A 56,863-nucleotide genomic window follows, 5' to 3' on the forward strand; every position below is an offset into this window, starting at 1 on the left:
AGACGACGACTTCGGGTTGGAGCTCTTTGACCCATTGGTTAAAAAGGTCAGAATTGAGTTCAATCACCCGGGTTTCAATTCCAAGACTCTTTAAGTCAGCTGAGTGTACGTTTTTTGCAGCGGTTGAAGCAAAGTAAACTTGGGTGGAATGCTGAAGGAAAAACTGCAGAAGTTGCATCATACGGACCCCTGCCGCAGTGGATTCGGGTTCCGGCCAGTTCTTTCCTATGACGAGTACCCGATTCATTAAAACCCTAAAGACGTTCGGCGAATAGTCGAGAAATGTGGGAACGAAGCTTTCGCTCGTAGTCTTCTTCCAACCACTCTTTGTAGTTTTTGGTATTGTTCATGATGCAGTAGGAATACTGTCGAACACGGTAAGCGATCTCTTCTTTGAGTTCCTTGGCCAGAATTCTCGCATCAAAAACGTCCTCACTGTTTTCGGCACAGATTTGAGCATGTTGCTCAATACTTCTTTCCAAAACGATTTTGGATTTTAGACCCTCAGCAAATACCTTTTTGTATTCGGCTTTGATGTCGAATTCGATTTTGGTGGATTTGCTGAACTTGGCACGAAGCTCATCGGGCATTTTGTATTCAAATTCCCGTTCAATTTCTTCATCGTTCTTGATGTTTTCGAGGTAGAAATCCGGGAAATGGAAAATTTCTTGCCAATCCAGAGGAGCATCCCATGGGCCAAAACGGGCGATGTTGTTCCCCAAATCGATAACGGAAAACTCTTCTTTTCCGGGAAGCACACGGGATCCCCTACCAATCATCTGAAAATACAGCGTTAAAGAACGGGTGGCACGATTGAGAATGATAGCTTCCACAGAGGGCTCATCAAATCCAGTGGTCAAAATACTGACAGAAGTCAGGATGGCGTCTGGGGTTTTAGAGAACCATTCGAGTATTTCTTGTCGCTCAGCGCTGGAGTTGCGGTTATCCAAATGACGAATGGGGAGTCCTGCCTTTTTAAAGGTTTCATACACCATATAAGAGGTGTTGATACCATTGTTAAAGATCAGGGTCTTTTTGCCTTTCGCAATGTCGTCATATGCACTTTGGAGCTTACCCAACATGCTTTGATTGCCATAAAGCTCATCGGAGGATTTAACGGTGTAATCCCCGTGGATACCCAGTTTTAATCCCCGCAGACTGACGTCGTAGCTGTAGAGATTGGCCTTTGCCAGGAATTTTTTATCGATCAGCGATTGAATGGACTCCCCTACAATGAGTTTTTTGTAGTGGTCCTTCATAGGTAGTTTGATGTTGGAACTCAAGGGGGTTGCCGTTACCCCAAGGATAATCGACTCATCAAAGTATTTGAACAGCTTTCGGAAGGAGTTGTAGTGGGCCTCATCGATGATGACCAGGCCGATATTACGGATATCTACCTTCTCTTCCTGAAGTCGGTTATTCAGAGTCTCCACCATCGCGACATAGCACTGGAAACCTTCTTCATCCTTGACTTCCTTTACATCGCTATTGATGATCTTGTTGTACACCCCAAAATTATCAAGCATTTTGGAAGTCTGTCGACTCAATTCTATACGGTGGGTCAAAACGACCACCTTCTTGCCGCTCTGTTCTATGTACCGTCTGGTGATTTCCGAAAACACAACGGTTTTTCCTCCACCAGTAGGAAGCTGATACAGCAAGTTGGCGTTGCTAGGCAATTCATCCAAACAGGTGAAAATCCGTTGCAGGTCATTTTGCTGATAGTCGTAAAGCTTCTTTCGGTTGAGTTCTTTTTGTACTTCCAAGGATTGTTTACGGTGTTAGTTGTGCATTCGCGATTCTTACAAATCTAGAAGAAATTTGTTCCCGGGACGAAAGCAGGCCGTTGAAATCTATTAAAAACCTATTAACAATTAAAGTTCGAAGAAAGACAAAGCGTCTACCTGCTCATAACTTTTTTAATAACATTCATAAAACCCCCTTGGAATTGGGCCTTAGAACCTGTAACTATGGCCTTAAATACCCTAAATTCTCGATAGAAGCATGAGGCAGCTCAAAATAATCAAGCAAGTAACCAACCGTGAATCCAAATCCTTAGACAAGTACCTACAAGACATTAGCAAGATCGAATTGATCACTGCTCAGGAAGAAGTTGTTCTGGCACAGAAGATTAAGCAGGGGGATCAAGAGGCCTTAGAGAAGCTAACCAATGCCAACCTTCGCTTTGTTGTATCGGTGGCTAAACAGTACCAAAATCAAGGCTTGAAGTTGCCGGATTTGATCAACGAAGGCAACTTGGGCTTGGTAAAAGCGGCTCAGCGCTTTGATGAAACCAGAGGATTTAAGTTTATTTCTTATGCGGTGTGGTGGATTCGTCAATCCATTTTACAAGCATTGGCAGAACAATCTCGGGTCGTGCGTCTTCCTTTGAACAAAATTGGATCGATCAACAAGATCAATAAAACCTTTTCTTATCTAGAGCAAGCGCATGAGCGTCCTCCTTCAGCGGAAGAAATCGCTAAGGAGCTCGATATGACGGTTACTGAGGTCAAGCAATCCCTCAAACACTCTGGCCGCCATGTTTCTATGGACGCCCCTCTGAAAGAAGGGGAAACTTCCAGCCTGTACGACGTGATGAATACAGAGGAGTCTCCTAAGCCAGACAAAGGCTTAATGCACGAGTCTCTTAATCTTGAAATTAATCGGGCATTGGATACCTTGTCGCCTCGAGAGGCTGATGTAGTTCGTTTGTACTACGGAATCGGCGAACAGCATCCATGACTTTGGAAGAAATCGGGTCTACATTTGACCTCACCCGAGAGCGGGTTCGACAGATTCGTGAAAAAGCGATTCGAAAACTCAGACACAGTTCAAAAAGTAAAATCCTAAAAACCTACTTAGGTTCCTAAAACGAAAAGAGCCCCATCGTCGGGGCTCTTTTCGTTAAAGACATGAAAATCTTAGGAATAACTCAGTTGGTTGATATTGTAATTCGCGAGGATTTCGTTGAGGTCCTTTATAAAATTCATGTAGGCGGAATTTTCAAGGTTTTGATTTTTCATAGTTGAGGCAATTGGGGGTTAGAGATTGTCTAGCTGTGCGAGCTCGTTATTGCTTAATATTTCGTTGAGTTCTTGTAAAAACAGGAGGTATTCCTCTCCATAAGTGTCGTATAACATGTAGGTGCAGTTTTAGTTTGATTTGGGATCATACTGGATTAAACCTAAATCAGAATAAAAGGGAACCCAATAATTTGTGGTGAAGAGCGAAGAAGTTGTTGTAAAACCCCTCAAATGCGCAGTGAAGTTGGTCGGTTTTTTTGAGCTTTTTACCCTAAAAACCCCATTGATATTGGATGCCCAAGGTTGCTGACCAGGTGTAATTGTCTGGTAAAAAAGGCAATTCAAGGCGATCTGCTCTCAGATCGATTCTATACCCTGTTTTGCTTTCTTGATTCCATTGGTTATACCCTAAACTCAGGAATTGTTGTTGAATGTAGAGTTGGGTTTGGGTGGCGATTGCTCCGTTGAGGAATTGTTGTTGAAATTCTGTGTCGTAACCAGCACCGAGCTCCAGGTCCAGGTATTGGAAGGCCGTTTTGAGGTACTTCCGTGTTTTTATGCTGGCCGAAATACCAGGTCTGCCCTGCTCTTTTGGCACAAAAAAGGCGCGAAGAGAACTGTAGTAATTTCCGTAATAGTAACCGGTAGACACGGTATAGATCCCCACATTACCCTCGGCAAAAGAAAGGAATCGAGCGCCCAAGGAGGCTTCCCAGGCATTGGGAAGGTTGGTGAAGTACTCCAAGCCCGCTCTGTGAGTCGGGAAAAGAGACGTGCCAGAATAGCCATAATTGACGTACAGATAGGCCTTATCCGAAAGCTTGGGGTACCAATCGGACTCGATTTGAAGGGCATTCTCTTCAAAACGGTAAGCGTAATTCGCTCGTAGTAGAACCGAGCCTTTGTCATATTTACAGCTGACTCCCAAGCTATTTTGAAACTGAGGAGTATAGTATTCTGTAAATACACGACTTTGCGCTGCGGTATTGATTCTGAATTCTTGTTGGGAAGGCAAATCTTGAAGTTCCTTGTCTTGAAGACTGGTCCAGGCCTTGCCCCGGTGTAAGGCCTCAGTCAGTCCTTCTCGGTACTGTAAAAGCGCTTGGTGATCCGGATTGAATCGCAAGGATTTATGAAGAAGTCCCAAGGCGATTTGGGGATTCCCTTCTTGGAGTTCTAGCTCTACAGCCGCGATCCAATAAGGGAGCTTTCCCCGGCTTTTGGATGTGATTTGGTTCAGGGTTTGGCGGGTTTCCTCTACCCCATCCTTCTTGTAAGATTCCGTTAGCCAAAGGGTAGCGTCTTCCAGTAGTTGATCAGAGGAAGCAAGCGCCAAGCCCTTCTGGGCATTGAGGCCACCACAAAACAGCAATAAGATTAGGAGGATCTTTTTCATATTAGGCTTTACTGAATCCACGGCGGGTCATGGCGCCCCAGCCGGATTGAATCTTGAACAGTTTCTTGTAGTTCGCTTTAATCGCTGCCCAGACGACCAATGGATGAAACGAGAAAGGCTCGATGAGCGCGCAGAGGGTCAGTATGAGCAGGTCTTTTGGGCGGGTGTATTGGTTGTACGTGTACACATCCCATAGCAAGGCATAGATCGAAAACATGACCGTAAACAGGTAAACTGTGGCGGTAATGGCCAAAAAGAACGAACTATTAATCACACCCAAAAAGAAACAGAGAATAATCAGCCCGTAGCCGAGGAATTCCAGTATAGGCGATAACCATTCGTAAAAAAGCCAATAGGGATAACTGATCATTCCTAAGCGTCCATAGGCCGGATTAAAGAGCATCTTCCTGTGCTTGCTGAGGGTTTCCATATTTCCTCTGGCCCAGCGGTCCCTCTGTTTGAGCAAGACTTCTGTGGTTTCGGGAACCTCGGTCCAACAGAGCGGGTCCGGGATGTACTCCACGGTATAGGGAGCGGAACGGTCGTGCATATAGCGACGCATTTTAAAGACAATTTCCATGTCTTCCCCTACTGTATCTGTATCATAGCCCCCCACGGCTGTTGCAATTTTCCGATTAAAAAAACCAAAGGCTCCGGAGATAATAAGCAGGCTGTCAATTCTACCCCAGGCCATTCGTCCTAACAAAAATGAACGGGTGTATTCCAGCAACTGAAAGCGCGCAAGCCAGTTCTCTGGTAATCGAATTTCTTCAAGCTTTCCGCCGTCAATTTTACAGGAGTTGGCCACGCGAATGACCCCTCCAACAGCAATCACTTCTTTTTGTGTTCTTTGCGAAAATGCCTTGACCACGTGCAAAAGGGCATCAGGCAACAGCAAGCAGTCTACATCAATACAACCGACATAATCCTTATCGGAGAGGTACATGCCTGCATTAAGGGCATCGGACTTCCCTCCATTCTCTTTATCAATGACCACCAACTTTGAGAAGGAAGCCCGGGTGGATCGGTAAACGCCGCGAATAGGTTTGGAACGCTCCATAAGCGGCTTGGTATTCGGATCCAAGACCAGATCATACGCTTCGATTACTTTTTCTAAGGTGTTGTCTTTGCTTCCGTCATTCACGACCATGACTTCGTAGTTCACGTAGTGAAGAGAAAGCAGAGATCGGATGTTTTCAACGATGGTGGCTCCCTCGTTGTAGGCCGGTGCGATGATGGTAATTGATGGAGCCAAAGGCGAGGCCATGATACTCTCTAAATTTCCAAAGCTGTTCTTGTGGATGTAGTGCAAGGAATTGCGGGTAGAAAAATACCCCATCAGCAAAAAGCCAATGACCAGAAAACTGGTAAATACCATAAAGAGTGCATTGATGAAATGCACCACAAAATGTTCTGGATTAAACGCCATTCTTGGGGGAAGCTTCGTTGTTTAAGGCAAAATCATTCAGATCAAACTGAAAATCAAAACCAGAAACTTCAAAGTCCTCTTCTGGAGCAGAAATGGCTTGAGCCTCTTGGGAATATTTGGCCAGTATTTGCAAGCGCCAGGCGTACTCGTCTTCTTCCGATACTTCCAAGAGCCGCGCTTCTATGCGCTCTACGGCCCGAGAAGCCAATTTAGAAATCAGTTTGTCTTCGTTTGTTAGGAAAGGCTTAAGAAAGGCGATCTCTTTGCGATCTCCAATGGCTCCTGCCTCTTGTATTAGGTTCTTTTTTAGGTCATTGTCTGGGGTGAATTCGATCAGCTGATAAAAAATACTGTGTTCGGATTCGTGTACTTCCTCTACAACACGTGCCGTTGCAGCCCGCGTATCGGCTTGAATAGATTTGAGGAGCTGAAAGGCCTGGAACTGGGTTTCGTCGTCCGTTTCAAATTCGACAATATATTCCAGCAATTCCAATTCTCGTGGATTACCGAGGTAGCTAAAATTCCGGATAAAGTTTCTTCGCTCCTCCAGGTCAAGGCGTTGGTAAAAAAGTTTGTAGTCTTCTTCTTGAGCGGAGCTCTCTTCCAAAGGTTTGACCGTATGGACAACCCCCAACTGCTCCTCCACTTGGTCTTCTAAATCCCCGTCGAGGAGATTTAGTTCGAAGTTGGGCTCCAAGGGTTCTTCCGGCTTGGCTTCTTTTGACTTAAGCGGTTTTCTGGTTTTGACAGGGAATTCGACCTCTTCATAAAAGGAAACTTCGGCAACTTCAAAGGACTGACGGTCATCGGCCCATTGAGGCATTTCGTTGGCGTAGCTGAGTTTTACGGATTCCAGGTTGACCGAAGGCAATACCCGATCCGGTTCGATTTGGTTGATGGCCGCTAGGGCTTTTGACGCAATGAGGAAATCCTTGGACTGGGCAGCGCAATTTTCCAAAAATTCAATGTCCTCAGTACTTCCTAGTTGTCCGAAAGTGTCAAGAATGTCGAGTTTAAGATCAAGATCACACCCCTTGAATAGCTTTTCAAGTAGGGGCAGTGCGTCTTCAAATCCAAAATCGCGTATACATCGCAATGCTTCGTGACGGACTCGGAAGTCGATGTGTTTACTCAGTTCAATAATCGATTTTTTGCCATCATTCTGCTGAAAGTGCAGAATGAGTCGAAGCGCAAACAAGACCGTGTCGGTATGACTCGAGAGGAGCCACTGTTTGAAGGCTGGGGGTTGATAGTCTGTCTTTTGCTCTAGGAGCTCAATCATCTTAAGTTGCTGCCACTGGCTGATTGCACTACGTGTTGTATTTAAGAAATAGTTGATTCCTTCGGTTTGAAGCTCGACAATAGCTAATTCAGATTGTTTGCGGATAATGCTTCTGCGGTCGTTTAGAAAACGGGTAATTGGAAAGTAGGCTTCAAGGACTTGCATTTGGGTCAGCTCATGGATTCCCTGCGATATCCTTGGCCAGCGCATGCTTTTGAGTTTGTCGTAGCAATCGTGATGCAACTGCAGATCTCGAAACAGTTGACGAACTGTATCGGCCGAATGACCTTCCAGGTCTTTGTGAAGGTCCAAGAGCATTTCGCTCAAAAGTTTTCTGAAATAAGGACGAGCCAAATCGGCGCGAATCTTCACTTTAAGTCGTAGATAGGCCTTTTGTTCTTCAACAGGGTCCTCGTTGCTGTGAAATACGATATGGCTTATGGCTTCTGCCCATTCCTTTCGGAAATACGTCATCTCCGCCACTTTCCTCCTATTGATCATGCGCAACACGAAGATGGACGTGAAATACGCAAGGCTGATCACTCCAAAAAGAAGAGCAAGGTCCCAGAGAAGGTTGGTATGTATTTGGGGGATAGAGTCCAAAAGGGCTGTTTAGTTGATAGCGTCAGGGTTTCTTATTTTTCCCATAACTCGGGCGATCCTCACTTGGAGTTCAGATGGGCTGACCGGTTTAGAAATAAAGTCGTCGGCGCCTAGAGAAAATGCTTTGAGGATGTTTTCTTCATTCGATGCAGACGAAATCAACAATATGGGAAGATCCGATCGCAGAATGTTGCGGACAAAATCGACCAGTTCCATCCCAGAGAAATAGGGCATCATGATGTCGGTAATGATCATGTCGATGCTGTTGTCTGCCAAAGATTTTTTTACCTGTCGGCCGTCTTCTGCCGTACTGACCCTGTACCCTGCTTTTTCTAGCTTGTACTTGAGTAATGAGGCCAACATGGGATCGTCTTCTCCGAGTAATAAGTGTTTCATAGGCAGATGGTTAATTTGATGATTTAAGATGTGCAATTTCCCATTCCAAAGCCCTTTCCGTGGCGGGATAGGCTTCGAGGAAATGGCTGTATAAGGATTCCAAATAGGTCAGCGATTCGTTCTCTTTTGCACTTTCATCCAATTGATCACATAATGCATGCAGCTCTGCCGCTTGAATCATCAAAAGGCTAGATTTGACCTTGTGTGCCGCAAAGCTTACTCCTTGTGCATTGCTCGCTTGCAAGTGAATTCGGCACTGCCCTAGAAATTCAAGAATATTCTGCTTAAAGAGATCGGCAAGTTCATCCAGTAAATCCAAGTTGCCCTGGCATTCCTGCAGCAGTCCACTGAGGTCCACCAAGCGTTTTTGTGGTGGCTTGGGATCGTTGTTGAGCGCTCTTTGAATGGTTTCCAGAAGTTCAGTTCCAGCAAAAGGCTTTTCTAGAGTAAATTGTATTCCATGCTGTACCGCTTTTTCTTGAGATTCTTTGGTCCATTGGGCGCTACAAACAATAAATTGAGGTTGTTCTTGCTGTGGGTAATGCTGGTATCTTGATAGAAATTCCCAGGCGCTAAAATCTGGAAGTTTGCAATCCAGAATTACGAGGTCGTAGTTTTTATCTAATAGCGCATCCAATCCTTGTTGCGCCGTATAGGTGGTTTGCGTTATAGCCCCGGTCTCCTTTAGCCGGTGTTGAAGCCAGCGCTGTTGTAAAAAATCGTCTTCAATCAGCAGGATATTCTTGCCTTTGAATGAAGTGACCCCAGGCTTCTCTTCCTTCACTGCTGGAGGAGTCAATTCAACCGCAACGGAGGCCTTCTTGGCGTAAGGCAGTATAACTGAAAAGGTGGACCCCTCTCCTATTTTACTCTCTACAACGAGGCATCCCCCCAATTGTTCTACCAATCTTTTACGATGGCTAGCCCTAGTCCTTTGCCCTCTTTTTCGTGTAGGCCTCTGGCGTAGGCATCAAAAATGCGTTCCAGCTCTTCGTCTGCAATCCCAATCCCTGTATCGGCAATCCGAAATTCCAAATAACAGAGCTCGTCTTTATTTTCGGCCACGCGTACATCAAAATGGATACGGCCTTGTTCGACGTATTTAACGGCATTGCCCAAGATGTTGAGAAGGATTTGTGATAGACTGGAGGAATCTCCCCATAAATAGGTCGGCACACCCGGATCTATACTACATTGAAGTTGGACGTCTTTTTGCATCAACAGGGTTTTGCATAAAAAGACCTGGTCGTTAATCAAGGCGGGTAAATTAAATTCTATCTTATTTTTTGGGGACTTCTGAGAACCGATGGCACTGAGTTCAAGAATTTCTCCACTCAGGTTTAATAAACTCTGCGCAGCCTTGTGAATTCCTATGGTCCATTCTTGCTGTTCTTTGGTCAAGGAGGAATCCCGCAGTAGATCAGTCATACTAACTATTCCCGCCAGTGGCGTACGAATCTCGTGCCCGACCTCTGCCAGCAACTTCCAGGATTGCTTGAGTTCTGGAGGGTTGGCTGAAGGGACTTGTTTTTCTGGTTGTTCTCCCCAAAGGTGGTCTTTGAGTTGGTGCCCAAAGGAATGAAATTCTGTTTTCAATTGTTTCGCCTCTTCCGCTGTAAGGGATTGAAAGGAGAAATGAGAGAGTCCTTTCTCGAGGTCTTGCAATTGTTCCAAAAGCGCCTTGGAGTTGTCGGCCATAATTAGGATTTAACATTTTGTAGGAATTCTCTTAAAATCCCCAACTTCTTGATTCTACAAGAGTTAAATCTCCTTAATTGACCTTGTTCAGCCAAGTTTTTGTTCCAAGGCCAAGGCACGCTGTTGTCAATCGCATCTAATTGTAGGTGAAAGAGCAATTTGTGCTTTTAAAGCTCTGCAAGTCTTTCAGATTCGTAATGCTTTGAACGACAGGACTTTTTAATAGAATACTGGCTTAGCTTGATTTAAAGTATTGCTTTAAGCTATTCCCCTTAGTAATCAGAAATAGATGATCTAATTAGAATGGACTAGGCTTTCTTTTCTTCCTGTTCCTTCTTTAAACGATCTTTTACGTATTCGACCTTGGACTTTCCGTGAGGCTTGGGTTGCCCCTTTTCGTCTAGGTTCACCACGATGATATGATCCACCATGACGATGGTTTCGTGGTTCATTTTGTTCCGAACTTCGCAATTTAAAGTTAAGGAGGTGGTGCCGAATTGAACCACCTCAATTCCGATTTCAATGATATCACCTTCCAATGCGGAAGACATAAAATTGATCTCAGAAATGTACTTGGTAACCACTCGCTTATTTTCGAGTTGAATGATGCTGTAAAGAATGGCCTCCTCGTCAATCCAACTAAGCACTTTTCCTCCAAAAAGGGTTCCATTGGCACTGAGGTCTTCGGGCTTTACCCACTTTCTGGTATGGAATCTCATAATCGCTTTTTAAAATGTACGTATTAGATAAAGGTTTGGATCAAGGGAGACCCCTCGCCATTGTTTATTATTTCGTTGACAAAATTAGCTCATGTGAACTGCATGGGCAGGCTTTCGGCTTAATTTTAAATAAACTCCACAGTTATGAATAGCCGTTCATCTGATTTGATTCGAATTCGTCCCGATATTAAAAGCGCTCAAATCAATGATTTAATGAGTGACGAGGAACGTTTTCAAAACGAAACTATTCGGCCGATCTTAAAGATGCAAAACGACTTATTCGTTTTGGTTTTTAAGAATTACATCCTCAAGCACAAGAATGTTTTTCTGGATTTGTCTTTTGATCGGAAGTCCACTTATATAGAGAATGCCATTCAAAAAGACATCAAATTCCGGAACTCTTTAAAAGGGATGGTTATCGGAATGTTCTCCCTAGAAGAGTACCAACGCTATATTCTAAATTCCTCTGCTTTGAATAAGCGGATGATGAATATGCTGATGGAACGACTTAAAGATCAAATGCAGTTGTTCTCTGAAGAAACTATAGTCTCATAGGAGGGATTCACCATTCAGGTTGGTGGTCAGCACATCGCTCATATAGTCAAAAAACGGGCGTATGGCTTCGTATGAATCGACTACCTTATCTCCAAAATTGGGCGAAAATACTTCTTTATCCGTGAATTTTCTGGTAAAAATAAATTGCTTGTACCGTAGGTATTCGATATTCGGGTGATCCCGATCAAATCCCTTGGGAGCCGTTTTAAGCTGTTCCCCCTGAAGAGATCCCCAGGCCTTTTTTAAGCGGGTATCGCTTAGGATTTCTTCTAACTCGGTGATGTCCATTTCGAATTCCTTGCGGATTCTGAAAATGTCTTCTTTATTGGGGGCCCAAAAACCGACCGCAATAAAAGATTCTCCTGGCTTAAGGTGTAGGTAATAGCCTCCTCTTCTCTCGGCTCCCATTCGGGTAAAAGAAGCAGCTAAATGACTTTTATAGGGGGTTTTGTCTTTGGAAAATCGAACATCTCGGTAAATGCGAAACACCTTCGATTTTTCGATCTGATCCTTGTGTTCCATGCCTACTTTCACTTCTTGTACAAGAGCCTTGAAGTTATCCTGGTGCTCTTTAAACACACTCTTTTGCCCTTCGAACCAGGCTTTGTTGTTGTTCTGTGCCAAGTCCTTCAAAAACTCAAAGCTGGAGGGCTGTAAAGTCGACATACAAAAAAATTAATAGAGGTATTGACTGATTCCTTTTCCTTCAAGTGTTTCAGCAAGGCCTTCACGGAAACTGTCAAATTCAATAAGGTTGTTGTGCTTCCCTCCTTCTATGGTATAAAAGCGGGCCGGATTATCACCGATGGCATCGTAGAGTTTTTTACCAGAATCAATAGGCACCACCTGATCTTCCGTTCCATGGAATATGGTGACAGGGCAATCGACGGATTTGATGAATTGATCAGAAGGGAAACGGTACTTCAGTAGTTTTTGTACTGGTAAAAAAGGAAAACGGTGTTGGGCGACGTCCGTCAGGTTGTAGAAGGGAGTTTCCAATACCAATTGAGAGGGTTGCTTTTGTGAGGCAACGTAGGTCGCAATAGAGGCCCCTAAAGAACGCCCATAAACGATTATCTCTTCTTCTTTAAATCCCAAATCACGCGCGTGCTGATAAAAGAGTAGAGCGTCCTGCCGAAGGGTCTGCTCATTGCGTTTACCCTGGCTTTTCCCATAGCCGCGATAATCCATCACAATGACGGCGTATCCTTGAGGTGGAAAGTAACTGACAATTTTACCCCAACGGTCCAGATTTCCAGCATTACCATGATAGTACAGGATAAGCCTTTGGCGTTTTCTACCGGAAAATACAGAGCATTGAGCAGGCCACCATCTGGTGCCTTTAAATCAAATTCTTCAAATCTTTCCGAAAAGGAGTATTCATGGTCTGCCGCCAATGGACGAGGCAGAAAAATCATTTTTTCTTGAAGAAAGTACAGCATACTGAAAAGCACCAGAACACCGCTTATAAGACTGATGACTCTTTGCCAGCACTTGGGGATTCTTTGCTGGAGTCCTCTGAACTTTGAACGGGTATTGTAAAGGATTCGGTTAATATCAAATTTAAAATATGATGATATGCTGCAAAAGTATTGAGATTTTTGTGTCCTCCCCCTAAGATGGTATGTAAAGTCGTACGTTTTGCGTTCACTTTAGCCAATTGTAGGCTCGTGGAGAAGGGAATCAACTGATCATTGGTCCCATGTATGATGTGAATGGGGCACTCGACTTCTTTTAACCATTGGTAAGTAGGAATAGGAAATTTGATCAAAAGGGTGACCGGTAAAAGCGGTACAAATTGACGTGCTGTACTGCGCATGCTGTAGTAGGGGGCTTCCAAAATTAACATTTTGGGTTTGAACTTCGATGCCAATTGGGCGGCGAAACCCGAACCCAATGAACGACCGTACAAGATGATGTGCTTTTGATTCACGTGTTTTTGCATCTGCTGGTAAATGACATCGAGATCCTGTAAAATGGTCTTCTGGGTACGTCTTCCTGTACTCTTTCCAAAGCCGCGATAATCCACCATGAGCACTTCGTAGCCCAAAGCCACAAAATCACGCGCATACTTACCCCATCCCTTAATGCTTTTAGAATTACCCTTGAGGTAAAAAACGATGCCTTTGGGGTTTTCTACCCGGAAGCGAAGTCCATTGATCATGGCCCCTTCTGCGGTTTTTAGGTTGTACTCTTCAAAGTCGAGATCCTTGTAGTTGAAGACGAAATCTGCAGGCAGTTTTTCGGGACGAAAAAGAAAGAAGTCCTGAAAATAATAGATGATCAAAGAGAAGAGTATATACACCCCTATTCCAATAAGCGCTGCTAGCATCCAGTCTTCCATTCTAATTGGCTGAGCTTAAATTTAGTATTTTCAATTTACCTCAAAAACTTTCCTATGGAGACTTCGACGAATCCACCTGAACTTTCGGTTAAAAAAAGTGACCGAATCATACTGATTGATGCCCTGAGAGGCTTTGCTCTAGCGGGAATTGTCTTTACCCATATGTTTGAGCATTATATGGCTTCGCCTATTCCAGTCGAAAATGCCGAAATGATCAATCCAGGTCTGATCGATGAAATTCTCAGTGGTCTTTGCGATTTTCTGTTGCGAGGTAAGTTTTTTGCTTTATTCTCTTTTTTATTCGGTTTCTCTTTTTTTATTCAGATGGATAAGGGCTCCCAAAAAGGAGATTACTACGGCCTTACTTTTCTTCGGAGAATATTGATCCTGCTTGGAATAGGTTTTTTACACAGCTGTCTTTATCGAGGGGACATTCTCTTGATTTATGCACTTTTAGCCATCCCGCTTATCCCTTTTCACAAGGCGAGTTCTCGGTGGGTCTGGGCCTTTATCCTGTTGATCTTTTTAGGAGTACCTAGGTACCTGGTTTTCTACTTTAACGGAGGTGCACCCTTAATTCTGGACTATATTCTTATGCCGGACAGCCCCGCGATTGCGGAATACTTCAAAATTTTGCAGACAGGAGACCCGATGACGGTATTTGTGGCCAATGCTTGGGAAGGAATCCTCTTTAAATTTGAATTTCAGTGGGGAGTTATTTCGCGCGGGTACCTCACCTTCGCTTTCTTCCTGTTGGGCCTATGGGCGGGTCGCACCGGTTGGTTTAGGGACTACATCTTTCAGAAGCCACGCTTTAAAAGAGGATGGATTATTGGTCTTACTCTTATGATTATAAATAGTGTTGCAGCGGGTTTCATTTTTGATTCCGTTGGGGATTTCAATGGCTTCAACAGTTGGGTTCTGATGTTGGGCTTGACGGCTTGGGACCTGGCCAATTTGGGTATGACACTCCTCTATATCAGTCTCTTTGTACTTGCATTCGCTACACCTAAAGGAGAAAGGAGGCTTTCCGTTTTTGTTCCTTACGGTAAAATGGCGCTCACCAACTACCTCCTTCAATCGGCTTTGGGCTCTATGGTCTATTACGGCTGGGGCCTTGGTTTTGTAGGAACCTTACCGACACGCTATAGTTTTTTGCTCGCGATAGCCCTCATCGTCTTTCAAATGTGGTTGAGTGCCCTTTGGCTCAAATACTTCCGCTATGGACCGATTGAGTGGCTCTGGCGAAGTTTGACTCATTTTAAACGTTATCCTCTGCGATTTAACGAGTAAACTGGGCTTCGAATGACTTTTTTGCGTTCTTGGATGTCCCAAATTATAAGAATGTTACTTATGCGTGCAAAGTGGTCTATTTACCTTCTCCTATTTTTTAATGCAACATTAATGGGACTCATAGTGATCAGTGATTTTTATAGTCTGTTCACGGATGAGTTCTATGTCCTCAAAAAAGAAAACTACCTCACCTTGTTGGTTGCCCTTCCTTACTGGCTTTATTTGGTCGTGGTGGGATTAAAAATACAGCAGGAAGAAAATACCGATCCTGCGATGCGCAACCTGGAATTCTTGGTGTATTTCGCCTTAGCTGGTGGTTTGTGGCAGGTGTGGACCGTCTATCGTGATTGGAGCCAGTATGCCGAGTTGCAACAACATTATATCCTGCCAGAAAGTTTTTACCCCATGGGGATAGCCATTTTAAGTTCTTTCGCTCTGCTTTACCTCTTTAGCCTGTACACCTTCAATGTACGTAAACGACATATTGGGCCCTATCGACGGGATCAATGGGAAGAAAGCTTTGAAGCCTGGGAAGAATTCAGCCTTGGACAAGAAGGGGAAGTTCCTTTAGATCAGGCCGATTAGAGGTCTCTCAAGTAGCCTGAATACAAGTCGTTGATCTGAATACCTTGTTTGATTTTCTGTTTACTGAGCTTTTTGTGTGCGACTAGGCCCCACAAAACCATTTCTTTTACAAAATAACGGTCATCTTCTGACAGATCAGGTTGGTGCTCCTTGAGTAATTGATTCAAAGGAGGTATACCATCCAGTGTTTCCCTGTATTCGGCATCGCTGAATTGATCCAGTAATTCGAAGCCCTGTTGTTCAAAGAACCAGTGAAGTAATTCATCATAGGCCGTTGGTTCTCCTTTCTTCTCGATCTTTTCAATCTTCGGAAAATACTCCGGAAAGATGGATTTTATCGCTTCTTCGATCAGCATTTCTGCTACACTTCCGGCTCCTTCCTGCTCGCCTTCGTAGACCAATTCTACCTTACCCGTAATCGCCGGAATCACCCCTTGAAAATCACTTACCCGTATACTTGTTTTGCTGTCGCCTGATTTCAAAGCCCTGTGTTCTGCCGTACTCAATAAGTTCTCAAAAGCGGTGATACTCAAACGGGCACTCACCCCACTCTTGGCATCGACATACTCACTATCGCGGGCTTCAAAACTGATTTGTTCCAGCAGATCTCTCGCAATATCGGGCACATAAATGCCTTCATTTTGCCGTGGGTCAGCGGCGGCTTCCTGAGCGGTTATTTTTCTTGCGATCTCCCTGTTTTCAGGATAATGGGTTAGAATCTGGGAGCCTATACGGTCTTTTAGAGGGGTTACGATGCTTCCCCGGTTCGTATAATCTTCAGGGTTTGCGGTAAATATAAATTGTACATCAAGTGGCAGTCTTACTTTAAAGCCTCTGATCTGTATATCGCCTTCCTGAAGGATGTTGAAAAGAGAAACCTGAATACGCGCCTGTAAATCGGGAAGCTCATTAATCACAAACAAGCACCGATTCGCTCGGGGTATCATGCCGTAATGGATGACCCGGTCATCAGCGTAAGAAAGCTTTAAGGAAGCGGCTTTAATTGGGTCGACATCTCCAATAAGGTCAGCAACAGTTACATCCGGCGTAGCGAGCTTTTCGTAAAAACGCTCATCGCGGTGTAACCAGGATATGGGAGTATCGTCCCCTTTTTCTTCCATGAGCTCACGAGCAAAGCGAGATAAGGGGGCTAAAGGGTCATCGTGAATCTCTGAGCCCGCTACAAAAGGAATCCATTCGTCTAGTAAGCCCGTCATCTGTCGTGCCAGTCGGGTTTTTGCCTGCCCTCTAAGCCCTAATAAGTTGATGTTGTGACGCGATAAAATTGCTCTTTCCAATTCTGGAATAACGCTGTCTTCATAGCCCCAAATGCCTACAAAAACTTCTTCTCCATCCTTCATTCTCTGCAGAAGGTTATCCCGCAATTCATCTTTAATTTTCTTTGACTGGTACCCCTGCGCTTTGAGCTGGCCGAGTGTACTTATTGTTGGAGTGCTCATTAGCCTTTAATTCTTTTTTTTCTGTTTTGTTCATAGTCTTCGAATATCATCTCTCCCAGTCCCTTCAGGCCTGTATAAAAAGCCTTGCCCCGATTGGCCTCGGTAAAAGCTCTTACAAATTGCATCAGATAAGGATCTTGAGCAATCATGAAGGTGGTGATGGGGATGTGAAGTTTTCGTGCTGCCCGCGCCATGGAATAGCAACGCTCGACAATGTGCTCATCCAAACCGACACTGTTTTTATAGTATTCCCCGTTGGGTAAGCGAATGCAACTCGGCTTCCCGTCAGTGATCATAAAGATTTGTTTGTTGGTATTGCGTTTGCGACGAAGCAAGTCCATAGCCAATTGCAAACCAGCAACGGTATTGGTATGATAAGGCCCCACCTTGAGGTAGGGTAATTCTTGAATAGGAATTGGCCAGGCATCGTTTCCGAATACCAAGATATCCAAAGTGTCTTTGGGATAGCGGGTGGTGATCAATTCTGCCAGGGCCATGGCTACCTTTTTGGCTGGAGTGATCCGGTCTTCTCCGTACAGGATCATGGAATGGCTGATGTCAATCATCAAGACGGTACTCATCTGGGATTTGTGTTCTGTGTCTTCTATGACCAAATCGTCTTCCCGGAGTACGAAATCATCATAGCCTCTTTTGATTTGGGCGTTCTTGATGCTTTCAGTCATCGAAATTTGCTCTAAGCTATCGCCAAAACGATACTCCCTATAATCTCCGGTATGTTCGTCTCCTTTCCCGCTATGTTTACTTTTGTGGCTGCCCCGACCACTTTTTTTAATCTTTCCAAAGATCTGATCCAGAGCACGTCTTCGAAGGATGCGTTCCAGTTTAGCGGACATTTCCAGCTGGCCTCTTCCCGGTCCTTCGTCTCCTTCTTCTCCGTCTCCACCTCCCCCGTCCTCGGGATCGATTTCTTCTCGGAGATAGCCTTTGGCCTTCAAGTCTTCAATAAAGTCTTCGAGGGTATAATTCTCGTCGGTGAGTTGGTATTCCTTGTCCAGCTGTTCCAACCAGTCTAGGGCTTCCTCGACATCTCCAGAAGTGTGTGTAATCAATTCTTGAAAGATATCGAAAAGCTTCTCAAAGGGGCTGAGATGCGGGTCCTCGTAGGGGGTAAAGCGAAAGCCGGAGAATTTTTTCATAGCGAATATTAAAATTACGGCATTTTCATTCGACTGACCTCATTTTAATGAAGTCTTAACGCTCCGGGGGTTCAGACTACTTGGCCCTTCCTTGAAGTACCTCCACAACGTCTTGTAATCGGTGGCCCTTTGCCTGTAACAGCATGAGGTAATGAAACAACAAATCAGCGGACTCATTCAAGAACAGTTCTGTATTGTCGTCTTTGGCTTCAATGACCACTTCGACCGCCTCTTCCCCTACTTTCTGAGCGATCTTGTTTAAGCCTTTGCCGAAAAGACGCTTCACATAACTTTCGTCTCCGCTACTGGTTCTTCTTTGCTCAATGGTGTCTTCCAGGTGACTGATGAACCCGAAATGACCTTGGTTGTCTTCTCCCCAGCAGGTATCCGTTCCTTTGTGGCAGGTCGGGCCCACTGGATTGGCTTTGACCAATAGGGCATCGGAGTCGCAATCGACCTTGATCTCTGCGAGTTCCAGAAAGTTTCCACTCTCCTCTCCTTTGGTCCACAGGCGTTTTTAGATCGACTGAAAAAAGTCACTTTCTGGCTGGCTAAGGTCTTGTCCAGGGCATCTTGGTTCATATACCCCAGCATCAATACCTGGCGGGTCTCTTGGTCTTGAACAATGGCCGGTACTAAGGCATCTGGGAATTTCTGAAAGTCTACGTTAAGGCTCATGAATTTTCTGTTTTATAGGCTTGACGCACTGGAATATTGTTTTGAAAAAGGGCATTTTTTACTTCCGCCAGAGATACTTCTTTGTAGTGAAATATGCTGGCTGCTAAGGCCGCATCAGCTTTGCCTTGCTGAAAGGCATCGACAAAGTGTTCTGCAGAGCCGGCACCACCGGAGGCAATGACAGGGATGGGTAAGAGCTCGTTCATTTGGGCTAAGGCTTCCAAGGCAAAACCGGCCTTGGTTCCATCGTGGTCCATAGAGGTAAACAGGATTTCGCCTGCTCCTCTTTCACTGGCTTCTTTAGCCCAGCCAAAAAGATCGCGTTCTGTAGCTTGTTTTCCTCCTACTAAATGCACCTTCCAACCCGCGTCTGTTTGACGAGCATCAATGGCGACGACCACACATTGAGAGCCAAACTTAGAGGCTAATTCGTCTATGAGTTCGGGCCGTTTAAAGGCGGAAGAGTTAATGGATATCTTATCGGCTCCTTTTTGGAGTAAAATGTCTACATCTTCCACAGAAGAAATACCTCCTCCCACCGTAAAAGGAATATCGATCCGTTCTCCTACCCGATAGACCAGATCGGCTAAGGTCTTCCGCTTTTCTTCCGTTGCGGTAATATCCAAAAAAACCAATTCATCAGCTCCTTGTTCGGAGTAGAGAGCAGCGAGTTCCACCGGGTCTCCCGCATCGCGTAATTCCAGAAAGTTTACACCCTTAACGGTACGACCGTCTTTGATATCCAGGCAAGGGATAATTCTCTTTGTCAACATAGGTCTACTGGTTGAGTGCAGCCATTTCTGCAGGAGTAATTTTGTTTTCGTAAAAGGCCTTGCCGACAATGGCGGATTCGCACCCCATTTTTTTCAAAGCCATCAAATCTTCTTTGTGTCTTACTCCGCCACTAGCAATAAGGTGAATTGAAAATTGCTCTAACAGTTCGCGATACAGCTCAAATGAAGGCCCTGCCATCATCCCGTCTTTCTGAATATCAGTACACAAAATGTAAGGTGTTCCGAATGTCTGGTAGGATTTTAAAAAGTCTTCCAAACTCAATTCACTGAGTTTTTGCCAGCCCGCCACCGCAATTTTTCTTTGGTTGGTATCGGCGCCAATAACCCATCTCTCTAGGCCATAGTCTCGAATCCATCGGCTGACCAATTCTGGATTTTTTACGGCCAGACTGCCTAATACCAGCTGGTTAGCACCCAAATCAAAGCACTTTTTTACCTCTTCTTCGGTTTTTATTCCACCCCCAAAGTCAACCTTCAGGTCTGTGTTTTTCGTGATGCTTTCTAAAACCGCGTAATTGACTACCTGCCTTTTTTGGCTCCATCCAGATCCACCAGATGCAAGTGTGTTAGGCCCGCCTCCTGAAATTCAAGGGCGACCTCTAAAGGGTTTTCGCGGTAGGTGTTTTTTTGGCTGTAGTCCCCTTGGGTAAGGCGTACACATTGGCCACCGATTATATCAATTGCCGGAATAACTCTCATTCTGCTGTACTTTGTTCAATAAAGTTTTTCAAAATTCTTTGCCCGTAAGGACCGCTCTTTTCCGGGTGAAATTGACAGCCGTAAAAATTGTCTTTCTCCAAAGAGGCACTGTAAAGAATCCCGTAAGTGGTGGTCGCTGCGGTGTACTCGCTCAAGGCTGCGTAGTAGCTGTGAACCAGGTAAACATAGTCCTCGTCCAACCCATCGAACAAGGGAGATTTCAGTTGCTCAACTTTGTTCCAACCAATTTGTGGCACCTTGAGTTCGGAAGAAAAGCGCTTGACTTCAAGCGGGAATATTCCAAGGCCGGGGGTATCACCTTCTTCCGTGTGTTGACACATGAGCTGCATCCCAAGACAAATGCCTAAAACGGGTTGCTTTAATTCAGGAATGAGTTCCTGAAGACCGGATTCATTTAGCTTTTGCCAGGCCGCTTGCGCCTGCCCCACTCCAGGAAAAATAACCCGATCGGCGGCTTGTATTTGTTTTGGATCTCGACTAAGCATCCCTTCAACCCCTAGTCGCTTCAATGCGAACTGTAGGCTTTGGATGTTGCCTGCTCCGTAATCGATGATAACTAGATTCATTTTATAGCGTTCCTTTGGTACTGGGAAGGATCATACGATCGGGATCCCGCTTAATCGCCATTTTGATGGCTTTCGCCCAGGCTTTAAACACAGATTCAATTTTGTGGTGTTCATTCTCTCCTTCCACTTCAATGTTCAGATTGGCTTTTGCCCCATCACAGAAGGACTTGAAGAAATGCGAGAACATTTCGGTGGGCATTTGCCCGATGTATTCCCGTTTAAAATCAGCTTTCCAGACCAGTTGAGCACGTCCGCCAAAATCGAGACTAACTTTGGCTTCCGATTCATCCATAGGCAACAAAAAGCCATAGCGTTCGACGCCCAATTTATTCCCAAGAGCTAAGCGGAAAGCCTCTCCCAGGGCAATTCCAGTGTCTTCAATGGTGTGGTGTTCATCCACTTCTAGGTCTCCGTCAACTTTTAAATCTAAATCGATCAGGCCGTGTCGAGCCAACTGATCCAGCATATGATCAAAAAAGGCCAAACCGGTATCGATCGTGCTCTGCCCAGTACCGTCCAGGTTCAAGCTTAGTTTGATTTTGGTTTCTCGGGTATTGCGCTCCCATTCCGTCTGGCGAGTAGGAAGGGCTAAATGCCGGTAAATCGCTTCCCAGTCCATGGTTCTCAGAGCAATGCTACTTTCGAGTTCCGCCTGACTTCCTTGGAGTTCTTCCGCAGCCAATTGCCCAGCATTACCGATCAGAATACCTTTTGCGCCCAAGTTTTTGGCCAGCTCCATATCCGTTAACCGATCGCCAATCACATAGGAGTTTTCCAGATCGTATTCCTCCGAGAAATAATCCGTCAGCATCCCGGTGGCCGGCTTGCGGTTGGGAGACTTTTCTTCCGGAAAACTTCGGTCGATAAAGACCCGATCAAATCGAATGCCCTCTCCCTCCAAACTTTTCATCACCAGGTTGTGGATCGGCCAAAAGATTTCTTCCGGATACCCCTCTCCTCCTAATCCATCCTGGTTGGTCACCATAACCAACTCAAAATTCATCTCTCTCACGATTCGCCCCAGGTAAGTAAATACACCCGGGTAAAAGGAAAGCTTTTCTATGGTGTCGATTTGATAATCAGCCGGTTCATGGATCAGGGTTCCGTCCCGGTCAATAAAGAGAACTTTCTTTTTCATGTGCTTTGCATTTGATTTAGCATGTCCAGCAATTGTTTGTTTTCTGATGGAGTACCCACCGTGATGCGAAGACAGTTCTCGCACCCGTGTTCTTTACTTCGGTTGCGCACAACCACTCCCCGAGCCAACAGCTCATCGTAGCGTCTTTGGGCGTCGTCAACCCGAATGAGCAAAAAATTAGCGTCGGTCGGAAATACCTCTTCCACAAAACTGAATTGGGCCAAGGCCTGAGCCAATACGCTACGTTCTTGCAGTACTTCTGACACTTGGCGTTGTATTTCGTCCCAGGATTCTAATTGTTCTGAGCCTTGTAACTGGCTCAGGCTGTCAATATTATAAGGAGGTTTAATCCTTTTTAATAGGCTAATGATTTCGGGGTGTGCATAGGCAATTCCTAAACGCAAGCCAGCCATTCCCCAAGCCTTCGAAAAGGTTTGGGTCACCACCAGGCGAGGGAATTCACTCAGGCGTTCTAGCCAGGAAGCCTGGGAAGAGAAATCGATATAGGCTTCATCAATGACCACCAAACCAGGAAAAACTTCTAAGATCTTCTCAATTTCTTTCGCTGGAAAACTGTGTCCGGTCGGATTATTGGGTGAGCAGAACAAAAGCATCTTCAAACCCTTGGGATCTTCTTCAACAGCACGAGTGATCTCCTGCATTGGCAATCGAAAGCCTGCTTGCAATGGCAATTCTTTGGCCTTAACGTTGTTGATTCCCGCCAGTACTTTGTACATCCCATAAGTGGGAGGCATGTAAACCACGGAGTCTTTCCCCGGTTCACAGAACGCCCGATACAGTAGATCAAGAATCTCGTCACTTCCATTTCCGATCAGAATCTGTTCAGTAGCTACCTTTCTGATTGAGCTCAACTGATCTAATAGCTGTGGTGGCTGTGGTTGCGGATAGCGGTTAAAACCATTCGCGTAGGGGCTTTCATTGGCATCTAAGAATACATGATCCTGGATTCCCTTAAATTCATCCCGCGCACTGGAATAAGGAGACAACCTTTTGACATTTTCCCGGGCCAAGGCCTGAATTTCATTGACGGAAACACTCATGATTTACTTTTTAGGTAGTTGAGACGAACCCGTACGGCTTGCTGGTGCCCTTGTAGGCCTTCAGCCAGTGCCATTTCTTCAACTGCCGGGCCCAGGTTTTGAATTCCCTCTTCACTTAATTTCTGAAAAGTGATGGCTTTGGTAAAACTGTTCAGATGAACCCCGCTATACTGTTTGGCATAGCCATTGGTCGGTAAGGTGTGGTTGGTGCCACTGGCATAATCCCCTGCACTTTCAGGACTAAAAGTTCCCACAAAGACGGAACCTGCATTGTAGCAGTGATCGACAAAATAGTCTTCGTCTTCACTCATGATAATATAGTGCTCAGGAGCGTAGTCGTTGATAAATTCATTGGCTACTTCTCGGTCTTCAAAGACGACGGCAAGGCTGTTTTGTAAAGCTTTACGGGCGATTTCAGAACGAGGCAACACCGCCAGTTGCTCCGCCAGCGCCTCTTGAACCCGTGGAAGAATTTCTTCGCTCTGAGCGACCAAGACCACCTGGCTGTCGGGACCGTGTTCTGCCTGACTCAATAGATCGGCTGCGATAAAGGAAGCCGGAACGCTTTGGTCAGCAACGACCAATACTTCACTAGGGCCTGCCGGCATATCAATGGCAACCCGATAGCGCGTGGCATACTGCTTAGCAGCGGTGACATACTGATTGCCGGGTCCAAAGAGTTTGTAGACCGCCGGAACACTTTCGGTTCCGAGGGTTAGAGCTGCTATAGCCTGTATACCTCCAAGGGTAGCAATCTTATCTACTCCACAAAGTTGAGCGGTATACAGAATAGCCGGGTGAATACCTTCACGTGATGGCGGGGTGCACAGGACAATTTCTTTACACCCAGCAATCTTTGCCGGAATGGCCAGCATGAGTAGAGTACTGAACAAAGGGGCACTGCCCCCTGGAATGTAGAGCCCGACCTTTTCTATGGGTCTTTGCTCTTGCCAACAGCGAACCCCAGTTTGGGTTTCAACCTCTGTACGACCACTTATTTGGGCTTCATGAAAGGCCTTTATATTGCGGTAAGCTTGTTGAATGGCTTGCTTGAGGCTCTCGTTCAAAAGTCCTTCAGCCCGCTTGATTTCGTTGGCTGGAAGGAGTAGTTCTTTGGGGCGTACCCCATCAAAGCGTTCACAGTAGTCCCGAAGCGCCTCATCCCCATTTTGGGCCACGGCATCAAAGACTTCTTTTACGGTGGATTGCAGCGTCTCGTAATCAGCTTGTGGCCTTTCCATTAAGGCTTCCCAATCCTTTTTTTCTGGTGAAATCAGGGTTTTCATCAGGCGAGCATTTTTTCAATAGGACAAACCAAAATTCCTTCCGCACCGGCAGTTTTAAGTTGATCGATCACTTCCCAAAAAGCCTTTTCAGAGATAACCGTGTGGACTGAGTGCCAGCCGCTTTCCGCAAGCGGTAATACGGTAGGGCTGCGCATTCCCGGCAAAAGAGCAATGACTTCTTTGAGGCTTTCTTCCGGCACGTTCATCAAAACGTACTTGTTCTGGCGGGCAGTTAGAACCGATTGAAGTCGAAACTGCAATTGTTTTAGCAGGGCCGCTCGTTCTTCATCAATACTCGGAGAAACAGCCAGAACAGCCTCACTTTTCAGCAAAACTTCCACTTCTTTCAGGTTGTTCTTAAAAAGGGTACTCCCACTGGAAACGATGTCCACAATAGCGTCCGCCAAACCAATATTGGGCGCGATTTCAACCGAACCACTAATCTTGTGGATATCGGCTTTAATTTCATTCTTTTCTAAAAATTGACGCACCGTTTCGGGGTAAGAACTGGCTATCTTTTTGCCGTTCAGGTCCTCGATACCGCTGTATTCCGTGGTTTTAGGGACCGCTAAGGAAACCCGGCATTTTGAAAACCCAAGCTTTTCGACAGACTCAATGCCCTGCCCTTTTTCGACCAGAAGGTTCTCCCCGATAATAGCACAGTCAATAACACCGTCCTTGAGATATTGCGGAATATCTCCGTTACGCAGGTAAAACACCTCGAGCGGAAAATTACGGGAGGAGGCCTTGAGTTGGTCTTTTCCGTTGTCAATTGAAATACCGCACTCCTTCAGGATTTTCAGGGAATCCTCATTGAGTCGGCCACTTTTTTGAATAGCAATTCTGATCTTTTTCATGCACTTTTTAAAAATGAAAAACCCGTTTGACGCATCAAACGGGTTTCAACTTATTTTGATAAACACAAAAACATCGCTACCTCGCTTGATTGCAAGTAGTAGGGTGATGATGTGTGTAGCTCTGTTTCACAATGCAAAAATAAGGCTAATCTTAGTTATTTCCCAAAATTAAAGGCAGCCCACTTTCACCGGACCCGACAACAACCACTTTGGCATTGGGGGACTCTGCCAACTTCATAGTCGCGTCAATCCCTTTATCTTGAAGGATTTTGTCTGTTAATGAGGCACTTAAAATACGGTTTGCATCGGCCTTACCCTTTGCTTCAATTCTCTGTTTTTGTGCCTCTTTTTCGGCGGTAACCAATCTAAATTCGTACTCCAAAGCGGTTTGTTCTTGCTTGAGTTTACGCTCGATAGCCTCGCGAATGGTTGGAGGAAGGGTTACATCACGTACCAGAATTTCATTTAATTGAATATACTGGTCATCAACGATGTTTTTGGTTTCCACGTAGATTTCGTTTTGAATAGCATCCCGTTTGGTGGAGTACAATTGTTCCGGGGTGTATCGACCAACAACGCTACGTGCGGCAGAACGAATAGCAGGCAAAAGAATACGCTCTACGTATTTTTCACTTTTTTCCTGGTGAAGTTTTCCGAGAACATCGTATTTAGGCTGAAACCAGGCTGAAGCATCAATTTGAATTTCAAGTCCATTAGACGAGAGAACCTTCATTTGTTCAAAACGTTCTTGTTGTCTTACTTCGTAGACATAGACCTTATTCCAGGGCGCCACAAGGTGAAACCCTTCACTCATTGGTGGCTTATCCGTTACAACCCCACCAGCAAAGGTGCGATAAAGAACTCCGGCCTCACCAGAACCAATGGTAATAGCGGATTTAGAAACAATAATGACACCGGCGATAAATAAGAAAATCACAGGTAAAGCAATTTTGGGCAATCTTTCCATAGTAGTGAATTGAATAAAAAAAATAGTGGAATTGTATTTACATCCAGCCTCTGTACTTGCGGATAAACCACTCGCATGCGAGCGCGAGCACCCACAAGAAAAGAAGTGTTTTTAGTTGTATTAAAGGTACGACAATTTCCCTGCTTCTCTCTCGCGGGGTAAAGCGAGAATCTTCTAGCAGAGCGGATTTAAAAGCTTCCCATTGGTCGGGGTAAAAAACGCGGCCTCCAGTTTTGATCGCCAGGTCTTCTAATTGGTCTTTCTGACTGAAGAGAGCCAGTTGTTCAAAATTGAACTCCAGTATTTCAAAACTCCCCGACACGGATCTCTTCCTGTTCGTTTCGATAATGGAATAGTTGTAATTGCCTGCTTCCAGGGTGCTCAGATCCACTTCGTAGCGATTGGCTCGGAGGGCAAAAGGTATCTCCTGGTTCTTCTCTTCTGTTTCTGTAGTCAAACGGAGTACAAGCGATGCACTGGGGTCGAAGACGAAGGTGGGATCAAAATAGCGGGCCGTGATCCGGGACCTCTCCCCTTTTCGGTAACTCGATTCTACTTCGGCGACCAGACGGTTCTTCTTTTGAGAGGCCGAGAGATAACGGATGACGAGCGAGACCGCTTGGTCAAACTCCTCAAAGTTTTGAGAAGTTCTGTAGCTGTGCATCCGCCAACGCCACAAGCCTTCAGCGCCTAGGACCGCCCGTCTTGTGTCTCCATCGTCCAGAAAAAACAACAGGGGCTGTCTTAGTTCTACTCCTCTAATGCTCTGATTAAACAGAATGTTTGCCGCTTGCAGCAAGTCAAACTCTCCCAAGGTCATGTGTAAAGGGGGATAATCCGAAGGATCAAAACCGGTCCAATCAAAGAGTTGAAAATTATCGGCAGGATTCGCCTGTACATCTTCTTCCTGCCCAAGAGAACGAAATTGATAGGCTGTTTCTCGGCTGTTCACAAAACTCCAGGCCGTCTGGGTACCCCCAATTAACCAATACGGCGTGCCAGAGGATTCGATATAATCCCAAACCGCACGAAATGAATTTTGAGGCTGGTAGAGAACCAAGACCGAATACTCCGTCCAGCGGTCCGGAGAGCTGTTGGGTTTAAGAAACTCTACTTCACGTTGGCCATTGTTTTCAAGGGCTTCTTTCAATACACCGAGATCGGGATGAGCAATGGCACTGACCAGGCCGACCTTCACAGATTCGTCAAGTACTTCTAGCCTTTTGACTTCCGAGTTGTTCGGGGTATTGCGTTCTTGGGATAAGGGAGTTATACGGGCTTCTACCCGTTGAATGCCCGTTTGGGAAGCGGGGAGGTAAAAACGCTCTTTCCCTCCAGTATTTTCTATGGAATACCTCAGAGCTCTCTGGGCTAATTTACGTCCATTGACCCAAATCTCTAAGGTAGCTGAGCCCGTGCTATTTCCTGCAAATATCCAAGAGACTTCCAACGGGTAATCGTTTCCGAGAAAAGCGTATTTGTTGAGGACCATTTGTCGGACCCGGATATCCTCGTACTGAGTAGTGTCCCCAACAACTACAGGGAAGACGGTGAAAGCTTCGTCCCACTGTCCAAAACCGTAGCTCACACCGGTATTTTGATTACCATCACTGAGCAGGGCTAAAGCGGTTGGTTCTCCTTTGGAGAGCTCATTCAGTTGGCTAATCGCCTTACCGAGGTCGGTTTGAACCCCATTAAAGGTCAAGCTGTCCTTGGGACGTAATAAAGAGTTGAATGAGAAAGTCTGTAATCGAAAACTATTCTGAAGATCAGCGTCTGTCTCGATTCTTTTTTCCCAATCGAGGACTTCTTCTTGACCGCCTAATGCCCTCACCGATTGGCTGTTGTCATAAGCCACAAGAAGTGCCGGCTTGATCACTTCGGATTCAATGCGACTGATCTTGGGGTTAATCAATAGAAGGCCCAGCAAGAAGAGGGCTGTAGCTCTTAAAAGAGCAAGTCCAATTCGGGTGTTGGTACGTTCTTTGCAAAACAAGTAAACCCAATACCCCAATAGCAGGGATACTACCAAAGAAAGTAGGAGTAGTAAAAGGGTTCCAGCTTGCATACAGGAGGCTTAAGTCAGCATCCCTCCGTCAACCTGCAATACTTGACCTGTGATATAGGAAGACAAATCAGATCCCAAGAATAAGCAGGCCTGGGCAACATCCTCAGGCGTACCTCCGCGTTTTAATGGAATAGCATCGCGCCATCCTTGTACCACTTTTTCGTCCAGTTGACCCGTCATCTCGGTTTCGATAAAGCCTGGTGCGATCACGTTGCAGCGAATGTTACGAGATCCCAATTCCAAGGCTACAGATTTACTAAAACCTATAATTCCGGCTTTTGAAGCGGCGTAATTGGTTTGACCAGCGTTTCCTTTGACTCCAACAACGCTACTCATATTGATAATGGATCCCTGGCGTTGTTTCAAAAGGGTACGCTGTACCGCCTTGGTCATGTTAAAGATGGATTTGAGATTGACTTCGATGACCTTATCAAAATCATCCTCCCCCATTCGCATCAAGAGATTATCTCGGGTGATACCTGCATTGTTGATCAGGATATCCAAACCACCAAAATCGTTCAATACGTCAGCAACAAGTTGTTCGCACTCTTCAAATACAGCCGCATTGCTTTGGTACGCTTTGGCTTTGACTCCACTGGCGGTCAACTCCTTTTCAAGCTCCAAAGCCGGAGCTGCACTAGAACTGTAAGTAAAAGCTACTTGCGCTCCTTCAGCGGCAAAAAGTTGAGCAATTCCGCGTCCGATTCCTCGGCTTGCACCCGTGATTAGTGCTATTTTTCCCTCTAGTAATCCCATATTGGTTAGAATGAGAGAAAGGGGCCTAAACCCCTTTCTGAGTTATTATTTAATCCTGGGCTTTACCCAAGTACTTCTTTGACTTTTACACCAATTTCAGCGGGTGAATCCACTACGTGAATTCCACACTCGCCCATGATGCGCTTTTTAGCCTGAGCCGTATCGTCACTACCTCCAACGATTGCTCCGGCATGCCCCATGGTACGTCCGGCAGGTGCAGTTTCCCCAGCGATAAATCCAACGATTGGTTTTGTACTACCGCTTTCTTGGTACCATTTGGCCGCATCCGCTTCCAATTGTCCTCCGATCTCACCAATCATGACAACACACTCGGTTTCTGGATCTTCAACCAACATCTGAACGGCTTCTTTGGTCGTGGTTCCGATAATAGGATCCCCTCCAATACCAATCGCCGTGGTGATACCGAGACCTTGACGTACAACCTGATCTGCTGCTTCGTAGGTCAATGTACCGGATTTAGAAACAATTCCAACATTCCCCTTTTTGAATACGAAGCCTGGCATGATACCTACTTTCGCTTCTTCAGGAGTGATCACTCCAGGACAGTTGGGTCCAACAAGCGTACAATCACGCTCATCGATATAGGCTTGAACCTTCACCATATCCGCAACTGGGATTCCTTCGGTGATGGTGATAATCACTTTAATTCCAGCATCAGCAGCCTCCATAATGGCATCTGCAGCAAAAGCTGGGGGAACAAAGATGATGGTGGTGTCCGCACCCACTTGCTCGACAGCATCCTTTACGGTGTTAAAAACAGGTCTGTTTAAGTGGGTTTGTCCACCTTTACCGGGAGTCACTCCACCGACGACCTGTGTCCCATATTCAATCATTTGTTCTGCGTGGAAGGTCCCTTCTGTTCCAGTGAAACCTTGCACGATGATTTTAGAATCTTTATTAACTAAGACGCTCATTGCTAAATTTTAGATTACAAAAATAGGAGTATACCGCAAATTGAGAAACCCAATTATCCATTCTTTTTAAACTCTTCAAAAAGTCGAGGTAGCCGTTTTAAATAGGCCAGTTGTTTCAGCATACTTCTGGATTCCTCCGCAGGACTTCCAAAATAGGTTACTCCACCTTTTAAACTCTTACTCACACCGGCCTGAGCCAAAAGAACAGCCTTGGACCCAATGGTAATTCCACTGGTAATCCCGACCTGTCCCCAAATAACCACTTCATCTTCAACAATGACACATCCTGCGATACCACACTGGGCTGCAATCTGGCACTTCTTCCCTATTTGGGTGTCGTGACCAATCTGGATTTGGTTGTCGAGTATACTTCCAGCACCAATAATGGTGTCTCCACTGACGCCACGGTCAATTGTACATCCTGCACCGATTTCGACCTTGTCTTCAATGACTACGCGGCCACCTGAACGGAGGCGGTCAAAACCTTCGGGGCGCTTTTTGTAATAAAACGCATCTGACCCAATAACGGTTCCTGCCTGAATGATCACATCATCTCCAATCACCGTATGATCGTGAAGTACGACATTCGGTTGAATCAGGCAGTTCTTCCCTATAATCACATTTTTGCCTACAAAGGCACCGGGTTGAATAAGGGACCCTTCCCCTATTTGAGCTTGGGACGACTGCAACTCTTCCCCCTTTTGAAAAGGCTTAAAGTGCAGTGTTAAACGATTAAAATCGCGAAAGGGATCATCCGAAATCAGAAGGGATTTGCCCTCAGGGCAGTCCACCTCCTTATTGATTAGAACGGTGGTGGCAGCCGACTGTAAGGCTTTGTCGTAGTACTTGGGATGGTCAACAAAGACGATGTCGCCCGGCTCTACCACATGGATTTCATTAATCCCGGTGATTTTGAATTTAGGATCCCCAACAAAACTGCACGAAAGCAGGTCTGCGATTTGCTTAAGGGAATGAGGTTGCGGGAATTTCATGCTCAACGCTTATTCCTTAGCGCGCTCCATATAAGCACCCTTCTCTGTATCGATTTTGATCTTGTCTCCTTCGTTGATAAAAAGAGGAACGTTGATTCTGGCACCGGTTTCCACCGTAGCTGGTTTGGTGGCGTTGGTGGCGGTATTACCTTTTACTCCTGGTTCTGTGTGGGTCACTTCGAGTATAACACTGGCTGGCATTTCTACCGAAAGAGGCATTTGATCTTCCGCATTAAAAATGATGGTTACGATTTCCCCTTCTTTAAGAAGATCCGGAGTGTCCAAAGAGTCTTTTTGTAGGGCAATTTGGTTGTAGTCATCCGTATTCATAAAATGAAAGGTGTCTCCTTCTGGATACAGAAACTGATAAGAACGCGTCTCCACACGTACATCTTCAATTTTGTGACCGGCAGAAAAGGTATTGTCAATCACTTTGCCAGAAGTCACACTCTTCAACTTTGTCCGCACAAAGGCTGGGCCTTTTCCGGGTTTTACATGAAGAAACTCAATGATTTTATAAATGTCGTTGTTGTAACGGATACACAATCCTTTGCGGATATCAGAGGTGCTAGCCATGGGTGTTGTTTTTTGGGTAAATCAGATATTTTCTAACTGGTGCTAAAGTATCCCTTCATAATACCGCGCTGTGAATCACGTGTAAACTGAAGGATTTCATCTCGCTCTGGGGTGGCTTCCATTTCGGCTTCGATAATGGCCACCGCCTGGGAGTTGTTGTAATTCTTTTGGTAAAGGATGCGGTAGATGTTTTGAATTTCCCGGATCTTGTCTGAATCAAAGCCTCGACGTCTTAATCCGATGGAATTGATTCCTACATAGGAAAGCGGTTCACGAGCGGCCTTGACGAAAGGCGGTACATCTTTACGAACCAGGGAACCTCCGGTGACAAAAGCATGCCCTCCTACCGAGACAAACTGATGAACAGCCACCATACCGGCCAAAACTACGTTTTCTCCTATGGTAACGTGCCCAGCCAAGGTAGAGTTGTTGCTGAAAATACAGCCATCCCCTATGATACAGTCGTGAGCGACGTGGCAATAGGCCATGATCAGGCAATTGTTCCCAATCACGGTTTTCATGCGGTCGACCGTTCCTTTGTTGATGGTTGCACACTCGCGGATGGTCGTGTTATCTCCAATGTGAACGGTTGTTTCTTCTCCTTTGTACTTGAGATCTTGAGGGGTCGCAGAAATGACCGCACCCGGAAAAATACTGCAGTTTTTTCCGATTCGAGCTCCTTCCATGATGGTCACGTTCGACCCAATCCAAGTTCCTTCCCCAATAACCACATTGTTGTGTATGGTTGTAAAAGGCTCGATGACCACATTTTTGGCAATCTTGGCACCTGGATGAACGTAGGCTAGCGGTTGATTCATTCCTCTTTTCCTTTTGTTTTTACGATTTGCGCCATCATTTCGGCCTCTGAAACCAACTTCCCATTCGCGTAGGCGTAAGCCTGCATATGGCAAATACCGCGTCGAATAGGCGAAATCAGGTCGCATTTAAAAATAAGTGTATCTCCCGGAACCACTTGTTGTTTAAACTTGACGTTGTCCATCTTCATGAAAAAGGTCAGGTAATTTTCTGGATCCGGAACCGTACTCAAAACCAAAATTCCTCCGGTCTGAGCCATGGCTTCTACTTGAAGAACACCAGGCATCACCGGGGCGCCAGGAAAGTGTCCGACAAAGAAAGGCTCGTTCATCGTGACATTTTTCACACCGACTACATGAGAATCAGATAGCTCCAGAATTTTATCGACCAGCAAGAAAGGCGGACGGTGAGGCAGCATATTCATGATCTTCTTCACGTCCATCAAAGGTTCTTGATGCAAATCGTATACAGGAACCTTGCTCCGTTTTTCTGCACGGATGAGTTTGGCTATTTTTTTGGCAAATTGTGTGTTGACAAAATGCCCGGGTTTATTGGCGATCACCTTCCCTTGAATACGCATGCCGATCAAAGCGAGGTCACCGATTACGTCCAGCAACTTGTGCCGGGCGGCTTCGTTTGGTTGATGCAGGGTGAGGTTGTCCAGAATCCCATTGGGTTTAACCGAAAGAGATGCTTTATTGAATGCCTTCTCCAGCTTTTTCATGGTGTCTGGAGAAATTTCCTTGTCGACATAGACAATGGCGTTATTCAGATCTCCCCCTTTGATCAATCCGTGCTCCAATAGCATTTCGAGTTCGTGCAAAAAGCTGAAGGTACGAGCGGCTGCAATTTCGGTTTTGAAGTCCGACATCTTCTCGAGCGTGGCGTTTTGTGTACCCAAGACCATGGTGCCGAAATCCACCATCGTGGTCACCTGGTAGGAATCCGCCGGAATGACGGTTATTTCACTCCCTGTTGCCTCATCGCGGTAGCTGATGACATCTTTGATGACATAAATTTCTCTTTCCGCTTCTTGCTCCACAATTCCTGCCTCTTCCAAGGCCTGGACAAAGTATTTAGAGGAGCCATCCATAATAGGAGGTTCAGGAGCGTTAAGCGTGATCAATACGTTATCAATGTCCAAACCGACCAAGGCCGCTAAAACGTGCTCTGAGGTTTGAATCTTGACTCCGTTCTTCTCTAGGTTGGTACCTCTTTGGGTATTCACAACATAGTTCGCATCAGCCTCAATAATGGGCTCCCCCTCCAGGTCAACTCGCTTAAATGCAAAGCCGTGATTGGGCGGCGCAGGGCTGAAGGTCATATGTACTTCCAAGCCGGTGTGCAAACCGACCCCTGTCAGGCTTACCTCATTGGCGATGGTTTTCTGCTTCACTGGGATTCGTTTTTACTTTGAATTGATGATTCTACTGAAAATAGTCGTTTGACGAGTTTGGGTAAGTTCTTGAAGTGAACATAAGACTTGTTGTAGTCTGCGTAAGGTAAGGCTGGTGAGCCTTGTAGGACTTCGTCGTCCTTCACATTACGCCCAATTCCTGATTGTGCTTGTATTTTGACCCGATCACCAATAGTGATATGGCCGACTATTCCGACCTGACCACCGATCAGGCAGTGTTTTCCAATTTTGGTTGAACCCGCAACCCCGGTTTGGGCCGCAATAGCTGTGTGTTCACCAATTTCAACATTATGAGCAATCTGAATTTGATTGTCCAGTTTTACACCTTGTCGAAGTATGGTTGCCCCTAAAGTCGCTCGATCAATGGTAGTTCCTGCTCCAATATCAACATGATCCTCCAGGATGACGTTCCCCGTTTGGGGGACCTTGCTGTATTCTCCAGATTCATTAGGTGCAAATCCAAAACCATCGGCTCCCAGGACTGCTCCACTGTGGATGGTGCAATGGTCTCCAATAACGGTTTCAGAATAGACCTTTGCTCCTGCAAAAAGAGTGACCTGGTTACCAATAACCACATTGTCACCAATGAAGACATTGGGGTAAATTTTGACCTGGTCTCCTATTTTTACGTTCTCTCCTATATAAGAAAAGGCTCCTACGTAGGCGCCTTCTCCCATGGTGGATGATTCCGAAATATGCACCGGTTCTTCAATACCGATCTTGTTGTTTTTGACTTGGTTGTAGTACTCCAACAACTTTGAAAACGCCTTATAGGCGTCATCTACTTTGATTAAGGTCGTGCTGATTGCCTGCTCTGGCTCGAAGTCTTTATTAACAATCGTAATGGATGCCTGCGTGGAATAAATAAATGAGGTGTATTTGGGATTGGCCAAGAAAGTTAAAGAACCCTCTACTCCTTCTTCAATTTTCGCCAATTTATCGACGGTAATTTCAGGATTCCCATCAATCTCTCCTCCTAAAATGCCTGCAATTTGACTGGCCGTAAATCTCATGAGCGCAAAAGTAAGAAAATTTGTTAAACGCCTTTTTTGGGATAGGCTACATAGTACTGGGACTGCGGAACGAGCAGTTCTTTTGATCCAAAGAAACGACTCAGTTCATGCAGATCTTTTACCTCTTCTGTTTTAGTCAAAATACGAATTTGTGATGTATTGAGACTGTAGGCCTGATTACTGACTTCTCCTGTGAAGATAAAATACGCTATCTGAGAAGGATCCAAAGACCATTGAGATGAAAGTTTGGTTTTCTTTTCTTCCCATTTCTCCTCTTTCATCGGTTTATCCTTAAACCGTATAAAGGGGAGTTTACGGTGAAGAATCATTTGACTCATTTTAGAGAGCACGAAATCCGAGTGATGCTGCCACTCTTTTAACGACATGATTATATCGTTGTCATCTAGTTCCGCATAGGTGTCTAAGAATAGTGTTGGATCGATGGCTTCTTGTGAACTATTGAGAAAGCGCAATAAAACAGCGGAACCGGACAAGGATACTCCGGCACTCAATAATTCACGGGCTCTTTCCAGGATTCTTTTGAGCAAGAGTTCCGCGACCAGGCTCGTTTTATGGAGGTAAACCTGCCAATACATAAACCTTCTGGCCATCAAGAATTTCTCTACAGAATACAAACCTTTTTCCTCAACGACCAATTGTCCATCGGCTACGTTGAGCATGCTGATCAAGCGCTCTGAATTGATATTTCCCTCGGCAACACCCGAATAAAAGCTGTCTCTTTTAAGGTAATCCAAGCGGTCCATATCCAGTTGACTAGACACCAATTGATTCAAAAAGGATTTGTGGTATTCCCCTTTAAAGATCGCAATCGCCAGATCCAAGCGGCCGTTATACACTTCATTGAGTTTTTCCATAAACTCCAGCGAAATACTTTCGTGTGTACGCTGTCCGACCAAGCTGAATTCTAAGGCATGTGAAAAGGGCCCATGACCAATATCGTGTAGTAAAATTGCAATCATCAGGGCTTCCTCCTCCTCTGCCGTAATCTCGGTTCCTTTAAAGCGCAAAATTCCGATGGCCTTTTGCATCAGGTGCAAACAGCCCAGAGCATGATGAAATCGGGTGTGGTGAGCTCCTGGATAAACCAGGTAAGAAAGCCCCATCTGGGATATTCTTCGGAGGCGCTGAAAATAGGGATGATCGACCAATTCAAAAAAGAAGGAACTAGGCACTCCAATAAATCCGTAGATCGGGTCGTTGAATATTTTGAGCTTACTGGAATTCCCCAAGGCCGTTGTATCTTCAGGGGGTAAATATAGGCGATTGATGAAGAAAATCACGATTCTTTGGGTAGATGACGAAATAGACCTGCTCAAACCCCATTTGATGTTTTTGGAAAGCAAAGGCTACCATGTGCAGACCTGCCAAAGTGGACAGGACGCTTTGGAAGAAATTGGGCAGCATTTCTTTGATATTGTTTTTCTGGACGAAAATATGCCTGGTTTATCGGGTCTCGAAACCTTGACCGAGATCAAAAAGCTGGAGTCCAATCTACCGGTGGTTATGATTACCAAAAGTGAAGAAGAGTACATCATGGAAGAGGCCATTGGAAGTAAGATTGCTGATTACCTTATTAAACCGGTCAATCCCAATCAGATTCTTCTTTCTCTAAAAAAGAACCTGGATCACTCGCGCTTGGTTTCTGAGCGCACGACAGCCAACTACCAACAAGAATTTAGAAACATCGCCATGGATTTGTCTATGGTAAACAACTACCAGGAATGGGTGGAGCTCTACAAAAAGCTCATTTTCTGGGAACTGCAACTCGAAAATATTGAAGACTCCGGGGTGTTTGAAATTCTTGAATCCCAAAAGACAGAAGCCAACACCCAGTTTAGCAAATTCGTCGATAAGCAGTACAGAAGCTGGTTTGAAGATGGGCAGGGCCCGGTGATGTCGCATACCTTGTTTAAAGAGTGGGTCTTACCTGAATTGGATTCCGGACCCGCCCTTTGGGTTGTTATTGATAATTTGCGTTACGACCAATGGTTGGCTTTTGAAGAAGTCCTTGCTCCTTTTTACCGAAAGAAATCGGAACAAGGCTACTACAGTATTCTACCAACGGCAACCCAATACGCCCGTAATGCTATTTTCTCGGGCTTGATGCCGGCTGATATGGAGAAGAGACATCCGGAATGGTGGAAGAACGATACGGATCAGGGAGGAAAGAACCTCCACGAAGCCGATTTCTTGGGAGCTCAGCTCAAGCGATTGGGCTATGAAGGTCAATGGGAATACCACAAGATCAGCTCCTTAAAACAAGGGAAACACCTGGCTCAGAACTTTAGAAGTCAAAAAGACAATGCCTTAACCGTTGTGGTCTACAATTTTGTGGATATGCTTTCTCACGCCAAGACCGAAATGGAAGTAATTAAGGAATTGGCAGGCAATGACAAAGCTTATCGCTCCTTGACCCTGAGTTGGTTTAAGAACTCTCCTCTACTTGACATTATCGTCCAGGCACAGGAAATGGGAATGAAACTCATTCTCACGACGGACCACGGAACGATTAATGTAAAGCAACCATCTAAGGTTATCGGAGATCGAGAAACTTCTTTAAATTTACGCTACAAAACAGGTCGTAGCTTAACCTATAATGAAAAGGAAGTGCTGGCGGCCAAAGAACCTTCCAAAGTTCATCTACCTGCCATCCACATGAGCAGCTCTTTTATTTTTGCCAAGAACGATCTATTCTTTGCCTATCCCAATAACTATAACCACTATGTGAGTTATTACCGGAACACTTACCAACACGGTGGGGTTTCCTTGGAAGAAATGATCATACCTTTTGTAGTTTTGGAGGCCAAATAGGCTTCCTATGTCCATTACTTATAAGAAAACCTTTGGCCTGGAGGAGTTGTCTTCCATAGCCAAGGACTTGCTTGAACAAGTTACTTCCTCGATTATTTTACTGGATGGGCCCGTCGGTGCAGGAAAGACAACCCTGGTCAAGGAGCTGATTAGTCTCTTAGGTGCTGAAGATCAAGGCCACAGTCCGACCTTTGGACTTTTAAACGAATACGCCACGCCAGAAGGAGAGATCGTCGCTTATCATTTGGATGCTTACCGACTTCGATCAGAAGAAGAGGCTTTTGATCTCGGATTAGAAGAATTCTGGTTTATAAACACCCTTTTTATTATAGAATGGCCTAATAAACTGGGTTCCTTGGTCCCATCTGATGCCTTTTTCGTAAAGATTGACTACGCTGAGGGGGGTAAACGGCAGATTCATTGGTGATTTCTTACAGAATCCGAAGAAACAGCTTATTTCTCCGGTGAACTGCATGAAAAATAGGTTAAAATGCAAAAATATTCGACGAACTACATTGCCACCTCGTAGGAATCACTACATTTGTCCGAAGTGAATTCATTTATTAACCAAAAATTTAGTTACGATGAACACTAGAAGACTAGTTTTTGGATTCTTGGCAATGGTCACTTTGGTAGCGTCTGCTTTCAGCACGACTATTACCATTGATTCAGACCAAGAACCAGGTCTCAAAAGAAGTAAAATCACTCAAAAGAGATAATTTTACTTTAGACTAATTGAAAAGGGCGATACTATTATCGTCCTTTTTTCGTTGCTATAAATTCTAGGATGGTATAATGAATAGCAACCAAAATAAAAGCAAGAATATACAAGCGCGAAAGAGGATTTTGATTGAATCCTTTTTGGCTTTACTTATTCTGCTCTCCCCCTTTATTATCAAGCTGCACGAATACGTCCCGGAGACGGAAGATCCCTACGGCTTAATTTTCTTTTCTATAGGACCCAATGGTTTTCAGGATACCTCCCTTCATGTGTGGTTTTTACTGACCAAATTGGTTCCCTTTTACCTCTGTATGATCTGGTTCTTTACTTGTAAGCACTGGTGGTACCACATTATTTTGATTCCCCTGACTATGTACGCTTTTCAAATTGCCGAGTTGTACATTGACCCCGAAGATATCGACAGTAACAGTATTATGTGGCTCCTGCCGGTCTGTATGGTAGTTATTCCTTTGGTTTACTTCATTCGTATCAAGTTGTATGACAAGCACGTGCACGGAATTGATTTAAAGGCCATGAACGAAGAGCTCACTGTTTTACGTGAAAAAGAGGAACTGCGAATCGAAAAGGAGAAACTCGAAAAAAGAAAAGAGCGCCTAAAAAACATGGGAGGTGTAGGTCTTGAGACTTTTGACGCCGATGAACAAGGACCTGCAGGCTCTACAGAAGAACCAGATGCCTTACCTGTTCCCTCAGGAAACTACGACCTCTCTGCCGACCTGCCAGAGCCAATCAAAGAAGCCTTGGAAACAACCAAAGAGGTCCAAATGAAAACCTCTTTAAAGCCTCCGGTAACCACGACTGAGTCTGATTCCAATGAAGAGGAAGAAAAATCTTCCGCCAATGTTGTGATCACTTCTTCGCCCAAAACACTACGCGAATCTCGAAAGGAGCGACGCCAACGACTGGCCCGTGAACGGGAAGAGTCTCAAAACCAGGATACAACTTCCAGTGAAAACGACTTAGACGAAAAGTCAGAAAAGGCTCACCCCCTTCCGAAAAAAATGTAAATTTGAGTTGGGACGAATATCGTCTCATCCAGATTACATTCTATGAACCAGCCTTCTTCTCCTTTCAGTAAACAGGAATTACTGCCCCAGGAGGAAACTCTAGAAGTCCTCAAACAAAAAGGTGAATTATTTATTGGGTTACCCAAAGAAAAACAATACCAGGAAAAGCGAATATGCCTTACTCCCGACGCTGTTAATGCCTTGGTGATGCACGGGCACCGTGTTCTGATCGAATCTGGAGCGGGTGAAGGAGCCAATTATTCGGATTTAGATTATACCGAAGCCGGGGCAGAGGTCAGTAAGGATACCAAGAAGGTGTTTTCTTGCCCTCTTTTGCTCAAAGTAGAGCCCCCTACCCTACAGGAGATCAAAATGATCAATCCTCAGAGTATAATCATCTCGGCTCTTCAAATCAAAACCCAGTCGAAAAAATACTTCGAAGAGCTCGCAAAAAAGCGGCTAACGGCTATTGCCTTTGAGTATATTCAGGATGAAGATGGTACTTATCCTGCTGTTCGCTCCCTCAGTGAAATTGCCGGGACCTCTTCTGTCCTTATCGCTTCGGAGCTGATGTCCACCTCTGGAATGGGTAATGGCTTGATGTTTGGCAATATCAGTGGTGTGCCTCCCGTAGAGGTGGTTATCATCGGAGCCGGCACCGTTGGTGAATTTGCGGCACGTTCAGCCTTGGGTCTTGGTGCCAACGTCAAGATTTTCGACAATTCGATTACAAAACTACGCAATATACAGACCCACCTACAGCAGACGGTATATACCTCCACTATGCAACCTAAAAATCTCATCAAAGCACTGAAGCGTTGTGATGTAGCCATTGGAGCTACCCGTGGTAAAGACCGCGCGCCGGTCGTGGTCAATGATGCCATGGTCGAAAAGATGAAGCAGGGAGCTATTATTATCGATGTCAGTATCGATATGGGGGGATGTTTCGAAACTTCAGAAGTCACGGATCACGATAAGCTACAGTAGAAAAGCACGGGGTTATTCACTATGGAGTTCCTAATATTCCTTCTCGCTACCCCAGAACCTCTAGTATTTCAATAAGCAATATCTTTACGCCTTATTTGCTAAAAATAGGCGAAGACGGTGGTCTGGAACACTCCCTGAGATTTGATCGGGGATTGCGAAATGGTCTCTATGTCTATCACGGCATATTGACCAAAAAATCGGTTGGAGATTGGTTTGGTCTTACCTACAGTGATATTAACTTCTTGATTTTCTGATGGTTTTAGGACGTCGTATTCTTTTTTATCTTTTCGGTGTTGGTTTAGGTTGTGTATTGGTGGTATTTATCCTTAAGCAGAAAAACGGTGGTAAGGCCGTGAAATACTGTTATCTTCCTAATTGTCGAGTCTTAAAGGACCTGAGAAGTAAACCACTCGTTCTCAACGAGAATATACAATCCAAAGACACCTCTGGAATTTCTGAAGCTCTCCTGGACGGAGATATACTGTTCAGCGAAAGCGACACCCGAAAAGAACCTTGTGGTGAATACAGGATTGAATGGGAACAGTATCAGTTGCATGTTGCCAATTGTTCTACCGAAGTGAAAGTGCTCAATTGGAAAGCACTACCCTAATTTTCTTCTTTTGCGCTCTTTTTTGATGAGCTCCAATTCCCGGTTGGTCTGACCGGCTACGGAAGTGTTTTCTTCTGCGCGTCGAATCAAATAGGGCATGACATCTCTAACCGGGCCATACGGCAGGTATTTAGCCACATTGTATCCAGCTTTGGCCAGATTGAATGAGATATGATCGCTCATGCCATAGAGTTGCCCAAACCACACCCGGCTGTCGTTGTTTTCGAGGCCTTTGGCCTGCATTTGTTCGGTTAGTTTAAGCGAACTCTGCTCGTTATGCGAACCGCAGAAGATGGTGAACACATCCAGGTTTTCCATCATAAATTGAATACCGGCATCAAAGTTCTCGTCCGTTGTCGTTTTACTCGAGCAAATTGGACTTTGAACTCCCTTCTCCGCTGCCCGCTCGTTTTCCTTCTCCATATAAGCGCCCCGAACAGCCTTGATCCCTATTTTAAATTCTTCATTACGCGCCGTTTCACAGATTCTTTTTAAATAAGGCAAGCGGTCGTGGCGGTAAAACTGTATGGTATTGTAGATATAAGTACCTGTCGTGTTGTACTTTCTCATTAACTGTAAGACCAGATCGTCAGCCGCGTCTTGCATCCAACTTTCTTCTGCATCAATAAGAAGAGCGACTTCCTTACTCGCCGCTTTTTCAGCCGCTTGATGGAAGCGAGAAATGACCCGGGCGTATTCGCTATTTTCTTCTGGGCTTAAAGGGTGAGCTCCCACCTTTTCATAAAGAGCGATACGTCCGAAAGCCGTTGGTTTAAAAACAGCAAAAGGGATGGCTTGTAGTTCCTCCACAAAATCCAGCACCCGAAGAGTTTTCTGCAGAGCGAAATCAAACTGCTCTTCTTCCTCTTTCCCTTCTACCGAGTAATCCAAGATTGAAGAAACCCCGTAATTGTGCATCTGCTTTATGATCGGCATACAATCTTTTTCATCGGTGCCGCCGCAAAAATGGTCAAATACGGTTGCTCGAATTAATCCTTCTACCGGCAATTGTGCATCCAGGGCAAAATTGGTCACGGCAGTTCCAATACGCACTAAAGGTTGATTTGCGATTAAACGAAACAAAAAATAGGCACGCTCGAGATCGGCATCTGATTTTAATGCAAAGGCTGTTGCGGTATCCTCAAAATTCAGGCTCATTATTATCAATTTGGCAGGACAACAAAGATAAGCAGCCTTTCTGTTGAAACATATGCAGGAAATCACTTTAATTTGTCTATTAATTCCTTTGTTTTGAACGAGCAGTTTCAAGCCGATATACTTACTCCTCCTCTGGCCCAGGCCTTTCTCTCGCAGAAATTGGCCGCTGGACAGTACAGTTCTGTTTTTGTGTTATGCGATGACCAAACTCAATTCCACTGTTGGCCTGCTCTACAAAAATGGGTGCCGGAAGTTGCGGATGCGCACTTATTGGTTATGAAGTCCGGCGAAATCAACAAGACAATTGAAACCTGCACCAGCCTTTGGAAGGAACTTTCTGTGGGCGGGGCAGATCGAAATAGTTTACTCGTTAACCTCGGAGGAGGCGTGGTGACAGACTTGGGCGGCTTTGTGGCATGCACCTACAAAAGAGGAATTGATTTTATCAATATACCCACTTCCCTATTGTCCATGGTCGATGCATCCGTTGGTGGTAAAACAGGTGTTGATTTAGGGATACTGAAGAACCAAGTGGGGATTATCCAAGAACCTATTGCTGTATTAGTTCTACCGAATTTTTTAAATACCCTGCCGGAGCGGCAGATGCATAATGGAATGGTGGAGATGCTAAAACACGGATTGATCGTGGACAAAGGGCATTGGGATGTGCTAACTGTTGAGAACTGCAGTCAATTAGAGCTCATACAACATTCGATAGAGATAAAAAAAGAAGTCGTTCGACAAGATCCCACAGAGAAAGGCCTTCGGAAGATCCTGAATTTTGGGCATACGCTAGGGCATGCGATTGAATCATTTCTTTTAAATCATTCCGAGCGTTCCCCTCTTCTACACGGAGAAGCTATAGCGATTGGTATGATTCTAGAAGCCTATCTCTCTCACAAGGTATGTGGGTTGTCCCTTTTGGATGCCGAATTGATCAAAAAAAGATTGATAGCATTTTTAAGAAGGAGACCTTTACTTCGGATGAAATTGAGGCTATTAGCAGTTTGATGCAGCACGATAAAAAAAATGTATCGGGAAATCTGCGCTTTTCTCTCCTTAAAGAGATCGGTCAAGGGGTCTATGACCAAGAAATTCAACTCGAAGATATCGCCGCAGCATTTGACTACTACAAATCTGCTTAGGTTCACTACATAATTCTCCAGCTTCGCAACTATTTAAAAAGGGGGTAGGGTATTAATTTCTAGATTAGGAAAGACAAACCCTTACAGCCTACAATGAAACGAGTTTTAATCGATTACAAAAAACTTGACCGCGATGTGGCGGCCCTGTTGATTGACCTTTATCCGCACGGATACGGAGACGAGGACATTATCGTACTCAAAAAGCCAAACGGTGAAATTATTGAAGCCGTAGAAGTGAAAACAGCAGATACCCTCTTCTTGGTCAAGATCAGCAAAAGTCTTTCGAACTTCATTGCCAATTTTGACGAGACTATTGAAAAAGAATTGGAATCCAACCCTTCAGCCGAAGCGGTAGACATACGTCTTAACGAAGAAGAAGAAGATCCGCGAACGGAACAGAACTAACCCAGTTCGTTGAAGATAGTGTGCATCAAACGCTTCTTGTCATTGATACTCTCTTCTAACGAAATCATCGTTTCTGTACGGCTGATCCCTTCAATATCATCGATTTTAAAGATGATGTTCTTTGCATGAGTTGTATCCTGCGCACGAATTTTACAGAATATATTGAATTTACCGGTGGTAATATGAGCAACGGTAACGTATGGAATTTGCTGTAGGCGTTCCAACACAAATTTGGTTTGGTGTGTCTTCTCCAAAAAGATACCGACGTAAGCAATAAATGCGTACCCCAATTTCACATAATCCAAGGTTAAGGAAGATCCTTTGATAATCCCTGCCTCTTCCATCTTCTTCACACGAACGTGCACGGTCCCTGCAGAAATCAAGAGTTTCTTCGCGATGTCTGTAAAGGGAGTTCGTGTATTGTCGATCAACATATCGAGTATTTGGTGATCGATTTCGTCCAGTTTAACCTTACTCATTTTAATAAACTTTGCAACAAAAGTAGCTAAAGGAGGTAAAAAAAACAGCAAAGTCCGGTTTTTTTTGCATAAACCATAATGTCTTTTATCAAGGATCTGAAACTGAAGCCCTTATTCAGGCTATTTTTTTAATTGGGTCAGTACTTCTTCGATGGCTTTCTGATCCTCTGGGCGATTCGTGTTAAGTTCTCGGTGAAAAAAAGGAGCTGCGCAGTCGGCAGCTACTTTTTCAGGAATAAAATGAAGTTGGCCATTAAAAACCTCCTCCCGGTATTGAAAGCCCATGCGTTCCGTACCGTCTACGATAACCCCATCCATAAAGTTTTTCTCATTTTCAGGAATGAGATCGTAGGACGCTGGCCAGTCTAAATCTGGAGATAGCTTTTGAATGTGATCTAGGCAATGGACAAGACTGTAGGCGATTAAACCGCGGCATTCTTCCCTTTGGTAATCCTCTCCCGCATGACCAGCTTCAAATAAAATGGTAGGAACTCCCTTGGATTGAAAATAATCCCCTACACAGTTTCCATTGAACTGGTCGTCATAACGACCTACCTGATTTCCGATTACCGTATACAAGGCATCTCGCATCGCTACAATTAAATGGGCCGAGACTGTTCGACTCGGTGTTTTTACTTTATCGGGGTCTGCCGCTGGAGCTAGAAAGGAAACCTGAGCGGGTTCTCCGCTGGTACCGGCTCCAAAAATGCTGCGTTGGTCATGAAGATTAAAGCAATAGTCGGGTTCAAATTCTTCAAAACAAGTCCGAAGCACTCTGCTTTCTTTTTGGCTTTGCTCTATAGCGTCTCGATTCAGATCGACCTGATTGGCGTTGACTCTGGTGAATCGTTCGGCTCCATCCGGGTTAAGTTGAGGAAGAAGTAAGAAACTGAATTGCTCGAACCAATGGTGATTCGATCCCGCGCTTTCTAGGTTTTGGATAAGGTCGGCCAAGGCTCGGGTAGTAGTGGATTCGTTACCGTGCATTTGAGACCACATCATGACTTTGGTCGAACCCCTACCCCATTTTAAGGCATAGATCGCTCGGTTTTCTTCTGAAAGGCCCATGACTTTCCAGTCCAATGAGGAAACACTGATCCATTGCGCAATATGCTCTGGACGGATATATCGACTGTAGTGGGGCCTTCAGTTTTAGACTGGGATGGGATGGAATCAAGGGTGTCTATGTTTTTGGAAGCAGTAAGAAATACTTAATTTTCCACAAAATTAGAGGAAGTGATTAGAAGCGCAAGCGTTCTTTTGGTCCTGTTGGTATGTTTGAGTTCTTGTGTTGAGCAACCACAGCGAAATTGTAAAGACCACCATACTGGAGACTATTGGGTGATTATTGAGCAAAATGGGAAAAAGGACTCCACCTTAATCTCCAGAACTGAGGAACTTCAAATTGAAGAATACCAGCAACGCCGAGACACCTCCTACCTGCGTTGGCTTAACGATTGTGAATTTGTATTGCGCATGGCCAATCCAAAAAATAAACAAGAAGAGAAACCCCTTCGATTTAAGATAGTATCTTCGGATGAGACAAGTTACGCCTTTGAGTACAGCTTGGTCAAAGACAAAGGGAATCCATTAAAAGGTGTGGCCATTAAAAAACGCTAATCATGTTTGATATATTAACCAGCCCGGATGCCTGGATGGCACTCCTCACCTTGACCTTTCTAGAAATTGTTCTGGGGATAGACAACATCATCTTTATTTCGATTGCTGCCGGTAAGTTAGAAAAAGGCAAGCGCCGAAGTGCTACCAATATTGGACTGGTTTTGGCCATGGCCATGCGTATTGTGCTCCTTTTTGGAATTACTTGGTTGACTGCGCTCAAAAAACCCTTTTGGGTCTTAGAACAAGATTGGATTCATGGGGCCATCAGCTGGCAAGCGCTTATACTCTTTGCGGGTGGTTTGTTCTTGCTCTATAAGAGTACCAAAGAAATTCACGAGAAGGTAGAAGACCGTGGGCATGACGAAAGAGAAGTCAAAAAAACACGCTCCACCTCCTGGAGCAAGGCGATTGTTCAAATTACCATCATCAATATTGTATTCTCTTTTGATTCCATCCTAACCGCGATAGGAATGACCAACGGAATTTCTCCGGACCCCAATGATGCCTTGATCCTCATGATCATTGCTGTTGTGATTTCGGTACTGATCATGATGTTATTCGCCAATCCAGTGGGGGATTTCGTCAACAGACACCCTTCTATTCAGGTTCTGGGGCTTTCTTTTTTGATCTTGATTGGATTTATGCTCATCGCAGAAGCTGCCCACCTCTCGCATTTGGTGGTATTTGATCAAGAAGTAGGGAGCATTCCTAAAGGCTATCTCTATTTCGCTATTGCATTCTCTCTAATGGTGGAGTTCCTGGATATGCGAATGAAAAGAAATAAAGCGCCGCAACAGCTAGAAGAAAAGGATTCAGAATAAGCTTCCCTGTTCTTCTTTTCCATCTACAGACTCTTCGTCTACCACTTCAATTTGTTCTGCTGGAGCCTCGGCTTCTTCTTCGTAAGGAAGAGATTCCAGTGAATTGATCTTTTTGATCTTCTCAGAAGAGAGTTGGTTTCCGAGCGCTTTTAAGCCTTTTAGGGCAATAAACTCTTCTACATTCACCTCTAGAGGAGCTTTTGGGTCTTTCCCTTTGGGTTTAGGAAAGTCTATGGAGATCATGGGGCGCCAATCGGTCGATACCCATTCCAGTTTGGAACCGGGGTGTTCTGATAGGACCAATTCTTCTTTTTCGCCTTGTTCAATGAGGAATCGCTTGAGGTAGTATTTCTGCCGCTCTCCTTCGTAATAGACTACAGAAATCGGTTTTTGTGGATTCCATTTTTCCAGGACTAAAAAGTCGCTGTCAAAACGCAAATTCATATCAGGTTGCTGCGTCTTGACCACTCCATTGGGCTGAATGTGCAGCAAGAGGTCTTCCCCTTTGAATGCGCCCAACAGCTCACCACGTCCTTCAGTGTTCAATCGCCCAACCACAGAATCAAACCAGATATTGCGCGGTTTGAGCGTAGAAACCCCGGCCTCTTTGAATTCAATGCGTTTGACCGGATATTTGGAGACCAGGTTTCCTTTAGAAGCACGTCCTTTGATCAGGACATCCGCAAAATCCAGATCCCACTTTAGTTTTTTAATGCTTCCGGATTGCCGGAGTAAGACCGAGATGATTTCGGCCTCTCCGTTCGGGTTCGCACTAAAGTAGAGCACTTCGGCACTGGGCTTGTCACCGGTTAGGGCGTATGCCTTGTCCCGGGTAACCCCCGTAACGCTAAAACGTTTGATATAGGTAGGGCCACCCTTCATGGAACGGTAGATCATATTGTAAACCGTTCGGCTGTCTTTTTTCTTGAAGACTCCGGCATGAATGATGTTCTTGCCAATAAAGGTTTTGGAATCGACCCGTGTCACCATCATTTGTCCATTCTTGGTGAATACGATGATGTCATCAATATCACTGCAGTCGGTGACATACTCGTCTTTCCGCAAAGAGGTCCCGATGAAGCCCTCTTCCCTATTCATATAGAGTTTGGTATTGCGAATAACCACTTTGGTCGCTTCGATATCATCGAAAACGCGAATTTCGGATTTACGCTCTCGGCCTTCCCCGTATCGTTTTTTCAAGGACTTGAAGTAGTCTACCGTATAGTCCACCAGGTTGTCCAGGTGATGAAGGGTTTCTTTGATCTTTTCGTCCAGGCTCTCAATCAATTGCTGGGCCTTGTCCAAATCGAATTTAGAGATCCGTTTGATCCGTATTTCGGTAAGGCGAATAATGTCGTCCCGCGTGACTTCGCGGCGTAAATTACCGATATGAGGATGCAGACCTTTTTCTATAGCCGAGATTACGCCTTCCCAGGTTTCTTCCTCTTCAATATCTCGATAAATGCGGTTTTCAATGAAGATGCGCTCGAGGTTAGCGAAGTGCCACTGCTCTTCTAGCTCATCCAACTGAATCTCTAATTCCCGTTTGAGCAAGCCCAGTGTTCTGTCCGCAGAATCCTTGAGCATGCTGTGGACGTCCGTAAACACCGGCTTGTTGTCTTGAATAACACAAGCCAAGGGAGAAATAGAGCTTTCGCAGGAAGTAAAGGCGTATAAGGCATCGATTGTTTTGTCTGGCGAGATACCGGAAGGGAGGTACACCAGAATTTCTACATCGGCGGCCGTATTGTCTTCAATCTTCTTGATCTTGATCTTTCCCTTTTCATTGGCCTTTAATATGGAATCCTTTAGGGAAGAGGTGTTGGTGCCAAAGGGAATTTCTTTGATCACCAAGAGGTTCTTTTCTTTTTGTTCGATGCGTGCCCGTACCCGGATCTTTCCTCCCCTAGAGCCTTTGTTGTACTGGCTAACATCGATGATCCCTGCCGTTGGGAAATCGGGATACAAAGTGAAAGATCTCCCTTTGAGGTAACTGATACTGGCATCGATCAGTTCATTGAAGTTGTGCGGTAAGAGTTTGGTGGATAGACCCACCGCAATCCCTTCCGCTCCTTGAGCGAGTAAAAGTGGAAACTTAACCGGTAAGTGAACGGGTTCCTTTTTACGGCCGTCGTAAGAGAGCTGCCATTCGGTAATCTTTGGACTAAAGACTACTTCCAGGGCGAATTTGGACAAACGGGCTTCAATGTATCGTGCCGCTGCCGCCCCATCACCGGTTAGGATGTTTCCCCAGTTCCCTTGGGTGTCAATGAGCAAATCTTTTTGACCGATTTGCACCATGGCGTCATAAATACTGGCGTCACCGTGTGGGTGAAACTGCATGGTGTGACCGACGACATTGGCAACCTTGTTGTAGCGACCATCGTCTAATTCACGCAAAGCGTGCATGATCCGGCGCTGAACAGGCTTAAAACCGTCCTCCAAAGCGGGAACGGCCCGTTCCAAGATTACATAGGAGGCGTAATCCAAGAACCAATCCTTATACATGCCAGTGACCCTGGTCAGGCTACCTTCTTCTGAAGTCATTTTGTTCTCACTCATTTTCTTCCACCAAATCCAACTCCACTTTCAGGTTGTCTATGATAAACTCCTGACGGTCGGGCGTGTTTTTGCCCATGTAAAATTTCAGTAATTCTTCTATGCTCAAGGCTTTATCCAACATCACCGGTTCAAGACGAATGTCTTCCCCGATAAACATCTTGAATTCGTTTGGTGAAATCTCCCCCAATCCTTTGAAGCGGGTGATCTCCGGGTTGCCTCGAAGCTCTGCAATAGCTTTTGCCTTCTCCTCATCCGAATAACAGTAAAAGGTTTTTGTTTTGTTGCGTACCCGGAACAAAGGGGTCTGCAAAATGTACAAATGGTTTTCCTTGATCAGTTCAGGGAAAAATTGCAGGAAAAAGGTGATCAACAACAGGCGGATGTGCATTCCATCCACATCGGCATCCGTGGCAATCACAATATTGTTGTAGCGCAAGTCTTCCATGGAATCCTCGATATTGAGGGCCGCTTGTAAGAGATTGAATTCTTCGTTTTCGTAGACAATCTTCTTGCTCATTCCATAGGAATTTAAGGGCTTACCGCGCAAGCTGAATACCGCTTGGGTATTCACATCTCGACTCTTGGTAATGGAACCCGAAGCGGAATCCCCCTCCGTAATAAACAGAGTGGTTTCGAGACGACGGTCGTTCTTTAAGTTCGTCAAATGTACCCGGCAATCCCGAAGTTTTTTGTTGTGGAGACTGGCCTTTTTCGCGCGTTCTCTCGCTAGCTTTCTAATGCCCGAAAGCTCTTTCCGTTCTCGTTCTGCCTGGATGATCTTCCGCTGAATCGCCTCCGCCGTCTCACTGTTTTTGTGTAAAAAGTTGTCGAGGTGGTGGCCGACAAAGTCATTGATATAGGTACGCACGGTTGGTAAGCCCCCTCCCATTTCAGTTGAACCCAATTTGGTCTTGGTCTGGCTTTCAAAGACCGGTTCCATGACTTTGATGGAAATCGCAGAAATGATGGACTTTCGAATATCGGAGGCCTCGTAGTTTTTGCCGTAGAATTCCCGAATCGTTTTAACGATAGCCTCCCGAAACGCCGCCTGGTGGGTTCCCCCTTGGGTGGTGTGCTGTCCGTTGACAAAGGAATGGTACTCTTCGTTGTACTGGGTTCGGCTATGGGTCATGGCCAATTCAATATCATCCCCTTTGAGGTGAATGACCGGATAGAGAAAATCTTCAATGGAGTTGTTGTCGTGCAACAAATCCTTTAAACCATCCTTGGACACATATTTTTCGCCATTAAAAACAATAGTCAGCCCGGGGTTCAGGTAGACATAGTTCTTGAGCATGCGCTCCACATACTCCGCGCGATATCGAAAATTCTTAAAGATGGTGGAGTCAGGGCTAAAGCTGACCAAGGTACCGCGGCGTTTGGTCGATTCCTTCTGTTCCTCCGAAGTAAGTTCACCGGTTGAGAACTCCGCCGTCTTGGTTTGCCCATCTCGTGTGGACTCGACCTTGAAATGACTGGAAAGTGCATTGACAGCCTTGGTACCAACACCATTCAGACCAACGGACTTTTTGAACGCCCGGGAGTCATACTTCCCTCCGGTGTTCATTTTTGATACAACATCCACGACCTTCCCCAAGGGAATACCACGACCATAATCGCGCACGTTGACTTTATCGGCATCGATTTTGATCTCGATGGTTTTTCCGGCACCCATGACAAATTCATCGATGCAGTTATCGATGACCTCTTTAAGGAGGATATAAATTCCGTCGTCGGCTGAAGACCCATCCCCTAGTTTCCCGATGTACATTCCCGGGCGCATACGGATGTGTTCCCGCCAGTCGAGGGAGCGTATATTATCTTCGGTATACTGTGTTTGAGACATTATAGCGAATATAAGCGGAAGTCCCTAAACAGAGAAGGTTCTCAAGGGAAAGTAATCAACAAGAAAAGCCCACCATTGTTGATATTCTGGCGGATCATTTGCAATTAAAACCGGGAGTCTTAAACATTAAAACGGAAGTGCATTACATCTCCATCTTTGACGGTGTATTCCTTGCCTTCTACGCGCATTTTTCCCGCTTCCTTGACCTTGGCTTCACTTCCCAGGCTTACATAATCACTAAAGGCAATCACTTCAGCTCGGATAAAGCCTTTTTCAAAGTCGGTATGAATCACTCCTGCAGCCTCGGGAGCCGTCGCTCCAGCGGGAATAGTCCAAGCACGAACCTCCTTGGGCCCGGCGGTAAAATAGGTTTCGCGATCGAGCAAAGCATAAGCAGAGCGGATCAACTTGGAAGCTCCGGCTTCCTCTAAACCGAGGTCTTCTAGGAACATTTGGCGTTCCTCGTAGCTCTCTAATTCGGTGATGTCGGCTTCAGTTCCCACGGCCAATACAAGTACTTCGGCCTGTTCATTCGCAACAGCAGCCTTCACTCGCTCTACATAAGAATTTCCGCTAACTGCGGATCCTTCATCAACATTGCAGACATACATCACCGGTTTATCGGTAATGAGTTGAAGGGGTTGGATGAATTCGGCCTTGTCTTCTTCTGAGATTTCGAAGGAACGAACCGAATTTCCAGCGAGAAGGTGCTCTTGAAGACCTTTGAGAATATCGGCTTCTTTTTGTGCTTCCTTGTTCCCTGTTCTAGCCGCACGACCCACTTTTTCCAGCTTTTTCTCGACACTTTCCAGGTCTTTGAGCTGTAGTTCCATGTCGATGGTTTCTTTGTCCCGGATAGGATCGACCGAGCCATCTACGTGAACGATATTGTCGTTATCAAAACAGCGCAGTACATGAAGTATGGCGTCTGTTTCGCGAATGTTACCCAGGAATTGATTCCCAAGTCCTTCCCCCTTGCTCGCTCCCTTGACCAGTCCAGCAATGTCTACAATTTCAACAGTAGCCGGAATGACCTTTTCTGGTTGGACCAGTTCTTCTAATTTTTCAAGACGGGTATCAGGTACTTGTACAACACCAATATTGGGTTCAATGGTGCAGAACGGAAAATTAGCGCTTTGCGCCTTTGCGTTGGATAAACAATTGAACAAGGTAGACTTCCCTACGTTGGGTAAACCAACAATTCCTGCTTTCATGGGTTCATTTTAAGACCGCAAATATAGCAGTTGAAGACGACTTAATCGTCCGGGTGCATCAAGCTTTGTTTGGCCAATAATTCCTCTACGGTTTCCACACGATCTTCATCGGGAACGCAACAATCGACAGGGCATACGGCGGCGCACTGCGGTTCTTCGTGAAACCCTTGACATTCGGTACACTTATCAGGGGCGATGTAGTAGATTTCGTCACTGATGGGTGTTTGTATAGCATCGGCGTCCACTTGATGACCGGCCGGAAAAACGACCTGTCCTTTCAGGGAAGTTCCATCGCTGTAGCGCCATTCATCAGCACCCTCATAGATTGCCGTATTGGGGCACTCGGGCTCGCAAGCTCCGCAATTAATGCATTCGTCCGTTATAATGATTGCCATAATATCTCTTTTTCGGCCCTATTTTGTACAAAATACAGGAGAGAACTGTAGTCTACAAATTCAGAAGTAGTGCAAAAACAGCCAATTACCGTCTTACACGATTGGGGTCGCCTCATTCATCAGTCTTTAAAGGAAGAAAAACCAGCCTTTCTGGAGCTACTGGCCAGAACCAAGGCAGAGAATCCCTGGTTTACAGAGGTTTTTCAGAAGCAAGCTCTTACTTATTGGGCGGAGCATTTACACGCTGACCATTTGGAATCCTGGTTAAAGGACAGGGTGACTACTTCTTCTCCAAAGAAAATCGCACTGATTCTAGCCGGAAATATTCCCCTTGTGGGGATGCATGACTTGGTCTCTTGCTTGGCCACAGGGAACCGTGTATTGGTAAAACTCTCTAGTCAAGACCGCCGACTGCTGCCCTATTTAGTGGAATTGCTTGGGAAAGTAGATGCGGAGTGGTCAGGGCGTGTTCAATTTACCACTGAGCGTCTGGGAGATTTTGATGCGGTCATCGCAACCGGAAGCAACAACACCAGCCGATACTTCGAATATTACTTTAAGGATAAACCCAATATAATAAGAAAGAACCGCAGTTCGGTGGCCGTTCTCTCGGGTGAGGAAACCGATGAGCAGTTGGAAGGTCTGTGCAGGGATATGTTGGACTATTTTGGACTGGGGTGCCGTAGCGTTTCTAAACTTTGGGTCCCTAAAGGGTTTGATTTCGGCCGTTTGGGTGATATTCTGGAGCAACAGAAGAGCTTAACGGACCACAATAAATTCGGTAACAACTTTCACTACCACCGTACCGTCTTGTTGATGAACCAAATCCCTTTTACCGAGATCGGCCCCTTACTCTTCTTAGAGAAGGAAGACAATGCCTCTGCCCTTTCGACCATTCATTATTCTTACTACTCGGAACTCGAAATGGTGGCGGAGAAACTCAAACGGGAAGAAGAAAACCTGCAGTGCGTCGTGGCTGATCAGGCTTACCAAGAGGACCTCCGTTGGGCAACCATCCCCTTTGGAACGACCCAAAACCCGGCCCTTAACACCTATGCCGATGGTAAGAACACCATCGATTTCTTATCGTCCCTTTGAGTTCGGACTTTTCTATCTTCTGGCAAATGCTGAACTTTACAGCAAAACAGAACCATGAAAAAACACAACTTTAGCGCAGGTCCCTGTATCTTGCCAAAGTCAGTCCTTTTACAAGCGGCAGAGGCCGTGCAAGATTTGGATGGCAGTGGACTTTCGCTAATTGAAATCTCTCATAGAAGTCCGGCTTTTGTATCTATAATGGAAGAAGCCAGGAGCCTTGCCTTGGAGATGTTAGGACTAGAAGGTAAAGGCTACCAAGCCCTCTTCTTACAAGGCGGTGCGAGCACTCAATTCCTGATGGTCGCCTATAATTTTTTGAATACCCGAGGCGGTTATGTAAATACCGGTACCTGGAGTAGCAAGGCGATGAAGGAGGCGGGGTTTTTTGGAGAGGTCCTTGAATTGGCCTCTTCCAAAGACAAAAATTTTGCCTACATCCCAAAAGGATACACTATTCCTGAAGGTTTGGATTATGTACACTTGACATCCAACAACACCATTTTTGGAACCCAGTTCAAGGAATTCCCAAAGACCAACTCCCCTTTAATTTGCGATATGAGTTCTGATATCTTTTCTCGGGAACTCGCCTTTAGTCAATTTGATTTGATCTACGCCGGAGCACAAAAGAATATGGGGCCTGCCGGGGCTACCTTGGTCGTGGTTAAAGAGGAACTGCTCGATAAAATGGCTCGGGAAGTTCCGAGCATGCTCAATTACAAGACCCATGTGTCCAAGGACAGTATGTTCAATACACCTCCTGTCTTTCCGGTTTATACCTCTCTGTTGACCTTGCGTTGGCTTAAAGAACAAGGAGGAATCGCCGCGATTGAAGAAGTAAATGAGCGGAAAGCGAATCTCTTCTATTCGGAATTGGATCTCAATCCTGTTTTTACTGGTTTTGCCGAAAAGGAAGATCGTTCTGTTATGAATGCGACCTTCGATATTACGGTTGACGAGTTGAAACCGGTATTTGAGAAGGCTTGTGAATCGGCTGGAATCAACGGGATCAAAGGTCACCGGTCTGTAGGAGGTTACCGTGCCTCTATGTACAATGCTTTAGGGATGGACAGTGTCGGTGTTCTGGTCGATATCATGAGTGAATTAGAAAGAAAAGGCTAATGCAGAAACTTAAAATACTGGCCAACGATGGTTTGGCAGAATCCGCTCAATCCTCACTAAAAGAAGCCGGTTTTGAGGTCTTGGATATCAAGGTGGCACAAGAGCAACTGCTGTTCTTCCTCAACCGAGAAAAAGTCGACGTACTTATTGTTCGAAGTGCGACCCAAGTGAACAAGGAGATTTTAGAGGGGGCCGAAAGTCTTCGGTTGGTTATTCGTGCCGGTGTGGGCTTAGATAATATTGATCGGGTTGCCGCGAAGGAGAACGACATTTTGGTACAAAATACTCCGGGAGCATCAGCCAATGCTGTAGCGGAGTTGGTGATGGCTCACCTGCTCACAGGTTACAGAATGCTACATCAATCCAATCGGGATATGCCCTTGGAAGGAGATCAGCATTTTAAAGCCTTGAAAAAGCGCTTTGCTAAAGGCCGTGAATTAAGCGGAAGAACCATGGGAATTATTGGTTTTGGAAGAATAGGTCAGTGCCTTGCTCAAAAAGCCTTTGGGATGGGCATGCGGGTGATTTACTTTGACCGCTCTTCAGAAACAAAAAAAATGGAGCTGGAGTTTGCGGATGGGCAAAAGATTTCCTTTGAGGTCGAATACCGTCCACTAAATGAATTGCTTGCCGAGTCCGACTGTGTCAGTTTGCATACGCCCAAGCAAGCCGATTATTTGATTGGACGTAAAGAGTTGGATCAAATGAAGCAGGGTGCGGTGTTGATCAATGCGGCTCGGGGAGGATTGATTGATGAGCTGGCCTTGGCCGAAAAACTGGAAGCCGGTAATATTTCTTTTGCTGCTTTGGATGTCTTTGAACAAGAGCCTCAACCCAGTATTGCGCTATTAATGCAGCCCAATATGTCCTTGAGTCCCCACATTGGAGGTTCGACTATCGAATCCCAAAACCGGATTGGGGAAAAAATTGTCGCTCAGATCAAGGCCTTTGCGGAATAAGGAGAGCATTCTCTGTTTTCGGAATGGTTTTTGTACCTTTTAAAAAACACAAACATTACCTATATAGAAAACACTATGTCAGGAATTTTAGACCTACTCAACAGCAGCGCAGGAAAGCAAATCATCCAAGGTGTTGCTGGACAAACAAATCAGTCCGAAAATAAAACGGCTGAGATTTTAACGATGGCTTTGCCCATTTTAACTGGGGCCATGAAGCGCAACGCCTCGTCTTCAGAAGGAGCGAGCGGGTTGCTAGGGGCCTTAAATGGGAAACACGACGGAAGTATACTTGATGATTTGGGAGGTCTCTTTGGAGGCGGAGTTGACCAGTCGGTGATGGATGATGGAGCGGGTATTCTCGGTCATATTTTAGGAAACCGTCAACCTCGAGTTGAACAGGCGCTCAGTCAGAAGTCAGGAATGGACGCTGGGAGTATTTCACAGATTTTAAAAATTGCTGCTCCTATCCTTCTAGGATATTTGGGTAAGCAACAACGCAGTCAACAAGTCAGCGAACAAAATGGTTTAGGGGATATGCTCGGAGGCCTTCTTGGCGGAGGGGCTCAAGCCAACCAAAACCAAAGTCTTATCGAATCCTTATTGGATGCCGATAACGATGGCAGCATGATCGATGATATTGCTGGAATGTTATTAAAAGGAGACAAAGGAAATTCAGGAGGTCTTGGCGGAATGCTTGGAGGTCTTTTTGGAAAATAAAACAGCTTATGAAAAGGGTTAACAATATTTGGAGTGTGATTGTAGTGCTTGTACTTTTTAGTGCATGCTCATCGAGTAAACAAGTGAATCAAACAGAGGAGTTGAACGAAAGCACCCCTTTATCTATAAGCCAAGCCGAAGAACAGGCTTTTAACGCAACAGGTGAAGGAGAAGTTCGGATCGGAGATGAAGAGAGTGAATACGAAATCATCATCATTGATCCGGGCTTCTACACCTGGTTAAAGTCGATCGCCCGTCCTGAAGGCTATTACGACCAAGCTTTTTTAGAAAGCCGCAATCAGCTCTATGTATTAAATTGGAATCAACGGGCTTTGGGTCTCTACAATGCCGACCCCAACTTGTATCTCATGCAAATCAATTACGAACCGGGAATTGATTACGGTTATGAAGTTAATTACAAGCTTTACAATTACTTTATTTATTTCCAGCGCAAATACAAACAGCGTTTAGGGCCTTTCGTTCCTCGAATATAATTCCCTAGTTTTGCAGCTGTTTTAGCGAAGAATGGAGAAGTTAAAAGAGCGTTGGGGAATATCCTCTAATTTT

The 56,863-nt window shown here is 45.2% G+C and carries 56 protein-coding genes and 4 pseudogenes (2 of these 60 running past the window's edge); 20 read left to right on the forward strand and 40 right to left on the reverse strand.

Going from position 1 to position 56,863, the window contains the following annotated elements:
• Both BST99_RS04120 and BST99_RS04125 read right to left on the reverse strand, forming a co-directional pair.
• A protein-coding gene (locus tag BST99_RS04120; RefSeq protein WP_105000675.1) for a glycosyltransferase crosses the window boundary here: on the reverse strand, positions 1 to 247 show its 5' portion. Its footprint begins 986 nt before the window's first position; only the first 247 of its 1,233 coding nucleotides appear in the window; it begins with the start codon at positions 245 to 247; its stop codon lies off the left edge, out of view.
• A 7-nt stretch (positions 248 to 254) separates the two neighbouring features.
• Positions 255 to 1,766, reverse strand: coding sequence for a DEAD/DEAH box helicase (locus BST99_RS04125; RefSeq protein ID WP_105000676.1), 1,512 nt, complete (start codon positions 1,764 to 1,766; stop codon positions 255 to 257).
• A 238-nt stretch (positions 1,767 to 2,004) separates the two neighbouring features.
• On the opposite strand from BST99_RS04125, the pseudogene BST99_RS04130 reads away from it, so the two are divergent.
• Positions 2,005 to 2,870, forward strand: a pseudogene (locus BST99_RS04130) (sigma-70 family RNA polymerase sigma factor).
• A gap of 424 nt (positions 2,871 to 3,294) precedes the next feature.
• Here the strand turns inward: BST99_RS04130 and BST99_RS04135 are convergent.
• From BST99_RS04135 to BST99_RS04165, 7 genes are all read right to left on the reverse strand, one after another.
• Positions 3,295 to 4,419 (reverse strand): YaiO family outer membrane beta-barrel protein, encoded by a 1,125-nt coding sequence (locus BST99_RS04135; RefSeq protein ID WP_105000677.1) that lies wholly within the window; start codon positions 4,417 to 4,419, stop codon positions 3,295 to 3,297.
• A 1-nt stretch (position 4,420) separates the two neighbouring features.
• A complete protein-coding gene (locus tag BST99_RS04140) occupies positions 4,421 to 5,848 on the reverse strand; it encodes a glycosyltransferase family 2 protein (RefSeq protein ID WP_105000678.1) in 1,428 nt (475 codons plus the stop codon).
• Positions 5,838 to 7,733: a HEAT repeat domain-containing protein gene (locus tag BST99_RS04145; protein WP_146106194.1), complete on the reverse strand. Its 1,896-nt coding sequence runs from the start codon at positions 7,731 to 7,733 to the stop codon at positions 5,838 to 5,840. Before BST99_RS04145 ends, BST99_RS04140 begins: the two co-directional genes overlap by 11 nt.
• Positions 7,734 to 7,742: 9 nt before the next feature.
• The gene (locus BST99_RS04150) at positions 7,743 to 8,129 is read right to left on the reverse strand and encodes a response regulator transcription factor (protein WP_245916172.1); all 387 of its coding nucleotides are present in this window, start codon (positions 8,127 to 8,129) and stop codon (positions 7,743 to 7,745) included.
• A gap of 10 nt (positions 8,130 to 8,139) precedes the next feature.
• A complete protein-coding gene (locus BST99_RS04155; RefSeq protein ID WP_105000680.1) occupies positions 8,140 to 9,036 on the reverse strand; it encodes a response regulator in 897 nt (298 codons plus the stop codon).
• Positions 9,030 to 9,827, reverse strand: coding sequence for a sensor histidine kinase (locus BST99_RS04160; RefSeq protein WP_105000681.1), 798 nt, complete (start codon positions 9,825 to 9,827; stop codon positions 9,030 to 9,032). Before BST99_RS04160 ends, BST99_RS04155 begins: the two co-directional genes overlap by 7 nt.
• Before the next feature lie 308 nt (positions 9,828 to 10,135).
• Positions 10,136 to 10,546 (reverse strand): acyl-CoA thioesterase, encoded by a 411-nt coding sequence (locus tag BST99_RS04165; protein ID WP_105000682.1) that lies wholly within the window; start codon positions 10,544 to 10,546, stop codon positions 10,136 to 10,138.
• A gap of 144 nt (positions 10,547 to 10,690) precedes the next feature.
• On the opposite strand from BST99_RS04165, the gene BST99_RS04170 reads away from it, so the two are divergent.
• A complete protein-coding gene (locus tag BST99_RS04170) occupies positions 10,691 to 11,101 on the forward strand; it encodes a glyoxalase (protein ID WP_105000683.1) in 411 nt (136 codons plus the stop codon).
• Here the strand turns inward: BST99_RS04170 and BST99_RS04175 are convergent.
• From BST99_RS04175 to BST99_RS04185, 4 genes are read right to left on the reverse strand one after another with little or no spacing between them, the layout of a single operon-like run.
• Positions 11,096 to 11,767, reverse strand: coding sequence for a DUF2461 domain-containing protein (locus tag BST99_RS04175; RefSeq protein ID WP_105000684.1), 672 nt, complete (start codon positions 11,765 to 11,767; stop codon positions 11,096 to 11,098). The genes BST99_RS04170 and BST99_RS04175 overlap by 6 nt on opposite strands.
• A gap of 9 nt (positions 11,768 to 11,776) precedes the next feature.
• Positions 11,777 to 12,382: an alpha/beta hydrolase gene (locus BST99_RS04180; protein ID WP_317046185.1), complete on the reverse strand. Its 606-nt coding sequence runs from the start codon at positions 12,380 to 12,382 to the stop codon at positions 11,777 to 11,779.
• The gene (locus BST99_RS14580) at positions 12,292 to 12,519 is read right to left on the reverse strand and encodes a hypothetical protein (protein ID WP_245916173.1); all 228 of its coding nucleotides are present in this window, start codon (positions 12,517 to 12,519) and stop codon (positions 12,292 to 12,294) included. The genes BST99_RS04180 and BST99_RS14580 overlap by 91 nt, the downstream gene beginning before the upstream one ends.
• Positions 12,520 to 12,566: 47 nt before the next feature.
• Complete coding sequence (locus tag BST99_RS04185) at positions 12,567 to 13,445, reverse strand: alpha/beta hydrolase (protein ID WP_105000685.1); 879 nt, start codon at positions 13,443 to 13,445, stop codon at positions 12,567 to 12,569.
• A 54-nt stretch (positions 13,446 to 13,499) separates the two neighbouring features.
• On the opposite strand from BST99_RS04185, the gene BST99_RS04190 reads away from it, so the two are divergent.
• Positions 13,500 to 14,738: a DUF418 domain-containing protein gene (locus tag BST99_RS04190; RefSeq protein WP_105000686.1), complete on the forward strand. Its 1,239-nt coding sequence runs from the start codon at positions 13,500 to 13,502 to the stop codon at positions 14,736 to 14,738.
• 111 nt (positions 14,739 to 14,849) lie between these two features.
• Positions 14,850 to 15,323, forward strand: a complete 474-nt coding sequence (locus BST99_RS04195; RefSeq protein WP_105000687.1) for a hypothetical protein — start codon at positions 14,850 to 14,852, stop codon at positions 15,321 to 15,323.
• Here BST99_RS04195 and BST99_RS04200 read toward each other — a convergent pair.
• The 20 genes and pseudogenes from BST99_RS04200 to BST99_RS04295 form a co-directional block, all read right to left on the reverse strand.
• On the reverse strand, positions 15,320 to 16,783 hold the full coding sequence (locus tag BST99_RS04200; RefSeq protein ID WP_105000688.1) for a sigma 54-interacting transcriptional regulator: 1,464 nt from the start codon (positions 16,781 to 16,783) through the stop codon (positions 15,320 to 15,322). The genes BST99_RS04195 and BST99_RS04200 overlap by 4 nt on opposite strands.
• Positions 16,783 to 17,940: a vWA domain-containing protein gene (locus BST99_RS04205; protein WP_105000689.1), complete on the reverse strand. Its 1,158-nt coding sequence runs from the start codon at positions 17,938 to 17,940 to the stop codon at positions 16,783 to 16,785. Before BST99_RS04205 ends, BST99_RS04200 begins: the two co-directional genes overlap by 1 nt.
• A gap of 76 nt (positions 17,941 to 18,016) precedes the next feature.
• Positions 18,017 to 18,618 (reverse strand): annotated as a pseudogene (gene hisIE / locus BST99_RS04210) (bifunctional phosphoribosyl-AMP cyclohydrolase/phosphoribosyl-ATP diphosphatase HisIE).
• On the reverse strand, positions 18,615 to 19,391 hold the full coding sequence (hisF, locus tag BST99_RS04215) for an imidazole glycerol phosphate synthase subunit HisF (RefSeq protein ID WP_105000690.1): 777 nt from the start codon (positions 19,389 to 19,391) through the stop codon (positions 18,615 to 18,617). Before hisF ends, hisIE begins: the two are co-directional and overlap by 4 nt.
• A gap of 4 nt (positions 19,392 to 19,395) precedes the next feature.
• Positions 19,396 to 20,111, reverse strand: a pseudogene (gene hisA, locus BST99_RS04220) (1-(5-phosphoribosyl)-5-[(5-phosphoribosylamino)methylideneamino]imidazole-4-carboxamide isomerase).
• A complete protein-coding gene (gene hisH, locus BST99_RS04225) occupies positions 20,108 to 20,698 on the reverse strand; it encodes an imidazole glycerol phosphate synthase subunit HisH (protein WP_105000691.1) in 591 nt (196 codons plus the stop codon). The pseudogene hisA and the gene hisH overlap by 4 nt, the downstream one beginning before the upstream one ends.
• A gap of 1 nt (position 20,699) precedes the next feature.
• On the reverse strand, positions 20,700 to 21,836 hold the full coding sequence (gene hisB, locus BST99_RS04230) for a bifunctional histidinol-phosphatase/imidazoleglycerol-phosphate dehydratase HisB (RefSeq protein WP_105000692.1): 1,137 nt from the start codon (positions 21,834 to 21,836) through the stop codon (positions 20,700 to 20,702).
• A complete protein-coding gene (gene hisC, locus BST99_RS04235; RefSeq protein WP_105000693.1) occupies positions 21,833 to 22,897 on the reverse strand; it encodes a histidinol-phosphate transaminase in 1,065 nt (354 codons plus the stop codon). The genes hisB and hisC overlap by 4 nt, the downstream gene beginning before the upstream one ends.
• Complete coding sequence (gene hisD / locus BST99_RS04240) at positions 22,894 to 24,183, reverse strand: histidinol dehydrogenase (RefSeq protein WP_105000694.1); 1,290 nt, start codon at positions 24,181 to 24,183, stop codon at positions 22,894 to 22,896. The genes hisC and hisD overlap by 4 nt, the downstream gene beginning before the upstream one ends.
• Complete coding sequence (gene hisG / locus BST99_RS04245; RefSeq protein ID WP_105000695.1) at positions 24,183 to 25,040, reverse strand: ATP phosphoribosyltransferase; 858 nt, start codon at positions 25,038 to 25,040, stop codon at positions 24,183 to 24,185. Before hisG ends, hisD begins: the two co-directional genes overlap by 1 nt.
• Positions 25,041 to 25,191: 151 nt before the next feature.
• Complete coding sequence (locus tag BST99_RS04250) at positions 25,192 to 26,007, reverse strand: prohibitin family protein (RefSeq protein WP_105000696.1); 816 nt, start codon at positions 26,005 to 26,007, stop codon at positions 25,192 to 25,194.
• A 37-nt stretch (positions 26,008 to 26,044) separates the two neighbouring features.
• Complete coding sequence (locus tag BST99_RS04255) at positions 26,045 to 28,075, reverse strand: hypothetical protein (protein WP_146106195.1); 2,031 nt, start codon at positions 28,073 to 28,075, stop codon at positions 26,045 to 26,047.
• A gap of 9 nt (positions 28,076 to 28,084) precedes the next feature.
• The gene (fabG, locus tag BST99_RS04260; protein ID WP_105000698.1) at positions 28,085 to 28,831 is read right to left on the reverse strand and encodes a 3-oxoacyl-[acyl-carrier-protein] reductase; all 747 of its coding nucleotides are present in this window, start codon (positions 28,829 to 28,831) and stop codon (positions 28,085 to 28,087) included.
• Between the two features lie 62 nt (positions 28,832 to 28,893).
• Complete coding sequence (sucD, locus tag BST99_RS04265; protein WP_105000699.1) at positions 28,894 to 29,766, reverse strand: succinate--CoA ligase subunit alpha; 873 nt, start codon at positions 29,764 to 29,766, stop codon at positions 28,894 to 28,896.
• A 53-nt stretch (positions 29,767 to 29,819) separates the two neighbouring features.
• On the reverse strand, positions 29,820 to 30,758 hold the full coding sequence (locus BST99_RS04270; protein WP_105000700.1) for a UDP-3-O-(3-hydroxymyristoyl)glucosamine N-acyltransferase: 939 nt from the start codon (positions 30,756 to 30,758) through the stop codon (positions 29,820 to 29,822).
• 9 nt (positions 30,759 to 30,767) lie between these two features.
• On the reverse strand, positions 30,768 to 31,334 hold the full coding sequence (gene efp, locus BST99_RS04275; RefSeq protein WP_105000701.1) for an elongation factor P: 567 nt from the start codon (positions 31,332 to 31,334) through the stop codon (positions 30,768 to 30,770).
• Positions 31,335 to 31,366: 32 nt separating this feature from the next.
• Positions 31,367 to 32,152, reverse strand: a complete 786-nt coding sequence (lpxA, locus tag BST99_RS04280; RefSeq protein ID WP_105000702.1) for an acyl-ACP--UDP-N-acetylglucosamine O-acyltransferase — start codon at positions 32,150 to 32,152, stop codon at positions 31,367 to 31,369.
• Entirely contained in the window at positions 32,149 to 33,552 is a 1,404-nt protein-coding gene (locus BST99_RS04285) for a bifunctional UDP-3-O-[3-hydroxymyristoyl] N-acetylglucosamine deacetylase/3-hydroxyacyl-ACP dehydratase (RefSeq protein ID WP_105000703.1), read from the reverse strand. Before BST99_RS04285 ends, lpxA begins: the two co-directional genes overlap by 4 nt.
• Positions 33,543 to 34,580, reverse strand: coding sequence for a UDP-3-O-(3-hydroxymyristoyl)glucosamine N-acyltransferase (lpxD, locus tag BST99_RS04290; RefSeq protein WP_105000704.1), 1,038 nt, complete (start codon positions 34,578 to 34,580; stop codon positions 33,543 to 33,545). Before lpxD ends, BST99_RS04285 begins: the two co-directional genes overlap by 10 nt.
• Positions 34,581 to 34,603: 23 nt before the next feature.
• A complete protein-coding gene (locus BST99_RS04295) occupies positions 34,604 to 35,830 on the reverse strand; it encodes an HD domain-containing protein (RefSeq protein WP_105002429.1) in 1,227 nt (408 codons plus the stop codon).
• Between the two features lie 37 nt (positions 35,831 to 35,867).
• Between BST99_RS04295 and porX the strand changes: the two genes are divergently transcribed.
• From porX to BST99_RS04320, 5 genes and pseudogenes are all read left to right on the forward strand, one after another.
• Positions 35,868 to 37,412, forward strand: coding sequence for a T9SS response regulator signal transducer PorX (porX, locus tag BST99_RS04300; RefSeq protein ID WP_105000705.1), 1,545 nt, complete (start codon positions 35,868 to 35,870; stop codon positions 37,410 to 37,412).
• 7 nt (positions 37,413 to 37,419) lie between these two features.
• Positions 37,420 to 37,839 (forward strand): tRNA (adenosine(37)-N6)-threonylcarbamoyltransferase complex ATPase subunit type 1 TsaE, encoded by a 420-nt coding sequence (gene tsaE, locus BST99_RS04305; protein WP_105000706.1) that lies wholly within the window; start codon positions 37,420 to 37,422, stop codon positions 37,837 to 37,839.
• A gap of 368 nt (positions 37,840 to 38,207) precedes the next feature.
• The gene (locus BST99_RS04310; RefSeq protein WP_105000707.1) at positions 38,208 to 39,161 is read left to right on the forward strand and encodes a hypothetical protein; all 954 of its coding nucleotides are present in this window, start codon (positions 38,208 to 38,210) and stop codon (positions 39,159 to 39,161) included.
• Positions 39,162 to 39,203: 42 nt separating this feature from the next.
• A pseudogene (locus BST99_RS04315) lies at positions 39,204 to 40,402 on the forward strand (alanine dehydrogenase).
• Between the two features lie 98 nt (positions 40,403 to 40,500).
• Positions 40,501 to 40,758, forward strand: coding sequence for a hypothetical protein (locus BST99_RS04320; protein WP_146106196.1), 258 nt, complete (start codon positions 40,501 to 40,503; stop codon positions 40,756 to 40,758).
• Here the strand turns inward: BST99_RS04320 and BST99_RS04325 are convergent.
• Positions 40,750 to 41,916 carry a proline dehydrogenase family protein gene (locus BST99_RS04325; protein WP_105000709.1) on the reverse strand — a complete coding sequence of 389 codons (1,167 nt, stop codon included), beginning with the start codon at positions 41,914 to 41,916 and terminating at the stop codon, positions 40,750 to 40,752. The two genes, BST99_RS04320 and BST99_RS04325, sit on opposite strands and share 9 nt — an antisense overlap.
• Before the next feature lie 72 nt (positions 41,917 to 41,988).
• Here BST99_RS04325 and BST99_RS04330 point away from each other — a divergent pair, with 72 nt between their 5' ends.
• The 3 genes from BST99_RS04330 to BST99_RS04335 all read left to right on the forward strand — a co-directional run bounded on the left by BST99_RS04330 (position 41,989) and on the right by BST99_RS04335 (position 43,466).
• Positions 41,989 to 42,927, forward strand: a complete 939-nt coding sequence (locus BST99_RS04330; RefSeq protein WP_245916174.1) for a 3-dehydroquinate synthase — start codon at positions 41,989 to 41,991, stop codon at positions 42,925 to 42,927.
• Positions 42,927 to 43,061 (forward strand): hypothetical protein, encoded by a 135-nt coding sequence (locus BST99_RS14775; RefSeq protein ID WP_262494646.1) that lies wholly within the window; start codon positions 42,927 to 42,929, stop codon positions 43,059 to 43,061. The genes BST99_RS04330 and BST99_RS14775 overlap by 1 nt, the downstream gene beginning before the upstream one ends.
• 93 nt (positions 43,062 to 43,154) lie before the next feature.
• The gene (locus tag BST99_RS04335; RefSeq protein ID WP_245916175.1) at positions 43,155 to 43,466 is read left to right on the forward strand and encodes a hypothetical protein; all 312 of its coding nucleotides are present in this window, start codon (positions 43,155 to 43,157) and stop codon (positions 43,464 to 43,466) included.
• On the opposite strand, the gene BST99_RS04340 is transcribed toward BST99_RS04335, so the two are convergent.
• Together BST99_RS04340 and BST99_RS04345 are read right to left on the reverse strand one after the other, a co-directional pair.
• Positions 43,463 to 43,945, reverse strand: a complete 483-nt coding sequence (locus BST99_RS04340; RefSeq protein WP_105000710.1) for an Lrp/AsnC family transcriptional regulator — start codon at positions 43,943 to 43,945, stop codon at positions 43,463 to 43,465. The two genes, BST99_RS04335 and BST99_RS04340, sit on opposite strands and share 4 nt — an antisense overlap.
• A 120-nt stretch (positions 43,946 to 44,065) precedes the next feature.
• A complete protein-coding gene (locus tag BST99_RS04345; protein ID WP_105000711.1) occupies positions 44,066 to 45,013 on the reverse strand; it encodes a M14 family zinc carboxypeptidase in 948 nt (315 codons plus the stop codon).
• Between the two features lie 168 nt (positions 45,014 to 45,181).
• Between BST99_RS04345 and BST99_RS04350 the strand changes: the two genes are divergently transcribed.
• Together BST99_RS04350 and BST99_RS04355 are read left to right on the forward strand one after the other, a co-directional pair.
• Positions 45,182 to 45,565 carry a DNA topoisomerase IV gene (locus tag BST99_RS04350; RefSeq protein WP_146106198.1) on the forward strand — a complete coding sequence of 128 codons (384 nt, stop codon included), beginning with the start codon at positions 45,182 to 45,184 and terminating at the stop codon, positions 45,563 to 45,565.
• A 2-nt stretch (positions 45,566 to 45,567) separates the two neighbouring features.
• The gene (locus BST99_RS04355) at positions 45,568 to 46,386 is read left to right on the forward strand and encodes a TerC family protein (RefSeq protein ID WP_105000713.1); all 819 of its coding nucleotides are present in this window, start codon (positions 45,568 to 45,570) and stop codon (positions 46,384 to 46,386) included.
• Here the strand turns inward: BST99_RS04355 and BST99_RS04360 are convergent.
• The 4 genes from BST99_RS04360 to BST99_RS04375 form a co-directional block, all read right to left on the reverse strand.
• Complete coding sequence (locus BST99_RS04360; protein ID WP_105000714.1) at positions 46,378 to 48,948, reverse strand: DNA gyrase/topoisomerase IV subunit A; 2,571 nt, start codon at positions 48,946 to 48,948, stop codon at positions 46,378 to 46,380. The two genes, BST99_RS04355 and BST99_RS04360, sit on opposite strands and share 9 nt — an antisense overlap.
• Entirely contained in the window at positions 48,941 to 50,794 is a 1,854-nt protein-coding gene (locus tag BST99_RS04365; RefSeq protein WP_105000715.1) for a DNA topoisomerase IV subunit B, read from the reverse strand. Before BST99_RS04365 ends, BST99_RS04360 begins: the two co-directional genes overlap by 8 nt.
• Before the next feature lie 119 nt (positions 50,795 to 50,913).
• Positions 50,914 to 52,008, reverse strand: coding sequence for a redox-regulated ATPase YchF (gene ychF / locus BST99_RS04370; RefSeq protein WP_105000716.1), 1,095 nt, complete (start codon positions 52,006 to 52,008; stop codon positions 50,914 to 50,916).
• A 41-nt stretch (positions 52,009 to 52,049) separates the two neighbouring features.
• On the reverse strand, positions 52,050 to 52,403 hold the full coding sequence (locus BST99_RS04375; protein ID WP_105000717.1) for a 4Fe-4S dicluster domain-containing protein: 354 nt from the start codon (positions 52,401 to 52,403) through the stop codon (positions 52,050 to 52,052).
• Positions 52,404 to 52,472: 69 nt separating this feature from the next.
• Between BST99_RS04375 and BST99_RS04380 the strand changes: the two genes are divergently transcribed.
• The 6 genes from BST99_RS04380 to BST99_RS04405 form a co-directional block, all read left to right on the forward strand.
• Complete coding sequence (locus BST99_RS04380; RefSeq protein WP_105000718.1) at positions 52,473 to 53,501, forward strand: acyl-CoA reductase; 1,029 nt, start codon at positions 52,473 to 52,475, stop codon at positions 53,499 to 53,501.
• Positions 53,502 to 53,555: 54 nt separating this feature from the next.
• Positions 53,556 to 54,620, forward strand: a complete 1,065-nt coding sequence (gene serC, locus BST99_RS04385) for a 3-phosphoserine/phosphohydroxythreonine transaminase (protein ID WP_105000719.1) — start codon at positions 53,556 to 53,558, stop codon at positions 54,618 to 54,620.
• A complete protein-coding gene (locus tag BST99_RS04390; protein ID WP_105000720.1) occupies positions 54,620 to 55,579 on the forward strand; it encodes an NAD(P)-dependent oxidoreductase in 960 nt (319 codons plus the stop codon). Before serC ends, BST99_RS04390 begins: the two co-directional genes overlap by 1 nt.
• A 75-nt stretch (positions 55,580 to 55,654) precedes the next feature.
• Entirely contained in the window at positions 55,655 to 56,296 is a 642-nt protein-coding gene (locus tag BST99_RS04395) for a DUF937 domain-containing protein (RefSeq protein WP_105000721.1), read from the forward strand.
• Positions 56,297 to 56,304: 8 nt separating this feature from the next.
• Positions 56,305 to 56,790, forward strand: a complete 486-nt coding sequence (locus BST99_RS04400; protein ID WP_105000722.1) for a DUF6146 family protein — start codon at positions 56,305 to 56,307, stop codon at positions 56,788 to 56,790.
• 31 nt (positions 56,791 to 56,821) lie between these two features.
• A protein-coding gene (locus BST99_RS04405) for a DUF6787 family protein (protein WP_105000723.1) crosses the window boundary here: on the forward strand, positions 56,822 to 56,863 show its beginning. The gene runs 264 nt beyond the window's last position; the window shows 42 of its 306 coding nt (coding positions 1-42); the start codon lies at positions 56,822 to 56,824; its stop codon lies off the right edge, out of view.

This window comes from Aureicoccus marinus (assembly GCF_002954325.1).
Lineage (GTDB): Bacteria > Bacteroidota > Bacteroidia > Flavobacteriales > Flavobacteriaceae > Aureicoccus > Aureicoccus marinus.

Coding starts and splice junctions, on each gene's coding strand:
- BST99_RS04135 (WP_105000677.1), bottom strand. CDS start 4,419: ATGAAAAAGATCCTCCTAATCTTATTGCTGTTTTGTGGTGGCCTCAAT.
- BST99_RS04140 (WP_105000678.1), bottom strand. CDS start 5,848: ATGGCGTTTAATCCAGAACATTTTGTGGTGCATTTCATCAATGCACTC.
- BST99_RS04150 (WP_245916172.1), bottom strand. CDS start 8,129: ATGAAACACTTATTACTCGGAGAAGACGATCCCATGTTGGCCTCATTA.
- BST99_RS04160 (WP_105000681.1), bottom strand. CDS start 9,827: ATGGCCGACAACTCCAAGGCGCTTTTGGAACAATTGCAAGACCTCGAG.
- BST99_RS04165 (WP_105000682.1), bottom strand. CDS start 10,546: ATGAGATTCCATACCAGAAAGTGGGTAAAGCCCGAAGACCTCAGTGCC.
- BST99_RS04170 (WP_105000683.1), top strand. CDS start 10,691: ATGAATAGCCGTTCATCTGATTTGATTCGAATTCGTCCCGATATTAAA.
- BST99_RS04175 (WP_105000684.1), bottom strand. CDS start 11,767: ATGTCGACTTTACAGCCCTCCAGCTTTGAGTTTTTGAAGGACTTGGCA.
- BST99_RS14580 (WP_245916173.1), bottom strand. CDS start 12,519: ATGATTTTTCTGCCTCGTCCATTGGCGGCAGACCATGAATACTCCTTT.
- BST99_RS04185 (WP_105000685.1), bottom strand. CDS start 13,445: ATGGAAGACTGGATGCTAGCAGCGCTTATTGGAATAGGGGTGTATATA.
- BST99_RS04190 (WP_105000686.1), top strand. CDS start 13,500: ATGGAGACTTCGACGAATCCACCTGAACTTTCGGTTAAAAAAAGTGAC.
- BST99_RS04195 (WP_105000687.1), top strand. CDS start 14,850: ATGGGACTCATAGTGATCAGTGATTTTTATAGTCTGTTCACGGATGAG.
- BST99_RS04200 (WP_105000688.1), bottom strand. CDS start 16,783: ATGAGCACTCCAACAATAAGTACACTCGGCCAGCTCAAAGCGCAGGGG.
- BST99_RS04205 (WP_105000689.1), bottom strand. CDS start 17,940: ATGAAAAAATTCTCCGGCTTTCGCTTTACCCCCTACGAGGACCCGCAT.
- hisF (WP_105000690.1), bottom strand. CDS start 19,391: ATGTTGACAAAGAGAATTATCCCTTGCCTGGATATCAAAGACGGTCGT.
- hisH (WP_105000691.1), bottom strand. CDS start 20,698: ATGAATCTAGTTATCATCGATTACGGAGCAGGCAACATCCAAAGCCTA.
- hisB (WP_105000692.1), bottom strand. CDS start 21,836: ATGAAAAAGAAAGTTCTCTTTATTGACCGGGACGGAACCCTGATCCAT.
- hisC (WP_105000693.1), bottom strand. CDS start 22,897: ATGAGTGTTTCCGTCAATGAAATTCAGGCCTTGGCCCGGGAAAATGTC.
- hisD (WP_105000694.1), bottom strand. CDS start 24,183: ATGAAAACCCTGATTTCACCAGAAAAAAAGGATTGGGAAGCCTTAATG.
- hisG (WP_105000695.1), bottom strand. CDS start 25,040: ATGAAAAAGATCAGAATTGCTATTCAAAAAAGTGGCCGACTCAATGAG.
- BST99_RS04250 (WP_105000696.1), bottom strand. CDS start 26,007: ATGGAAAGATTGCCCAAAATTGCTTTACCTGTGATTTTCTTATTTATC.
- BST99_RS04255 (WP_146106195.1), bottom strand. CDS start 28,075: ATGCAAGCTGGAACCCTTTTACTACTCCTACTTTCTTTGGTAGTATCC.
- fabG (WP_105000698.1), bottom strand. CDS start 28,831: ATGGGATTACTAGAGGGAAAAATAGCACTAATCACGGGTGCAAGCCGA.
- sucD (WP_105000699.1), bottom strand. CDS start 29,766: ATGAGCGTCTTAGTTAATAAAGATTCTAAAATCATCGTGCAAGGTTTC.
- BST99_RS04270 (WP_105000700.1), bottom strand. CDS start 30,758: ATGAAATTCCCGCAACCTCATTCCCTTAAGCAAATCGCAGACCTGCTT.
- efp (WP_105000701.1), bottom strand. CDS start 31,334: ATGGCTAGCACCTCTGATATCCGCAAAGGATTGTGTATCCGTTACAAC.
- lpxA (WP_105000702.1), bottom strand. CDS start 32,152: ATGAATCAACCGCTAGCCTACGTTCATCCAGGTGCCAAGATTGCCAAA.
- lpxD (WP_105000704.1), bottom strand. CDS start 34,580: ATGAGATTTACGGCCAGTCAAATTGCAGGCATTTTAGGAGGAGAGATT.
- porX (WP_105000705.1), top strand. CDS start 35,868: ATGAAGAAAATCACGATTCTTTGGGTAGATGACGAAATAGACCTGCTC.
- tsaE (WP_105000706.1), top strand. CDS start 37,420: ATGTCCATTACTTATAAGAAAACCTTTGGCCTGGAGGAGTTGTCTTCC.
- BST99_RS04310 (WP_105000707.1), top strand. CDS start 38,208: ATGAATAGCAACCAAAATAAAAGCAAGAATATACAAGCGCGAAAGAGG.
- BST99_RS04325 (WP_105000709.1), bottom strand. CDS start 41,916: ATGAGCCTGAATTTTGAGGATACCGCAACAGCCTTTGCATTAAAATCA.
- BST99_RS14775 (WP_262494646.1), top strand. CDS start 42,927: ATGCAGCACGATAAAAAAAATGTATCGGGAAATCTGCGCTTTTCTCTC.
- BST99_RS04335 (WP_245916175.1), top strand. CDS start 43,155: ATGAAACGAGTTTTAATCGATTACAAAAAACTTGACCGCGATGTGGCG.
- BST99_RS04340 (WP_105000710.1), bottom strand. CDS start 43,945: ATGAGTAAGGTTAAACTGGACGAAATCGATCACCAAATACTCGATATG.
- BST99_RS04345 (WP_105000711.1), bottom strand. CDS start 45,013: ATGGGCCTTTCAGAAGAAAACCGAGCGATCTATGCCTTAAAATGGGGT.
- BST99_RS04355 (WP_105000713.1), top strand. CDS start 45,568: ATGTTTGATATATTAACCAGCCCGGATGCCTGGATGGCACTCCTCACC.
- BST99_RS04360 (WP_105000714.1), bottom strand. CDS start 48,948: ATGAGTGAGAACAAAATGACTTCAGAAGAAGGTAGCCTGACCAGGGTC.
- BST99_RS04365 (WP_105000715.1), bottom strand. CDS start 50,794: ATGTCTCAAACACAGTATACCGAAGATAATATACGCTCCCTCGACTGG.
- ychF (WP_105000716.1), bottom strand. CDS start 52,008: ATGAAAGCAGGAATTGTTGGTTTACCCAACGTAGGGAAGTCTACCTTG.
- BST99_RS04375 (WP_105000717.1), bottom strand. CDS start 52,403: ATGGCAATCATTATAACGGACGAATGCATTAATTGCGGAGCTTGCGAG.
- serC (WP_105000719.1), top strand. CDS start 53,556: ATGAAAAAACACAACTTTAGCGCAGGTCCCTGTATCTTGCCAAAGTCA.
- BST99_RS04390 (WP_105000720.1), top strand. CDS start 54,620: ATGCAGAAACTTAAAATACTGGCCAACGATGGTTTGGCAGAATCCGCT.
- BST99_RS04395 (WP_105000721.1), top strand. CDS start 55,655: ATGTCAGGAATTTTAGACCTACTCAACAGCAGCGCAGGAAAGCAAATC.
- BST99_RS04400 (WP_105000722.1), top strand. CDS start 56,305: ATGAAAAGGGTTAACAATATTTGGAGTGTGATTGTAGTGCTTGTACTT.